A 55,388-nucleotide genomic window follows, 5' to 3' on the forward strand; every position below is an offset into this window, starting at 1 on the left:
GCCTCGCTCGCGCGACACGCCGGCTGAGGTGTTCCAGCGTGGCGGCCACGCTGACACTGTGCGTCAGGAAATCCGCCACGATCACGAGGCTTCCTCGCGACAGGCAGGCGCGCCAGGATCGCGTCATGGACCTGCGGCGCGACGTGAGGCTGGGGACGCGTCTCGCCGTCGTGCGCGCCGGCGGGCTGGCGATGGCGCTGGCCGGCGACCCCGTGCTGCGCCTGCTCTACCGACCGTGGATCGACGACCCGACCGCGATCCAGCGGCAGCTCAGAGAGGCCGCGCAGCCGTACGCGAGCCGCGCCGGCGTGCTCGTCGTCGCCACGCACGCGATGTGTCGCGACCTCGTCCGCGACCGCCGGTTCATGGTGCGCACGCGCAGCGGCGGCTCGCTCGGCGGCGCCGTCGAGGGCGAGCGCGACCCGCTGCTCGAGCCCGTCGACCTGTCCTTCCTCGGCATGGACCCGCCCGAGCACACGCGCCTGCGACGGCTCGTCGGCACCTTCTTCACGCCGGCCCGCGTCAACGGCTACGAGCCGCTGGTCGTCGCGCTCTCGGAACGGCTCGCCGACGAGGCAGCGAAGCAGGGACGCTTCGACCTCGTCGCCGACGTCGCCACGCCCCTGCCCGTCGCGGTCATCGCCGAGATCCTCGGGGTGCCCGACGCCGACGCGGGCGCGTTCGCGCAGTGGGGGCGCGCCGTGGCCGCCGGGCTGGGTGGGGTGCGCTCGCTGCGCGCGCTGCACAGGCTCGAGATCGCGATCGGCGAACTCCGGGCGCTGCTCGGCGACCTCCTCGAGAAGCGCCGCCACGATCCCGCCGACGACCTCATCAGCCACCTCGCCGCGCAGGACGCCGACGCGCAGGAAACGGTCAGCCTCGCCGCGCTGCTGCTGCTCGCCGGGTTCGAGACGACGAGCACGCTGCTGTCCAACGCCGTCGCCGCCATGACCGAGGCCCGCGAGCCGTGGGCGCAGCTGTCCGCCTCCCCGGGGCGCGCGGCCGACGCCGTCGAGGAGAGCCTGCGGTTCGACGCGCCGATCCAGTTCACCGCGCGGACGCCGCACGAGACGCTGCGCCTCGGTGACCGCGACGTCGCGCCCGACACCGTGGTCATGGCGATGCTCGGGGCCGCCGGCCGCGACCCCGCCGTGCACGCCGACCCCGACGTCTTCGACCTCGACCGCCCGACGCGCGGCGAGCACCTCGCGTTCTCGGGTGGCATCCACTACTGCCTCGGTGCGCCGCTGGCCCGGCTCGAGGGGCGGGTCGCGCTGGCGGCGCTTGCGGCACGGATGCCGGCACTGCACCGGGAGGACGGCGCGGTGCGGCGGCGTTCGTTGCTGCTACGCAGCTACCAGCGGCTGCCGGTCAGCACATGATCGTGGGGGCTTTCCTGACGTTGAGCGCAGTGTCTCGCCTCCGGCGCGGCAGCTCCGCTCCGCTGCGTGCCGCCCGTGGCCGCCACGCTGACACACCCCGGACCACGACCACCACGGCGTGTCGCGCGAGCGAGGATGTGGCGATCCTGGCGTGAGACGCCAGCAATGCCGCATCGCTGGTACCCGGGGGGCGCGCGCTCAGGGAGTCGGGGGGTCCGAGAGGTCGGCGCGGAGGGTCGCAAGGGTGCGGGTGAGCAAGCGCGAGACGTGCATCTGCGACACGCCGACACGTTCCGCGATCTGCGTCTGCGTCATGCCGCCGAAGAAGCGGAGCATGACGATCGTGCGCTCGCGCTCCGGGAGCTTGCGCAGGGCCGGCTGGACGGTCTCGCGGTGCTCGACCTGCTCGAGTTCCGCGTCCGCGGAGCCCAGGACGTCGGCGAGGCGCCCGCTCGAGGGGTCGTCGACGAGCATGTCGTCCAGCGAGCTCGACCGGTACGCGTTCGCGGCCTCGAGGGCCTCGAGCACCTCCTCGCGGCTGCGCTGGAGGTGCTCGGCGAGCTCGCCGGCGGTGGGCGCGCGGTTGAGCTCCTGCGAGAGCAGGGGCATCGCCGACCCGATGGCCAGGCGCAGGTCCTTGAGCCGGCGCGGCACGCGCGTCGACCACGCCTTGTCGCGGAAGTACCGCCGCACCTCGCCGGTGATCGTCGGGACCGCGTAGGACAGGAAGTCCGAGCCCCGCTCCGGCGAGAACCGGTCGACGGCGTGGATGAGCCCGACGGTCGCGACCTGCTCGAGGTCCTCCTGCGGCTCGCCGCGCTGGGCGAACCGGCGCGCGATGTGCCGCGCCAGGGGCAGGTAGCCCTCGACGAGGCGGTCGCGCAGGACCTCGCGGCGCGGGTCGTCGGTGGCCAGCCCGGCGTGCTCGGTGAGCATCGGGACGAGGTGGTCGTACGAGTCCTCGTTGCGCGAGGACCCGCCCCGCCGACCCGATCCCGACGAGCCCGAGGACTCGGTCGGGCCGGCCGAATCGGAGGACTCCTGCGACGTCTCCTCGGCGGCGTCCGACAGCGCGCGCGCCGACTCGGTCACGGGTCGAGCCGTTGCTTGCGCAGGTGGATGCCGAGCCACTCCGGGTCGGCGTCGAGCACCTGCGCGTCGTCGGTGAGCGTCGTGAGCACCCGCCACCCGAAGGTGTCCTGGCGCAGGGCCGCGTCGCCCGTCACCGGCACACGGCAGATGACGTCGATCCGGCCCTCGGACATCGCGAAACCGCAGCGCAGCTGACCGCCCTCGCGGGCGAGCGGCACCAGGGCCGAGCAGGCCTCGTCGACCGCCATCCGCAGGTCGGACACGGCGTCGAGGTCGAAGTCGGCACGCGCGGCGAGGTCGGCCGCCACCGCACGCACCGACGGGATCAGCGCGGGGTCGGCGTGCACACGGACCTCGACCGGGGTCGGGGTCTCGGCGAGGCCGCCCGAGCCGGCGCCCGGATCGGTGACGGTGGACGAGCGATCACGCTGCTGCGGTTCCGGCGTCTGCACGGCTGCTGATCTCCGTTTCGCGGCAGGTGAGGAGGACGGTGGCGGTGCCACCGTATCGGCGCAGTCGACGCGGACGGCAGGGCCCCGCGCCGGTCATCCGGCCAGGGCGGCCTCGACCGACGGGTAGAGGGCGAACAGGTCGGTCAGGCCGGTGGCCTGGAGCGGCCGGCTCACCGGCCGCGAGTTCGCGACGAGGCGCAGCGCCACGTCGCGGTTGCGGGACTCGTCGAGCGCCTCGACGAGCAGCGCGAGGCCGCTCGAGCCGAGGAACTCGACCGAGAGCATGTCGAGCACGAGCACCGTGGGCTTGCCCTGGAGCTCTTCGTTCACCTTGGCGCGCAGCGCCGGCGTCGTCAGCATGTCGATCTCGCCGGCCAGCCGGATCACCGACGCGCCGTTCGATCGCTGGACGTCGACGCCGAGCGGGTCCTCCGCGGTGAGGTCGTCATCGGTGGCCACGGCGTCTGGTCCCCCTCCGGTCAGGTCGGGTGTGTGCCCGGGAGTGTCCCGGGCAGTCCCCGTCAGTCCCCCGGCAACGTACTTGCCGTCCCGCTGAGCCTACTCGTCACCCCCCGTGGGCACCCGTTCACGACGCGGGCGGCACGTCACAGTCCTCCGCAGCCACGAGCGCCGGCGGAAGACCCCTCGATCGAGCGCCCGACTGGGCCGTTCAGGGGTGTTTGCCGTCTCGACCCGCAGGGGATACCGCCGTCGTCACTCCGATTCCGGGGAAACCAACTCCCTCGGTCGGACGCCCCGACTGGGAGGACCGCCATGGCCGACATCCGACTCCTGCCCGGCCCCATCATCGACGAGTGGGACTGGCAGCTCCACGGGTCGTGCCGCGGGATGGACTCGAGCTTCTTCTTCCACCCCGACGGCGAGCGCGGTCCGCGTCGTGAGCACCGTGCGGCCGAGGCCAAGAAGGTGTGCGCCTCCTGCCCCGTCATCGAGCCGTGCCGGCGTCACGCCCTGGCGACGCGCGAGCCCTACGGCGTCTGGGGCGGCCTGACCGAGGACGAGCGCCGCGTCGCGCTGCGCGCCAACGGCCGCGAGACCGGCACCGTCGTCTACGAGGCCCGCTGAGGGACTCAGAGGTACTGCCCGCTGCCGTCCACGGTCGGCGCGGGCCGCCCGCGTCCCTGACGCATCTGCTCGAGCTGCCCCCGCGCGGCCATCTGCTGCGCGAGCACGGCGCTCTGGATGCCGTGGAACAGCCCCTCGAGCCACCCCAGCAGCTGCGCCTGCGCGATCCGAAGTTCGGCCTGCGACGGCGTCGCGTCGGACGAGAACGGCAGCGTGATGCGCCGCAGCTCCTCCCGCAGCTCCGGGGCGAGCCCCTGCTCGAGCTCCCGGATCGACCGCTCGTGGATGTCCGCGAGCCGCGAGCGCCCGGCCTCGTCCAGCGGCGCCGCCCGGACCTCCTCGACGAGCTTGCCGACCATCCCGGCGACCCGCATGACCGCGCCCGGCGACGCGACCAGGTCGCCGGTGCCCGCGCCCTCCCCCGCCCCCGACGCGGCCGCCGCCGCCAGTGCGGACGAGGGCCGTTCGTCCTGCTCGCTCATGCCTCCATCATGGCCCGCCGGCCGTCGGCCCGGCGCGCCGACCGGCGCCGCCCGGCGCGTCCGGCGACCGGAGCGGCGAAGTGCGCATGGGCGTCGGGGGGCGGGGGTACCAGGGCCCCGAGGTGAGTCGTGGACACAAGGATCGAGCTGCCCCTCGAGAACACGGGGGACGGCGGGACCGACGCGTGGTCGGAGGGCCGGGAGGCATCGGAGCGGGCCGCGGGCCCGCCGGTCGTCGTCGCGCTCTCCGGACCCCTGTCCGTGACGAACGCCCACCCCCTCGTCGAGCGCCTCACCGGCCTGCTGCGTGAGCACGGCGCCGTGGTCGCCGACGTGTCCGGCGTCGAGCTCGCGCACTCCGGCGCGGTCCACGCGTTCACCGAGGCCGCGTCGCGCGCCGGCGAGTGGCCCGACGTCCGGCTCGCCGTGGCGGCGCCCGACCTGACGACCGCCGCGCTGCTCGTCAGCTCGCGGGTCGCCGAGCGGATCCCGGTGCACCCCGACGTCGACACCGCGCTGTCCCACCTCGACGAGCGGCCGGAGCTGGTGCGCGGGTGGTGGCGCTTCGGCGTCGACCCGCGCGCGCCCGGGGACGCCCGCGTGCAAGTCCGCCGCGTCTGCGGGCACTGGGCCGTGGACGAGGACACCCGCGAGGCCGCCGAGATCGTCGTCACCGAGCTCGTGACCAACGCGGTCGAGCACGCGGTCAGCGCCTCGGTCGTCGAGGTCGAGCGCCGGGCGCACCTGCTGCGCCTGACCGTCCGGGACTTCGACCTCGCCCCGCTGCCCGAGGCGCACCTGCCCGCGCCGACGTCACCGCGCGGGCGCGGTCTGGCGATGGTCGCCGCCGTCGCGACGACCTGGGGCGTCGACACCCACCGCGACGGCAAGACCGTGTGGGCGGAGATGACGACGGTCTGAGCCGTTCCGCCCGTCAGGCGGCGGCGGACAGATCGATCGCCCGCTCCTCGAGCAGCGCCAGCACGGCCCGCTCGACGTGCGTGCGCATCGCCCGGTCGTCGAGCCCGGCCCCGTCGCGCACGGCGTCGGCGATCGTGCGGCCGTTCTCGAAGTGGCTGACCAGCACCGGGTCGACGTAGGAGCGCTTGCACACCGCGGGGGTGTTGTCGAGCTGCTCGGAGACGGCCTTCATCGTGCGGGTCACGGCGCTGCGCTGCCTGCGCTGGGCGCGGGGCGGCAGGCCGGCGTCGTCGCACTCGCCGGCGAGCGCCACCGCGGCCTGCACACCGGCGTTCCACGTGCGCAGGTCCTTCGCCGTGAACTCGTCGCCGATCAGCTCGCGCACGGCGTCGTTGACGTCCTGCGCGGTGACGTCGTGCCACGGGCCGCGGTCGCCGCCGCGCCCGCCGCGGCGGTACGCCAGGAGGTCCTCGCCCCCGCCGCGGCGGCGCTTGAGCGAGGTCACGAGGGTGTGGACGTGCTCGTCGTGCAGCGTGATCCGGCGGGGGACGCCGGACTTGGCGGTGTAGCGGAACTCGACGCCGCCGTCGCGGCGCGCGGACGCGTGCTCGCGGCGCAGGGTGGCGAGGCCGAAGGAGGCGTCGCCGGGCGAGTCGTCGCTGGCGTACTCCTCGTGGCCCACTCGGAAGACGCCGAGGTCGAGCATCCAGACCGCGCCGGCGAGGACGCGGTCGCGGCCGAGGCCCCTGCCCCGGGTGAGCCGGTCGGCGATCTCGATGCGGGCGTCGCCGATGACCCCGCCGAGCCGGGTCACGCGGTCGAACTTCTCGCGGTCGCGCTGCCGGGTCCACTCGTCGTGGTAGCGGTACTGGCGGCGCCCGGCCGCGTCGGTGCCGACGGCCTGGATGTGCCCGGCCGGGTCGGCGCAGATCCAGACGTCCTGCCAGGCCGGCGGGACGACGATCCCGCGGATGCGGTCGATGTGCGAGGCGTCGGTGACCGACTCGCCGGTCTCGCGGTCGAAGTAGCTCCAGCCCTTGCCGCGACGGCGCCGGCCGATCCCGGGCCCGTAGGGCTCCACGTGCACCAGTTCCACCGGGCGGGCTTACCCCCGGCCCCGCCCCTCGGAACGCCGTTTCTGGTGGGGAGAGTCCGGCTACCACCGGCCGGTGCCCGATCTCCCCCAGGACGTCTCCGGCCCGTGTGGCGCCGTCTCCCGTCCCGTCCTCGACGCCGTCGACGCCGCCGTGACCCGCGTGCTCGGGGAGGGCGCGGAGCTCGGCGACGGCCAGCGCGAGGCCGTGCTCGGCGCGCTCGCCGACGACTGCCTCGCCGTCCTGCCCCCGGCCGCCGGCAAGAGCGCGGTGTACGCCGTCACCGGTCTCGTGCTGGGCGGCCCGACCGTGGTGGTGTCGCCGACGCTGTCGCTGCACCGCGACCAGGTCGCGCACCTCGTCGACGCCGGCATCCGCGCCGAGGTGCTGAACTCGACGGTGCCGCGCGAGGCGGTCCTCGACCGCTTCCGGGACGGGGAGGTCGAGGTGCTCGTCACCTCCCCCGAGCAGCTCGCCCGCGAGGACGTCCTCGACGCGCTGGCGGCCGGGGCGCCGACCCTGCTCGCGGTGGACGAGGCGCACTGCGTCTGCGACTGGGGCCCGGACTTCCGGCCCGACTACCTCGGGCTCGCGCTCGCCCGCCGGCGCCTGGGCCGGCCGCGCGTGCTGGCGCTCACCGCCACCGCGTCGACCCCGGCCCGCGGCGAGATCGTCGAGCTGCTCGGCGTGCCCGACGCGTGCGTGGTCGTGCGGGACCCGGACCGCCCGCACATCCACCTCACCGCGCACCTCGTGCACGAAGAGGAGGCGAAGTGGGACCGCGTCGTCGCCGAGGTCACCGAGCTCACGGCCCAGGACGGCGCGGGCATCGTCTACGTCACCACCCGCCGGCACACGACGCTCGTGCGCGACCGTCTGCGCGAGGCCGGTGTGTCCGCCGAGGCCTACGACGGCGGCATGAAGGCGCGCGAGCGGGCCCGTGTGCAGGACGCGTTCATGGCGGGCGAGGTGCCGGTGGTGGTCGCCACCAGCGCGTTCGGGATGGGGATCGACAAGCCCGACGTGCGCTGGGTGGTGCACGGCGACACCCCGACCTCGATCGACGCCTACCACCAGGAGATCGGCCGGGCCGGGCGCGACGGGGAGCCAGCGCGCGCGGTGCTGTTCCACCGGCCCCAGGACCTCTCCCGCCCCAAGCTGTTCGCCTCCGGCCGCGACCCGGGCACGGGCGCGCTGTCCACCGTGCTCGCGGCGGTGTGCCGGCACCCCGACGGGATCGCGCAGGACGAGCTGGCGAAGCCCGCGGCGGTGTCGAAGGCCGGGCTCGCGCGGGCGGTGCCGCCGCTCGTGGCGCTGGGGGCGGTGCGCCGGCTGTCGGGGCGGCGTCTCGCGCCCGGGGACGTCGTCGACTGCACGGACGTCGGGGACGTCGCGGCGCAGGCCGCGGCGCTGGTCGCGCGGCGCCGGGAGCGCGAGCAGACCAAGGTCGAGCTGGTGCGGCGGTACGCCGAGGGCACCGGCTGCCGGCGCCGGACGCTGCTCGAGGCGCTCGGGGAGCCGCGCGACGAGCCGTGCGGGCTCTGCGACCACTGCGACGCCGGGCACCCCGGCGACCCCGGGGACCGGGCGGGTTCACGCGACGGCGACCCGGTGCCGGGCGAGGCCGTCCGGCACGACGAGTGGGGTCAGGGGACAGTCACGACGGTCGCGGAGGACTCGGTCGTGGTGCTGTTCGACGAGGGCGGCTACCGCACGCTGTCGATGCCGGTGGTCCGGGAGAAGCAGCTGCTCGCGCCGGCGTGATCGTCACGTTTCGCGGGGGGCGGCGCGACCGATCCCGAGGGTGACGACCTCCACGAAAGGTGACCGTGCTCCGCGAAGACAGCACTTCTCCCCTGGCCCCGCCGGCCGCCGCCCCCACGTCCCTGCCCGCATCCCTGCCCGCATCCCTGTCCGTCTCCCACGAACGGCCCGTGGTGCCGTCGGACCTGCGCACGCTCGCGCAGCGTGCCCGCCGCGACACCGTCGCCGCGCGGGAGCTCGCCGCGACGCTGCTCGCCCGCGGGTGGAGCGCCCGCCGCGCGGCCGCCCTGGCCGGGCTCGCCGTGAGCGCGGTCGCCGCCCTCGCGGGGGTGCGCCGCCCCGGCACCGCCGCGCGCTCGGTCGCCGACGACGTCGCGGCCCGGGCGCGGCGGCGCTCCGAGGGCGCCGAGGAGCTGCCGCCCGCGCCGCGACGCCGCCCGTCGGCCTGACATCCTGCGCGTCCCTTCCCTCTCTCTTCCTGGAGACGCCGGTGATCGAGCCCGAGCTCGCCGAGCTCGCCACCGCCCACGGCGTCGCCGTGCGCTACCGCGACAGCAGCGAGCAGGAGGTCGAGGTCGACCGCGGCGTCGTGCTCGACGTCCTGGGCGCCCTCGACGTCGACGCGACCACGCCGGCCGCACTGGCGTCCGCGCTGGAGGCGGTGCGCTCGGTCGACCCGGACGCGCTGCCGGCGACGGTGGTGGTGGACGCCGGAGCGGGCCGGCCGCTGCCGGGCCCCGGCGTCGTGACGCTCGAGGACGGCTCGGAGCGGTCCGTGTCCGCGGTGCCGGACGACCTGCCCGTCGGCTACCACCGGCTCGTGGTCGGCGACCAGGACGTCGCACTGATCGTCGCGCCGCCGCGGCTGGCGGCGCCACCCCCGACGTGGGGCTGGATGGTGCAGCTGTACGCGGTGCGGTCCGCGGAGTCGTGGGGCTGCGGGGACTACGGGGACCTGGGCGCGCTGCTGTCCGGGACCGCCGCGCAGGGCGCGGGGGCGTTGCTGGTCAACCCGTTGCACGCGCTCGCGCTGGCCCCGGAGGTCGAGCCGTCGCCGTACTCGCCGTCGAGCCGGCGGTTCCTGCACCCGCTGTACGTGCGGGTGTCGTCGCTGCCGGCGTACGCCGCCGCGCCGGTCGCGGTGCGTGCGGCCGTCGACGCGGTGCGGCCGCCGTCCGGGGAGCTCGTCGACCACGACGCCGTGTGGGCGGCGAAGCGGGCGGCGCTGGAGCTGCTGCGGCCGTACGACGCCGACGCGCCGGCCGACGTGGACGCGCTCGACCCGGAGCTGCGCGACGTCGCGACCTGGTACGCGCTCGCGGAACGGCACGGGAGCGACCTGCGGTCGTGGCCGGCGGGGTTGGGGCACGTGGGGGACTCCTCCGTGGCCGCCGCCCGCGCGGAGCTGGCCGACCGGGTGCTGTTCCACGCGTGGTGCCTGCAGCTGGCCGACGCTCAGCTCGCGGAGGCGCACGCGTCGGCGTCGGGCATGGCCGTGGGGCTGATCGCCGACCTCGCCGTCGGGTGCTCGGCGGGCGGCGCGGACGCGTGGACGCTCGCGGACGCGCTGGCGCCGGGGGTGTCGGTGGGCGCGCCACCGGACGACTTCAACCAGCAGGGCCAGGACTGGGCGCTGCCGCCGTGGCGCCCGGACGCGCTCGCCCGCTCCGGGTACGCGCCGCTGCGCTCGATGATCCGCGGGGTGCTGCGCCACGCCGACGGGCTGCGCGTCGACCACGTCGCGGGGCTCTGGCGGCTGTGGTGGATCCCGCCGGGGCGCGGGGCGCGCGAGGGCGCCTACGTGCACTACGACGCGCGGGCGATGCTGGCGGTCGTGGCGATCGAGGCGTCGCGGGCCGGCGCGGTCGTGGTCGGCGAGGACCTGGGGACCGTGGAGCCGGAGGTCACCGAAGGGCTCGCGGAGCACGGGATGCTCGGGTGCGCGGTGCTGTGGTTCCAGCGCTCGCCGGACGGTGCCCTGCTGCCGCCGCGGCGCTGGCACCCGGACACGCTGGCGAGCGTCTCGACCCACGACCTCCCGACGGCGGCGGGGTTCCTCGCCGACGAGCACGTGCGGGCGCGGGCCGAGGCGGGGGTGCTGACCGACGTCGACGCCGCGTACGCCGACGCCGAGCGCGACCGCGCGGAACTGCTGGAGCTGCTGCGCGCCGAGGGGTTCGACACCGACGACGTCGTGCTGGCGATGCACCAGCTGCTCGCGACGGCCCGCTCGCGCATCGTGCTCGCGGCGTTCACCGACGTGCTCGGCGACGTGCGGCAGCCGAACCTGCCCGGGACGGTCGACGCCTACCCGAACTGGCGCATCCCCCTCTCCCGCCCTCTCGAGGATCTCCTCACCGACCCCCGCGTCCTCGCGGTCGCCTCAACCCTCCGCGCGCGCCCCACGTGAGCGGTTTCCTGCCCTATAGGGCGGACAACCACTCACGAAGGTAAGGGTGGATCCCCTGGTCGCCCGCCTGCGTCAAACCCTGCATGTACCTGGAACCGGACGCATGGCAGGCGCTGCGTCGCGAGCAGCACGACGTGGTGACGGTCGAACAGCTCTATCGGCAGGGCTTCACCGACCGGGGCATCGAGGCACAGCTGCGAGCCGGCCGCTGGCAGGGGCTCCACCGCGGTGTCTACGTCCTGCACAACGGGCCCGTCTCGCCGGAAGCTCGGCGCACGGGTGCGCTCCTCGCCTGCCGAGGAGCGGCGATGTTGAGTCACGAGACCGCCGGCGAGCTGTGGGGGATGGTGCCGGTGGATCCGACGCGGCCGATCCACGTGACAGTTCCGTACGGCAGCTCCGCGATGCGGTCAGACGGGCTGCACCTCCATCGGTCCCGGGCCTTCGCTCACATCGGCGCCGAGGGACTCCTCCCTCCACGGACCAACCGGGTGCACACGATCCTCGACCTCGTGACGAATGCCGCCGGTCCTGAGGAGGCCACTCGTCTCGCGCACGAGCTCGCCGTCGCTCATCGGGTGCACCCGACGACTCTCGAGCGGGCCGCCGAGCTCCGGCGGCCGGTACGCCACCGGCGAGCCATCGCCGATGCCGTCTCGTTGCTTCGGGACGGCATCGATTCGATGCTCGAGCTCCGCTATCGCGATGACGTCGAGCGAGCCCATGGTCTGCCGGTCGGTGTTCGCCAGGAACCCGTCATGGTGGATGGCATCCGACGCTTCGAAGACGTCGTCTACGACATGCCCCGGGGTCGTGCGATCGTGCGACTCGACGGTCACGACTCCCACGCCGACAAGTTGACAGCCTTCACGGATCGCCGCCGAACGGTCGCCGCGATCATGAGTGATGCCGCAGCGGTGCCCTACGGATGGCACGAGGTCACGACCACCGCCTGCCGGACGGCGAGGGAAGTCGAATGGATCCTGCGAAGGATCGGGTGGACCGACCCGTTCCGGCGCTGCCCACGCTGTGCGTGAGTGGTTTCCGCCCCAATAGGGGCGGAAAGCACTCACGTGGGGCGCGCGGGGAGGGCGTCGACGGCGGAGATGCCGCGGTCGGGGAGGGCGGTCGGGGACTCCTGGTGGTACGCGCCCGGGGGCAGGATGCCCGCCGCGCCGGAGCGTGCCATCACCTGCTGCTGCGAATAGACGTCCTCGCCGTGCGCGTCCGGGGGCACGTCGCGCCAGAACTCGAAGCCGCCGGCCTCCACCAGCCTGGCCCGGTCGAACAGCACGCACCCCGCCACCCAGGCCACCTTGTAGGGCACGTAGACGTCCGGGGAAGGCACGGCACTCCCCGGCCCGTCCACCCCCACCGACTCCGCGAGGTGCAGCCCGTTCGCCGCGTTGTGCAGGCGCCAGCGGTCCCAGCCGGGCCCGTCCTTGACCAGCGTCTCCGGCTCCACGGGCCCGTCCCAGACCGAGAACGACTCGACCTCCTCCGGCCGCCGGTCCTCGGCGTGCCCGAGCGCCTGCATCGCCGCGCCGACCATCCCGCACCCGAGCTCGCCCAGCGCCCGGTGCAGGCGCGCGAGCGCGCCGGGCTCGAGCCACACGTCGTCGTCGAGGTAGAGCACCGCCGGCGCCGTCGCGCACGACAGGAGGAACGCGCGCTGCTCGGCCATCCCCCGCGGCGGGCCGTGCCGGTGCAGCGCGACCTCGACGCCGCGGCGCTCCAGCCACCGGATCACCGTGCGCGCCGACGGCGTCTCCCACGACGCGTCACCGTCGGACTGGTCGGAGATCGTCAGCGAGAACTCCACCCCGGTCTGCGCCGCGAGCCCGGCGAGGGTCGTCGCCAGCTCCACCGGCCGGCCCCGCGTCGGCACGAGCACATCGACGTCAGCCACCGCGTATCCGCTCCACGATCGCGCTCGTCGACCGGTCGGGCAGGTAGTCCAGGATGACCACGCGCCCGCCGTACGCCCCGACCGTCGCGGACTCGCGCAGCATCTCGGGCGTGTAGTCGCCGCCCTTCGCGTACACGTCGGGCCGGAGCAGCTCGAGCAGCTCGGCGGGGGTGTCGTCGTCGAACACCGTCACGTGGTCGACACAGCTCAGCGCGCCGATCACCGCCGCGCGGTCGGCGAGCGGGTTCACCGGCCGCGACGGTCCCTTGAGCCGCGCCACCGAGTCGTCGGAGTTCAGCGCCACGATCAGCACGTCGCCGAGGCGCTTGGCCTGGTTGAGCGACGCGACGTGGCCGCGGTGCACGACGTCGAAGCAGCCGTTGGTGAACACCACCCGCCGGCCCGCGACGCGCTGCTCGTCGACGATCGCCGCGAGCGACGTCGCGTCGAGCAGCGGGCCCTCCGCCGCCGCGACGCGCTCGGCGAGCTCGCCGGTGCCGCACACCGAGGTCCCGGGCCGTCCCACCACGACGTCCGCGGCGGCCTGCGCGAGCTCGACGGCGGTGGCCGCCGGGGTGCCCGCGGCGAGCGCCAGCACCAGCGCGGCGGTGAACGTGTCGCCCGCGCCGCACGTGTTGGCCTCGGGTGCCGGGCGCGCGAACGTCCGGTGGGCCGGGGCATCACCGTCGGAGGGCAGCAGCAGCGCCCCCTCGCGGTCGAGGGTGACGACGACGGCGTCGGCCCCGGAGCGTTCCCGCAGCTCGGGGCCGGCGGCCTCCGCGGCGGCGACCCGGTCGGGCCCACCGAGGTCCCGGCCCAGCAGCGTCGCGGCCTCCCCCGCGTTCGGGGTGACGACGTCGGGGCGTGCCGCCGCCCAGCGCGCCGGGTCGTGGGCGTCGACGACGAGCCGGAAGGTCCGCTCCCCGGGGCGTCCCAGGAGGTCGACGACGTCGTCGAGCGCGCCGCCGTCGTAGTCGCACACCACGACCGCGTCGGCGCCGTCGACGGCCCGGCGCAGCGCGGCGTGCATCGCCGCGCGCGCCTCCGGACCGACCGGCGCCCGCGACGTCGTGTCGAAGCGCGCCACCAGCGCGTCGTCCGCGAGCACCCGACGCTTGGCCGCGGTGGGACGCGTCGGGTCGGTGACCACGCCGTCGGTGCCGACGCCGTAGGCCTCGAGCAGCGCGCGCACGGTCGCGGCGTCGGCGTCGTCACCCAGCACCGACACCAGCTCCGTCCGTGCGCCGAGCGCGGCGAGGTTGGCCGCGGTGTTGGCGGCGGCGCCCGGCGAGCCGCGGGTGTGGTCCACCTCGACGACCGGCACCGGTGCCTCGCGCGACAGCCGCCGCGACGGGCCGGTCAGCCACTGGTCGAGCACGGTGTCGCCGAGCACGACGACGCGCGGGGCCGCGGCGGCCAGCCGGGCGGGCAGCTCCGCGGCGAGCGGGGCGGCCTCGAGGGGCGCCGACGCCACGGTGGGCGACGAGGGGCGCTCGATCTCGGGCGCGGCCATCAGCGATCCGTCCTTCCGGGGGAACCCGCACGGGTGCGGTCGGCGGCACGCGTTCCCGCCGCACGGCGCTGCGGAAGCGGCCTCGGTACTGTCGCGCTTCGCCCCGTCACCGACGGGGTGACCCGTCCGTCCCGGGAGCGCCGATGGCCGACGAGCAGACCACCCCCGACACCGCCGACGTCGCGGCGAGCCTGGTGAGTCCGGAGATCGCCGTCGTGCGCCCGGTCGGCGACGTCGACACGGCCACCGCGTCGCCCCTGCGCGCGGCGATCCAGGAGCAGGTCACCGCCGGCGCGCGGCACGTGGTGCTGGACCTCTCGGGCGTCGAGTTCATGGGGTCGGCGGGGCTGGCGCTGCTCATCGCCGAGCGCGAGGCCGCGATCGCCCGCGAGGGCGAGCTGCGCCTGGCCGGGGTGCCGCGCACCGCGGGGCGGGCGCTGAGCCTCACCGGGCTCACCGAGCTGTTCGACACCTACCCCGACGCCGACGCCGCGGCCGCCGACCTGCGCTGAGGGCCGCCGGCTCACGGGTACGAGCCCTCCTCCGACGAGGTCGCCACCAGCTCGCGCACCTCGCTGCCCGCGGGGCGGGTCAGCGCGTAGAGCACGGCGTCGGCGGTCTGCGCCGGGTCGTTGAGCTTCGCGTCGGCGCCCGGCTTGTACTGGTCGGGGCGGTCGTCGAAGAAGTGGGTCCACATGCCGCCGGGGATCAGCAGCGTCACGCCGACGCGGCCCGCGGTCTCGGCGGCGAGCGCGCGGGTGAAGCCGACGACGCCGAACTTCGACGCGCAGTAGGCGGTCGCGTCGGACACGGCCTTGACCCCGAGCGTCGAGGAGACGGTGACGACCTTGCCGCGGCGCGCCTCGAGCTCCGGCAGGGCGGCGCGGACGACGGCGGCGGTGCCGAGCAGGTTGACCGCGACGACGCGGTCCCACTCGCCGGGCTCGACGTCGACGAGCCTGCCGCAGCGGTCGATGCCGGCGGCGGTGACGACGGCGTCGAGCCCGCCGACCTGCTCGCTCGCGCGGGCGACGGCGCTCTCGGCGGCGCGGGGGTCGGCGAGGTCGACCTCGACGAAGGCGTGCCCGGCGTCGGGCGCCTTGAGGTCGAGCACGACGGGGGTGCCACCCGCGGCGACGACGGCGTCGGCGACCGCGGCGCCGAGGCCGGACGAGCCGCCGGTGACGAGGACGGTGCCGGGGTTGCTGGTCATGTCGTTCCTCCCGAAGGGACGGGGTCGGTGGTCTGGAGGCGCGCCAGCAGCCGGGTCGACGAGCGACCGGCGTGGTACGGGACGGCGACGACCTCGCCGCCCCAGCTGCGCACCAGCGGGGTCTCGAGCAGGTCGTCGCCCGCGTAGTCGCCGCCCTTGACCCAGATGTCGGGGCGCAGGCGGTCGAGCACGGCGCGCGGGTCGTCCTCGTCGAACACCTCGACGGCGTCGACGGAGGCGAGCGCGGCGAGCATCTCGGCGCGGTCGGCCTCGGCGACCACGGGCCGCTCGGGGCCCTTGAGGCGGCGCACCGAGGCGTCGGAGTTGAGGCAGACGACGAGCACGCCGTCCTCGCCGGCGAGCTGTCGGGCGGCGGCGAGGGTGCGGGCGTGCCCGGCGTGCAGGAGGTCGAAGCAGCCGCCGGTGGCGACGACGGTGGCGCCGCGGGCCCGGGCGGCGGCGACGGGGTCGGGCTGCTCCGGTGCCGCGTCGTCGTCCAGCCCGGACGCTCCCCCGGCGGCGACGAACGCGGCGGCGTCCGCGACGCCCCGGCGCACGGCGTCGTCGACGGCGGAGCCCTCGGCGAGGGCGACCGCGACGCTCGCGGCGAACCGGTCGCCGGCGCCGCAGGGGTCGCCGCCGGTGGCGGGCGCGGCGGGGGCCACCGAGGTGCCGGTGGCGGTGCGGAGGACAGCACCGGAGCTCCCGGCGGTCACGGCGACGGCGTCGACGCCCCAGTGCTCGCGCAGCGCGTCCCCGAGCTCGGCCTGCTCGCGAGGAAACCCTTGTGAGTGCTTTCCTCCCTGATAGGGGCGGAAAGCGCTCACGTAGCCCCGCGCCTCGCCCAGGTTCGGGGTGACCAGGGTCGCGCCGGGGACGGGCGGGGAGCCGTTCGGGTGCGGGTCCCAGACGACCGGGACGCGCGCGGCCGCGTCGGTGAGCGCCGCCCGGATCGCCGGGTCGGCGGTGATCCCGCGGCCGTAGTCCGACACCAGCACCACGCCCGCCCCGGCGATGGCGTCGACGGCCTCGTCGGACGCGGTGACCGGTCCCAGGCCGCCCGAGTCCACGCGCAGCAGCACGCGGTCGTCGGTGAGCATGCGGGTCTTGGTGGGCGTCGTGCCGCCCGCGCCGAGCGCCACCACGTCCACGCCGGACAGCAGCGCGCGCATCTCGTCGGCGTCCGATCCCAGCGCCGTCACCAGCCGCACCGGGCGCTGCGTGCTCCGGGACGCGAGCAGGGCGGTCAGCCCCGCCCCGCCGGGACGTTCGCGGCGGGAGGACTCGGCGAGCACCGGCGCCGGCGCGTCCGGGCACAGCCGGTCCACGGCGCCGACCACGTCGACGTCGCGCAGGCAGTCGCCGACCACGACGATCGAGGCGCGCGTGCGCGGGCTCACGGGACCAGTTCCTGTTCGACGGCGCGCGGCGCGGGCGCCAGCACCCGGTCGACGACCTCGCACAGCAGGTGCACGGTCACCAGGTGCGCCTCCTGCACCGAGGGCGTCTCGCCGGGCAGGCACAGCGCCTCGGTCGCGGCGTCGGCGAGCGGGTTGGGGCCGGGCCCGGTCAGCGCCCAGACGGTCAGCCCGAGCGCGCGGGCGGCCTCGGCGGCGGCCACGAGGTTGGGGCTGCGGCCGCTGGTCGAGAGCAGCACGAGGACGTCGCCGGGCCGCCCGTGCGCGCGCACCTGGCGGGCGAAGACCTCGTCGTAGCCGTAGTCGTTGCCCAGCGCGGTGACCGCGGAGGTGTCGGCGTGCAGCGCGATCGCGGACAGCGGCTCGCGCTCTCCGCGGTACCGCCCGACCAGCTCGGCGGTGAGGTGCTGCGCCTCCGCGGCGCTGCCCCCGTTGCCGGCGGCGAGCAGCCGCGAGCCGTGGCGCAGGCGGGTGGCGAGCTCGACGCCCCAGCGCTCCAGGCGCTCGGACTCGCCGGCGAGGCCCTCGAGGGTGCCCCGCAGCCCGCCGAGGTGGCGCCGGACGATCTCGTGGCCGACGATCTCGCGGCTCATGCGGGGCTCCCCGTCGTCAGGGCCGGGACGGCGGCCGTCGCGGCCACCACGTCGCCGTAGACGCGCTCGTGCGAGCCCGCCACGCGGTCCCAGCCGTACTCGGTCTCGGCACGCCGGCGTCCGGCGCGTCCCAGGCGGCGCGCGCGGCGCGGGTCGGCGCGCAGCGCGTCGAGCGCAGCGGCCACCGCCCCCGGGTCGCCAGCGGGAACGTGGTGGCCGGTGACGCCGTCGACGACGGTGTCGGCGAGCCCCCCGACCGCGGCCGCGACCACGGGCCGCCCGCAGGCCATCGCCTCGAGGGGCACCAGGCCGAACGGCTCGTAGGCGGGCACGCAGACGACCGCGTCCGCCGACCCGTAGAGCGCGGGCAGCGTGTCCTGCCCAACGGCGCCGAGGAAGTGCACGCGGTCCGCGACGCCCAGCCCGGCGGCCAGCGACCGCAGGCGCGCCACCTCCGGGTCGCCGTCCAGCGCGTCGGCGGCCGGGCCGCCCGCGACGACCAGCTCGGCGTCGCCGGTCAGGCGGGCCAGAGCGCTGATCACCGTGTCGACGCCCTTGCGCGGCACGAGCCTGCTCACCGACAGCACGCGGAACGGGCCGTCGGAGGTCCTCGCCGACGGCGTGAAGTGCCCGACGTCGACCCCGCACGGCACGACGGTCATGCGGTCGGCGGGCACACCGAGCGCGACGAGCTCGTCGACCTCCTCGCGGCAGGTCGCGAGCACCCGGTCGACCGACGCGCCGAGATCGCTCTCCACCGCGACGCGGCGCGCGGGGCTCGTGTCGTCGGCGCCCTGGTGGCGGCGCTTCACCGAGCCGAGCGCGTGGAACGTCTGCACGACCGGCACGCCCAGCGCGCGCGCCGCGGGCAGCGCGGCCAGGCCCGACATCCAGAAGTGCGCGTGCACCACGTCCGGGCGCTCCAGGCGCCAGCACGTCGCGAGCTCGGCGGAGAACGCGTCCATGTGGTCGACGAGGTCGTCCTTGGGCAGCTCGCGCGGCGGGCCGGCGTCGACGTGGTCGACGACCACGCCGGGCGCCATCGCGACACGGCGCGGCACCGACGGCGAGGTCCGCCGGGTGTGGACGACGATCTCGTGGCCGGCGTCGGCGAGCGCCAGCGCCAGCGCGCGCACGGCGACGTTCTGTCCGCCGGCGTCGGCGCCGCCGAGTCCGCTCGAGGCGGCCAGCGGACTGGCGTGCTCGGACACCATCGCGATCCGCATGCGCACTCCTCCCTCGGCGCACGCGAGCACGCCGGGGCTTCATCGATGGACGGCGCCAACGCGCCGGGGAGAGACGGGAGGACAGGCGGGGACCGGGCCGGCCCGTGGTCTGGACCGGTCCGTCACCCGTGAGGGGTTCAGACCGCGGGGGTCAGCACAGCTCGATCGGGGGCGTCCGCGACGCGGCCCTCGATCACGTCGGCGAGCAGCCGCTCCCAGTCGTCGAGGAAGCGGTCCACGCCGTGCCGGGCCAGCGCCGCGGTGCGGGCGACAGTGCCCGCCTCGCGGGCGAGGCCCGGGTCGTCGCAGTAGGTGCGCAGGCCCTCGTGGAGGACCCGCAGGTCGGTCGCGACCACGCCGGCGGCAGCCGGGATGTCGACCGCGGCCTCGGTGGTGGCGAGCGCGACCACCGGCATCCCGAGCATCATCGCCTCGATCAGCGACAGGCCCAGCGACGTCCAGCGCACCGGGTGCAGGTAGACGCGGTGGCGCGCCATCTCGGTGTGCAGGCGGTCCTGGGGCAGGTCGCCCCCGATCGCGATGCCGGGGTGCGTCACGGCCTCGCCGAGGCGCTCGCTGCCGATCCCGTAGACGTCGAGACCGACGGTGTCGGCGAAGCCCGCGAGCAGGTCCGTGCCGGTGACGCGGTTCCGGCGCACCGGCTCGTTGACGACCACCGCCGCGCGGTCCAGCTCACCGGTGTAACGGTCGCCGGGGTCGAGCACGCCGTGCTCGATCACGCGGACCGGCGCGCGGCCGGTGTCCCACATCAGCGCGTTGAAGTGCGTGACGTGGACGACGGGGATGTCGTCGCGGTCGGCCAGGGGGTGGACCGACGTCGGCACGTCGCCCTTGGGGGTGTTGTGCTCGACGAACACCGCGGGGAGGTCGACACCCGGGCGCCGTCCGGTCCAGCGCTCGACGAGCTCGATCTCCTCCGGACGCTGGAGCACGACGGCGTCGATCTCGTCGGCGCGTTCCCGCAGCTGCTCCGGTGTGGCCTCCTCGGCGCGGGCGGGCCAGTCCCAGGCCGCCGGCCGTCCCCCGCCCCACGGTCCGCCCTCGGGCAGGACCGGCAGCAGGCAGGTGTGGCGGCCCTGGACGAACGCGGTGGTCCAGGAGCCGTGCACGTGCCAGTGCAGCACGGTCCGCGCCGGGGCGACCGGCGACGCGGAGGGGTACGGGATGGTCACCGGCGAGGTATTGGTTGCGCGTGGAGCACATAAACGCCGCCGGCCGAACTACTACTCTCCGTTGATCAGTCGAGCGACGGCGTCGACGACGTCCACGCCCCGCACGGTGTCCAGGCACGGGTGACCAGGCACGGGGCAGTTGCGGGCCCGTGTGCCGCGGCACGGGGCGCCCTGATCACCGAGCAGAATTCGTCGCACTCCGTGAGGAGCCCACCGTTCTGGGGGAACGACCGGGGCGAACAGTGAGACGACCGGCACGCCCACCGCGGCCGCCAGGTGCGCGGGTCCTGTGTTGCCCACCACGACCGCGCGCGCCCCCGCGAGGACGGCGGCGAGCGCGCCGAACCGGGTGCGCCCGCCGAGATCCACCCCGGCACGCCCGGCGACCTCCGCGGTGAGCGCCACCTCCCCCGGCGCGCCCGTCACCACCACTCGGTGCCCGGCCTCCGCGAGCGCCGCGACGCCCTCCGCCGCCCGGTGCGGCGACCACGCCCGCGCCGGCACCGAGGCGCCGGGGTGGAGCACGACGTAGTCGCCGGTGACGTCGTGCGCGGCGAGCACGTCGGCGGCGTCCCGGCGCGCGTCGGCGTCGACGGTGACCGCGAGGCGCCCGTCGTCGCCCGACGGCAGCGGGTAGCCGGCGCGCTCGGCGATCTCCAGGGCGCGCTCGGCCTCGGGGAGGTCGTCGGGCAGGTCGACGGTGGCGTCGAGGGCGGGGTCGCCGGGACGCAGCCGGACGTCGAGCAGGCTGCCGGGGTAGTCGACCGACGCCGCGGTGATCCGCGGGACGCCGGCCAGGCGCAGCACCAGGGCGGTCGGCAGCGGGGACTGGTGGAACGAGGTCAGCACGACGGCCTCGTCCGCGTGCAGGGCGGCGAGGGCGTCGACGAGCGCGGCGGTGTCCTCGCGCGTCACCGGCGGCGGCTCGGCGTCCACCCACGCGCAGCGCCACACCGCGACGGCGTCGACGCCCGGCAGCAGCCCGGCCGCCTGGCGCCCGCGGGGCCCGACGACGGCGATCACCTCGTCCGCGCCGGCGGCCACGGCGCGGACCGCGGGCCCGGCGAGCAGGACGTCGCCGTCGCTGTCGAGGCGGACGACGAGGACGCGGCTCATGCGAACCCCAGTAGCGTGACGGCCCCCAGCAGATCGTCGGCGAGGCGCCCGCGGGCGCGCGCGTCCTCGACCTCCTCGCCGCGGGTCGCCGCGGTCGGCACGAGCACCGCGCGCGCCCCGGCGGCGTCGGCGGCCCCGACGTCGGCGGCGATGTCGCCGATCACCGCGACCTCGCCCGGCGCGACGCCCAGCGCCGCGGCGGCGTCGAGCACCATCCCGGGCGCGGGCTTGCGGCGCGGGCAGCCGTCGCCGTCGCCGTGCGGGCACCACTGCCACACCGCGAACGGGCCGAGCAGCTCCTCGACCCGCGCGTTGACCGCGATCACCTGCGCGGGGTCGAGCAGGCCGCGCGCGACACCGGACTGGTTGCTGACCACCCCCACCGGGACGCCCGCCGCGCGGACGCGGTCGAGCGCCGCCGCGGCCGCCGGCATCGGGGCGACCGCGGCGGGGTCGCCGTTGTAGGGGACGTCGACGACGAGGGTGCCGTCACGGTCGAACAGCACCGCCTGGGGCCGGGCGCTCACGGCGCGGGAGCACACCACGCAGACGGGTCCCCCGCAGAGCGTGAGCCTGACCTGGGGCTCGGTTTGTGGGTCAGGGGCCCGGGTACACGCCGGGAGACCGGAGCCTCGCCGGTCCGTCCGACGCCCACCTCGGGCGTGACCGACCTGGAGGAACCCCCGTTGATCCGCCCCCAGCCACCCGATGACCGGGGACCGGGTGCGCCGCGTGACGTCGAAGTGCGCGTCCTGCCCGTGCCGGAGGCGCTCGTCACGGTGCGCACCGTCGCCGGCGACCTCGCGGCACGCTCGGAGTTCCCGCTCGACAGCGTCGACGACCTCCGGCTCGCGGTCGACGAGGCGTGCACGTGCCTCGCCGCGCTCGCCCGGCCCGGGACGAAGCTGACCGTCACGTTCACCGTCGACGACGACCGGATCACCATGACCGCGTCGGTGCTGACGACCGGTCCGACGACGCTGCCGACCGACACGTTCGCGTGGCGGGTGCTGTCGGTGCTCGCCGACGACGTGCGCGTCCTCGCCGAGGCGCCGTCGAGCTCCGGGGAGGCGCACCGCCTGGCGCTGCGGGTGATCGTCGAGCGCACCACCGACGTCCCGCTCGAGGACGTGCTGCCCGACACCGGCACCGCCGAGCCCATCGGTGACGGGGCCGCGGTCGCCCTGCTGGCCGACCGCCGGTCCGGGTCCGCGGGCTCGTGACGCCGCCTCCTTCCTCAGCCTCCGCTCCCGACACCACGGATGTGAGCTCGATCCACGCCATGACCGACACCGCCGGCGCGACCGGTGACACGACCGCCGACGGTGCCGAGACGGCGAAGGACGACACCACCCGGACCGACGGCGAGCGGCAGGGCCGCAACGGCAAGCGTTCGGGCTCGCGGGGCGAGTACGACCACCTCATGCCCAAGCTCGCCGAGCACGCCGCGCTCGAGCCCGGCTCGCCGGAGCGGCTGCGGCTGCGCGACGAGCTGGTGCGCGGGCACCTGCCGGTGGCCCAGCACATCGCGCGCCGCTTCTCGCGGCGCGGGGAGCCCGAGGAGGACCTCGAGCAGGTCGCGACCCTCGGGCTGATCAACGCCGTCGACCGCTACGACCCGGAGCGCGGCACCGACTTCCTGTCCTACGCGGTGCCGACGATCACCGGCGAGGTGCGCCGGCACTTCCGCGACCAGGCCTGGTCGATGCGGGTGCCGCGCCGGCTCAAGGACCTCAACGTCACGCTGTCGGCGGCGATGTCGCAGATGTCGCAGACGCTGGGCCGCGCGCCGAACGCCGCCGAGCTCGCCGAGCACCTGGGCATCGGCAAGGAGGAGGTGCTCGAGGCCCTGGAGGCGTCGAACGCCTACCGCAGCGGCTCGCTCGACGAGATGCTCGTCGACGACCCGGACTCCGGCACCGTGTCCGACCTGCTCGGCGAGGCCGACGCGGCGCTCGAGCAGGTCGAGTACCAGCAGTCGCTGGCCCCGCTGCTCGAGAAGCTGCCGCAGCGCGAGCGCACGATCATCAAGCTGCGCTTCTTCGGCAACATGACCCAGTCGCAGATCGCCGAGCAGGTCGGCATCTCGCAGATGCACGTCTCGCGCCTGCTCGCGAAGACGCTCGTCCAGCTCCGCGAGGGGCTCGGCGACGCGCGGTGAGGCGGTGACGCGGTGAGCTCGCCGACCGCCGTCGTCCTGCGCGACCTCGGCCTCGGTGACCTGCTCGTCGCGGTGCCCGCGCTGCGCGCGCTGCGCCGGGCGCTCCCGGAGCACGAGATCGTCCTCGTCGCCCCGGACGCCCTGGCCCCGGTGGTCTCCCGGATCGGGGCGGTGGACACCCATGTGCGTGATCTTCTGAGCTATGGCTCAGAAGATCACGCACGTACTGATGTGGCGGTCAACCTCCACGGGAAGGGGCCGGAGAGCCACGCGCGGTTGGAGGCGCTGGCGCCGCGGCGCCGGATCGGGCACGCGGCGCCCGGCTGGGACGGTCCCCCGTGGGTCGACGACCCGGCGCGGCCCGAGCGCCGCCGGTGGTGCGACCTGCTCGTCGCCGCCGGGCTCGTCACCGACGCCGACGCCGACGACCTCCGCCTGCCCGGCCGGCGCGCGGTCACCGGCGGGCCGGTCGTCGTGCACCCCGGCGCCGCGTACGGGTCGAAACGCTGGCCCGCCGCGCGGTTCGCGGTGTGCGCGGCCGTCCTGCAGGCCCAGGGGCACGCGGTGGTCGTCACCGGCTCCGACGACGAGCGGCGCCTGACCGCCGAGGTGGTCGCGCGCGCCGGCCTGCCGCCCGACGCCGACCTCGGCGGGCGCACCGACCTCGCCGGCCTGCTCGACCTCGTCGCCGCCGCGTCGCTCGTCCTCGCCGGGGACACCGGTGTCAGCCACGTCGCCACGGCGTTCGGCACCCCCTCGGTGACCCTCTTCGGGCCCGTCCCGCCCACGCAGTGGGGGCCGCCGCCGGGGGGTCCGCACGTCGTCCTCGGCGACGACACCGTCCGCCGCGGCGAGCGCTTCGCCGACGACCCCGACCCCGCCCTGCTCGCCGTCACCCCGGAGGACGTGCTCGCCGCGCTCCCCTCCCCGCTCGGCACCGTGCCCGCCTAGCATCGCCCCGCGTGAGGCTGCGCTACGAGCTCCTGGGCTGCTCGCTGCACGGGCACGCGCTCGTCGGCACCGACGCGGCCACGGTGCGTGCCCAGGACGCGCAGCTCGTCCGCCAGGACCACGAGGGGCAGCGCTGGTACCGGTGCCTGCGCTGCGACGCGTGGGAGCCCGGCCCGACGCCGGACCACCCCACCCGCGGCACCGTCCCGGCGCCCGACGAGATCGAGGTGCCGCTGCGCGGGCGCCCGCTGCGCGACCGCTTCGTGCTGCGCCTCATCGCCCTCGACCGCGCGGTGCACGTCGTCGGCCTCACCCTGCTCGGCACCGCCGTGCTGCTGTTCGCCGCCTACCGCGCGGCGTGGGGACCGGTCGCCGGGCAGATCGTCGCGGTGCTGCAGGGCGCGGTCGGCGGGCCGGTGGGGCACGGCGGGCCGACGCTGCTCGTCGAGGTCGAGCGGGCCTTCGACGTCCCCGAGTCCACGCTCTACTGGCTCGCCGCCGGCCTGCTCGCCTACGCCGCGCTCGAGACCGTCGAGGCCGTCGGTCTCTGGTACGCCCGCCGCTGGGCCGAGTACCTGACCTTCGTCGCCACCACCGTGCTGCTCGTGCCGGAGGTCTGGGAGATCAGCCACGGGCCGACGCCGACGAAGATCGTCGCGCTGGTGGTCAACCTCGCCGTCGTCGCCTACCTGCTCGTCGCGAAGCGCCTGTTCGGGCTGCGCGGCGGCGGGCGCGCCGAGGCCGCCGAGCGGGCGCACGACACCGGCTGGCCGGCGGTCGAGCGCACGAGCCCGGGCGGCGCCCCGCTCACGGCCGGCTGACATCACGCCGCGTCACCCTGCTGCGCTCGCCCACAAGGAGTAAGCAGGGGGTGTGTGGCTGCTGCCGGGGACCGCTCCGGCCCGGGACGAGGGGACCCGCGGCCTCCCCGGCGCCCCCGACCCCGACTGGCACCGCGACGAGCACGACGCCCCCGGTCACTGGTCGGAGGTGCTCGGCCGCCTCGGCCTCGGCGCGTACGGCGTCGTGCACCTGCTGCTGGGCTGGCTCGCCGTCGCCATCGCGATGTCGGGCGAGCGCTCGCCGGTCGACCAGCGCGGCGCCGTCGCGATCGTCGCCCACGGCGGCCTCGTCGGCCGGTTCCTGCTCGCGCTGGCGACGGTGTGCCTGGTGACCTTCGCGGTCTGGCAGCTGCGCGCCTGCGCGGTCGGGTTCCGCTGGGTCGAGGAACGCGGCCTGCGCTGGCGCAAGCGCATCGGGGCGTTCGCGAAGGCCCTCGGGGTCGGCGGCGTCGCCTACTTCGCCGTGCGCGTCACCGTGTCGCCCACCGACAACGCCTCCGAGCTGCAGGTCGTCGCGCACGAGACCTTCGCCCTGCCCTACGGGCGGCTGCTCGTGCTCCTCGCCGCGGTGGTCGTCCTCGTCACCGCGGTCTCCACCGCGTTCACCGGCGTCGCCGCGACCTTCCTCGGCGACCTCGTCCCCGAGAAGCTCACCCCCGGTCTGCGCCTCGCCGCCCGCTGGCTCGGCGGGGTCGGCAACCTCACCCGCGCGGTCGTCTTCGGCGCCGTCGGCGTGCTCGCGCTCGAGGCCGTCGCCGACGACGACCCGGGCGAGGTCGGAGGCCTCGACGTCGCGCTGCGCGCGCTCGCCGACCACACCCTCGGCACCGTCGTCCTGGTCGTCGCCGGCGTCGGCTTCGCCGCGTACGGCCTGTACTGCCTGGTCGACGCCTACGCGCGGCACCCCTGAGGCGCCGGCGCGACCACCGGCCGGGGACCCGGCACGCACGCCCCGGCCACCGCCCCGGCCGCGACGATCGCCGTGCACACCCAGATCGCCGGCACGAACCCGGCGACGAAGTCGGCCGGGCCCGCGTACCCGCCGTGGGGCGCGAACACCGCGACCAGCACCGCGAGCCCGAGGACGCCGCCGAGCTCGCGCAGCGTGCTGTTGACGCCGGCGGCCTTGCCGACGTCGTCGGGGCCGAGCCCGCCGAGCACGGCGTTCGCCGCGGCCGGCATGGCCAGCGAGCCGCCGATGCTGGCGACGACGAACCCGGGCACGAGCTCGCCGTACGACAGCCCCGGCGCCGCGACCGCCACCCACGCCGTCCCCGCCGCCGTCAGCGCCAGCCCGCCGGCGAGCGGGATCCGGTTGCCGATCCGGTCGGCCAGCATCCCGCCGAGCGGCCCCAGCACGACCAGCGACGACGTCCACGCCATCAGCCCGAGCCCGGTCTGCAGCGGCGAGAACCCCAGGCCGACCGCGAGGAGCTGGCTGAAGAAGAACAGCCCGCCGAACACGGAGACGAACAGGGCGGCGGTGGCGAGGTTGCCGGCGACGAACCCCGGTGCGCGCACGAGGCGTCCGGGCAGCAGCGGCGTCCGCGCCCGCCGCTGGCGTCCCACGAACGCGAGGGCGAGCGCCGCCGAGATGGCGAACGACCCGAGCACCTCGACCGACGCCCACCCGGCGACGTTCCCCCGCGACAGCGCCCACACGACGCCGAGCGCGGCGCCCGCGAGCAGGACGACGCCGGGGGTGTCCAGGGTGGTGTCGCCGCCGCGCGACTCCGGGACGACCGCGAGTGCCAGCGGCACGACGACCAGGCCGATCGGCACGTTCAGCCAGAACACGAACTCCCAGCCGACGAGGTCGGTGACGACGCCGCCGAGCCCGGGCCCGGCGAGCACCGCGAGCCCGGTGACGCCCTCGAGGATCCCGAGCGCCCGGCCGCGCTGCGCGGGCGGGTAGGCGGCGGCGACCAGCGTCAGCGCGAGCGACGTGACCGCCGCGGCGCCGACGCCCTGCACGGCGCGGGCGACGACGAGCGTCCCGACGTCCGGGGCGAGCGCGCACCCCGCCGACGCGACCGTGAAGATCACCAGGCCGACGACGAAGCCCCGCCGGCGCCCGAAGCGGTCGCCGAGCGCGGCGGCCGGCACGAGCAGCACGGCGAGGGTGAGGTTGTAGGCGTTGACCGTCCACTCCAGCGACTCGACGCCCGCGCCGAGGTCGTGGCGGATGGTGGTCAGGGCGGTGGACACGACCAGCGTGTCCAGCGCGCCCATCAGCGAGGTCACCGACGCGAGCAGGAGCACGGCGGTGCGCTGTCGCGGGCTCATGAGGCCTCCCGACGACGTGGCGGGGCCTCTCCCCGCCCTCACCCGGTACGACTCGGTACGAGCGCAGGATTCATCGGTCCCTCCCCGATATCGTCGTTCGTGTGAGGTCGGCGTGACCGGTTGTGCGGCACCGAGGGCGGGTACGCCCGGCCGGTGCCTCACCGCCTGTCGACCCGCGCACCGGTCGAGATCGCCCGGGACGTGGCGTCGACCCTGCGCGGGCGCGACCTCGCCGCGGTCGCGGCCGGCCTGACCTATTTCGCCGGGCTCGGGGTCGTCCCCTGGCTGCTGCTCGCCGTGTGGGGTGCGGCGCTGATCAGCTCCCCGGCCACCGTCGCGGCGCACCTCGCCGACCTGCGCCTGCTCGTCCCGCCGGAGATGGGCGCGCGCCCGGTGTGGGACGCCCTCGTGCGCGCCGGGCTCGGCCTCGGCGCGTGGGGCGCGCTGATCACGGTCCTGCCCGCGACCTTCTACGGCGAGGGCCTGCGCCGCGCCTGCCTGCGCCTCTCCCCGCGCGACGACCGCTTCACCGGCTGGCGCGCCCGCCTCGCCCTGCTGCCGCTCGTGCTCGCTGTCCCGGTGCTCGCGCTCGGGGTGTTCACGAGCGCCCCGCTGCTGGGCGACCTCGCCCGCACCGGCGGCGTCGGCGGCACGCTCGGGTGGATCGTCGTCGCCTTCCACGTCTCGTTCGTCGCGCTCGGCGTCGTCATCACCTGGGGGTTCCGGGTGGTCGCGCCGGGCGGGCCGTCGTGGCGGGCGACGCTGCTCGGGGCGTTCGGGACCGCCGCGGTGCTCGCCGGCTTCCTGCAGGGCTTCCTGCTGTTCCTCGCCCTGCCGATCGACCTGGGCATCCCGTTCGGCGGGCTCGACGTGGTCGGCGCGACGGTCGCGGTGGCGCTGTGGCTGTTCGTGCTGCACGTCCTGCTGCTGGTCGGGTGGGCGGCGACGGACGCGCTCGACCGCCGCCGGCGCACGCCGTCGGCACCCGCCGCTTCGCCGGCGCCCGTCCTCGCGGGAGCCGGGCGATGACCGCCCTCGCCCCCGCCCGCTCCTACTTCGCCGCGCTCCCCCGCCCGCAGCTCGTCCCGTGGGTGCTCGGCGCCGGCGCCGTGGGCGTCCAGATCGCGTTTCCGCTGACCGGCGGCGGGACCCCGACGCTGACCGTCGTCTCGGTCGTGCTCTTCGCGCTGGCGTCGGTGAGCCACGCGCTGCTCACCCGCGGGCCCGGCGCGGCCGCCGGGCTGGTCGTCGTCGCCGGGGGCGGCGGGCTGGTGATCGAGGCCGTCGGGCTCGCGACGGGCCTGCCGTTCGGGGAGTACCGCTACACCGACGCGCTCGGGTTCTCGCTGCTCGGCGTGCCGCTGGTGGTGCCGGCGGCCTGGACGATGATGTCCTACCCCGCGCTGGTCGCCGGGCGGCGGCTCGCGGCCGCGCTCGGTCGCGGGCGCGGCGCCACGACCGTCCTCGGCGCGTGGGCGCTGGCCAGCTGGGACGTCTTCCTCGACCCGCAGATGGTCGACGCGGGCAACTGGTACTGGCTCGACCCGACGCCCGCGCTGCCCGGCGTGCCCGGCATCCCGGTCTCGAACTTCGCCGGGTGGCTGCTCGTCGCGCTGGTCATGGTCGCCCTGCTCGACCGCGTCATGCCGACCCGGCCGGCCACCGACGACCACCTGCCCCTGACCCTGTGGCTCTGGACGTTCCTGTCCTCGACGATGGCCGCCGCGGTGTTCTTCGGACGCCCGACGGTCGCGCTCGTCGGCGGGGTGCTCATGGGCCTGGTCGGCGTGCCGCTGATCGTCGTCCTGCGCCGCCACGGCAGCCGGCCCGTCCCCCGCCCGGCGCCGGACCGGGTCGCGGCGTGAGGGCACCGGTCCTCATCGGCTCGGCCCTCGCGCTGGCCTCGCTCGCCCTGACCGTCGACAACCTGCGCCGCCTGCGGACCCCGGACCCCGCCGCCGCCCCGCCGCGCGAGCGGGTCGCCGTGCTCGTGCCCGCCCGCGACGAGGAGGACCAGATCGGCGGCTGCGTGCGCGCGCTGCGCGACGCCGTCGCCGGCTGGCCCGTGCCGGCCGAGATCCTGGTGCTCGACGACGGGTCCACCGACGCGACGGCCGCGCGGGCCCGCGCCGCCGGGGTGCGCGTCCTCGACGGCACCGGGCCGCCGCCGGGGTGGCTCGCCAAGCCGTGGGCGTGCGCGCAGCTCGCCGCGGCCACCGACGCGGACGTGCTCGTCTTCGTCGACGCCGACGTCCGCATCGCGCCGCACGGGCTCGCCGCCACCGCCGACCTGCTGCGCCGCAGCGGCCTCGACCTCGTCAGCCCGCACCCGCGCCAGGTCGCCGTCACCGCCGCGGAGCGGCTGGTGCAGCCGCTGCTGGCGTGGTCGTGGCTCGCGACGCTGCCGCTCGGGGTGGCCGAACGCTCGCCGCGGCCCACGCTCACCGCGGCGAACGGGCAACTGCTGGCGGTCGACGCCCGGGCCTACCGGGCCGCCGGCGGCCATCCCTGCGACGCGGTGCTCGACGACCTCGCGCTGCTGCGTTCCCTGAAGCGTCACGGCTTCCGGGGTGTCGTCGCCGACGGCACCGGCGTCGCCTCCTGTCGCATGTACGCGGGGGCGTCCGAGCTGCGCGCGGGCTACACGAAGTCGCTGTGGGCGGCGTTCGGGACCCGCCCGCGCGCGGCGGCGGTGATCGGGCTGCTCGGTCTCGTGTTCGTGGTGCCCGCGGTGGCGGCGCTGGGCGGCTCTCCCGTCGGGCTCGCGGGCTACCTCGCGGGCGTGGCGAGCCGGGTGCTCGCGGCGCGGCGCACCGGCGCGCGGCCGCTGGACGGCGTCGCGCACCCGGTCTCGGTGCTGGCGCTGGCGGCGCTGACCGCCGACTCCTGGCGGGCCCGCCGCGCCGGCACGCTGCGCTGGCGCGGCCGGCCGGTGACGCCGGTCGCGGCGTGACCACGACCGTCGTCGTCGGCGCGGGCCTCGGCGGGCTCGCCGCCGCCGCGCGGCTCGCGGCCGCCGGGCACGACGTCACCGTGCTGGAGCAGGCCGAGCGGGTCGGCGGCAAGCTCGGGACGGTCGAGGTCGGCGGATTCCGCTTCGACATCGGTCCGTCGCTGGTGACCATGCCGCCGGTGCTGGAGCGCCTGTTCGCCGACACCGGCGCACCGCTGCGCGACGTGCTCGACCTGCAGCGGCTCGACGTCGCGGCGCGGTACCGGTTCGGGGACGGGACCGTGCTGGACCTGCCCGGCTCGCGGCCCGACATCCCGGACGCGCTCGACGACGCCCTGGGCGCCGGGGCGGGCGAGCAGTGGGCGGGGTTCCTCGACCACGCCGAGCGCGTCTGGCACGCCACCCACGAGCACTTCCTGGAGTCGCCGGTCTCACCCGCCGGGCTCGCGCGCCTGTCGCTGCGCGTGCGCGACCTCCTGGCCGTCGCGCCGTGGCGGAGCCTGCGCGGGGTCGGCGCGCGGTACCTGCGCGACGAGCGCCTCGGCATGCTGCTCGACCGCTACGCCACCTATTCGGGCTCCGACCCGCGGCGCGCGCCGGCCGCGCTCGCGGTGGTGCCGTACGTCGAGCAGGAGTTCGGCTCCTGGTACGTGCCCGGCGGGCTACGGCGGCTGGCGGAGGTCCTCGCGCAGCGGTGCCGGGCGCTCGGGGTGGCGATCCGGACGGGCGCGCGGGTGGCGTCGGTCGAGGTGCACGGGGACCGGGTCCGCGGGGTGCGGCTGACGGGTGGCGAGCGGATCGGCGCCGACGTCGTCGTCGCCAACGCCGACGCGGCCACCGTCTACGGGCCCGGCGGCATGCTCCCCCACCGCGCGTCGGCCCGGCGCCTGGCGCGCACGACGCCGTCGTCGTCGGGGTTCGTGCTGCTGCTCGGGCTGGCGGGGCGGGAACCCGCTGGTTCCGCGGGGCCGCACCACCGCGTGCTCTTCCCCCCGTCGCGGGCGGCGTACGACGCGGAGTTCGACGCGTACCGGCAGGGCACGCCGGCGGCGGCGCCGGCGGTGTACGTGCACGCGCCCGACGACCCGGCGCTGCGCCCGGACGACGACAGCGAGACGTGGTTCGTGCTGGTCACCGCCCCGCGCCACGAGCCGGGGCGCGGGGTCGACTGGGACGCGCCGGGGCTGGCGCAGCGGTACGCCGACCGCATCCTCGCGCTCATGGCGGAGCGCGGCGTGGACGTGCGCGACCGGATCCGCGAGTACGTCGTCCGCACACCGGCGGACCTGGAGCGCGAGACGCTCTCGCCCGGCGGGTCGATCTACGGCACGTCGTCGGACGGCCCGCTCGCGGCGTTCCTGCGCCCCGCCAACCGCTCCCCGGTGGACGGTCTCTACCTCGTCGGCGGCTCCGCCCACCCCGGCGGCGGCCTCCCCCTCGTCACCCTCTCCGCCGAGATCACCGCCCGCCTCCTCACACGTGCGTGATCTTCTGAACCATAGCTCAGAAGATCACGCACGTAGGCGGCGGAACACCGTCACGAGCACCTGGACGAAGCCGACGACCGCCAGCACGGCGGCGACCACCACCGCGATCGTCGCCACCGGCAGCGCCGGGCTCACGACGACGCCGACCAGGCCCAGCGCCGTCACGATCACGCGCGACGGCCGCTCCCACACGCTGACCACGCCCACGTCGGGCAGGCGCGCCGACGCGCGTACCGACTCCTGGAGCAGGGTCAGCGTCCCCACCCCGACCGCGAGCCACCCCGGCGCGCCCGCGAGCACCAGCGCCACGAGGAACGCCACGTCGCCGACCCGGTCGACGAGCGGGTCGAGCACCCTGCCCCACGCCGTCACCGTGTCGGTGAGCACCGCGACGGCCCCGTCCAGCCCGTCGAGCAGCGCGCACAGCACGGCGAACACCGCCCCGACCAGCGGGAGCCCGGCCAGCACCCACAGCGGCACCGCGAGCCCGCAGAGGCCCGACAGCGCCGTCAGCACCCACGGCGGCACCCGCCGGCGCGCGAGCGGACCCACGAGCACGTAGACCACCCGCAGCCACCCCAGCACCAGCCCCGACGGCTCGATGCCGCCGTGCGCCGCCGACCAGCGCGCGAGGAACGTGTTCACTGCTCCCGCACGACGTCGGCGGGGTCCTTGTCGATGCGCAGGCCCTGGTAGCGCGGGTGGCGCAGGCGACCGTCGGTCGTCCACTCCCCGAAGCCGACCGCGCACACGAGCTCCGGGCGCACCCAGTGCTGCCCCTTCTCCCGCACGGCGTCGACGAACGGGCTCTCGTCGGCCGCGAGGCCGTCGAGGCGGTCGCGCAGCATCGTCAGCGTCGCCGCGTCGTAGCCCGTGCCGACCTTGCCGGCGTAGCGCAGCTCCCCGCCGGCCCAGTACCCGACGAGCAGCGCCCCGAGCCCGCGCCGCGAGCCGGACGGGTCGGTCCAGCCGCCGATGACGAACTCCTGGTCGCGGACGCACTTGAGCTTGAGCCAGTCGCGGCTGCGCCCGCCGACGACGTACGGGGCGTCGCTGCGCTTGGCGATCAGCCCCTCCCAGCCGTCGCGGCACGCCTCGTCCAGGAGCGCCGACGGGTCCCCCTCGAGCGCGGGGCTGCGGTACAGCGGCGCGTCGAACGACACCACCGCGTCGAGGATCCGGTGCCGCGTCGACTGCGGCAGCCGCGTCACGTCGATCTCGTCGAGCACGAGGATGTCGAACAGGTGCGCCTCGATCTCGACGCCCGTGCGGCGCGCGCGGTTCGGATCCTGCAGGTGCATGCGCGCCTGCAGGCTCGAGAACGTCCCGTCGACGGCGGTGATCTCGCCGTCCAGGACGAACCGGTCGGGGCCCTGGTCGGCGAGCGCCTCGACGATCTCCGGGTAGCTCCCGTCCATCGACTTCTGGTTGCGCGACCACAGCCGCGGCGCCTTGCCCTGCTCACGCGTGGCGATGACGCGGACGCCGTCGAGCTTGCGCTCGAACACCCACCCCGCTCCCGGCGGGTGCTCCTTCGACAGCGTCGCCAGCATCGGCGCGCGGAACCCGAGGCCGTCGGCCTGGCGCAGCGCGCGCTGCTGGTCGGCGGGGAGGTCCCACACGTCGTCCGGCACCCCGCCTTCCTACCCCCTACCGTCGTGCGGCATGAGCGAGCAGCGCCACGAGGCCGCGGACATCGAGCAGCGCTACGTCGCGGAGTACAACGACGAGGAGGCGCTGGTCGAGGGTCTCGACCCGGCGAAGCCCGGCGAGCAGAAGACCACCGAGCAGGTGAAGGCCGCGGGCGACGACGTGGAGGAGCAGGTCGACGAGATGGCGGATCCCGAGAGGTGACCCGCCGGTAGGCGCCTTCCCGTGGCCTGTGCCACGATCCTGCGCCATGCGGTATCTGGTGACCGGCGGTACCGGGTTCCTGGGTCGGATGGTGCTGACGAGGCTCCTGGCGCGCGACGACTGCGAGGCGGTCTACGCGCTGGTGCGCGCGGGCTCCCGTGATCGGCTGCTGCGTCGCCTCGCCGACACCCCGGGGCACGAGAAGGTCGTGCCCGTCGTCGGCGACCTCACCGCGCCCCGGCTCGGCCTGCACGACGCGGAGATCGACGGGCTGCGGGGCCGCGTCGACCACGTCCTGCACCTCGGCGCCGTCTACGACATCACCGCCGACGACGACACCAACCGCACCGCGAACGTCGACGGCACGCGCGGGGTCGTGGAGCTGGCGAGCCGCATCGACGCGGAGCACCTCCACCACGTCTCCTCGGTCGCCGTCGCCGGCGAGTACGAGGGCACGTTCACCGAGGACGACCTCGACGTCGGGCAGCGCTTCGGCAACCCGTACCACCGCACCAAGTACGAGGCCGAGCGCATCGTCCGCGAGGAATCGACCACCCCGTGGCGGGTGTACCGGCCCGCCGTGGTCGTCGGCGACTCGCAGACCGGCGAGATGGACAAGGTCGACGGCCCGTACTACCTGCTGACCGCGATCTCGCTGCTCGGACGCCTTGCCCCGAACAATTGGCTGGGCGCGCTGCGCCTCGCCATCCCCGAGCTCGGCGCCACCAACGTCGTCCCGGTCGACTTCGTCGCCGACGCGATGGTGCACCTCGTCCACGAGCCCGGCCTCGACGGACGCGCGTTCCACCTCGTGCACCCGCGCCCGCAGCCGCTCTCCGAGGTCTACAACGCGCTGGCCCGCGCGCTGGGCGCCCCGCAGGTGCTCGCGACGATGCCGGACGCGGTCGGCGGGCTGCTCAAGAAGGCCACCCGGGCGGCCGGGACGGTCCCGGCGCTCGCCGCCACCCGCGACATCGCCCTCGCCGAGCTCGACATCCCGCCCGAGGTGCTCCCCCACCTCACGTTCCCGACGCGCTTCACCGCGGAGAAGACGGAACAGGCACTCGCCGGGTCCGGTCTGAAGAGCCCCGAGATCGAGGACTACGCGCCCGCCCTCGTCGCGTGGTGGCGCGAGCACCTCGACCCGAACCGCCACCGCCGTCCCCGCGAGGGCGGCGCGCTGCAGGGCCGCCGGGTCGTCATCACCGGCGCGTCGTCGGGGATCGGGCGCGAGACGGCCCTGAAGGTCGCGCGGGCCGGCGGGGTGCCGCTGCTCGTGGCCCGCCGCACCGAGGAGCTCGAGCAGGTCAAGGACCAGATCGAGCGCGACGGCGGCCAGGCCTGGGTGTACTCGTGCGACATCACCGACGCCGAGTCGGTGGACGCGCTGGTCAAGGCCATGCTGGGCGACCACTCCGGGCCGGACACCGGCATCGACATGCTCGTCAACAACGCCGGGCGCTCGATCCGCCGCGGCGTGCGCCTCGAGCTCGAGCGCTTCCACGACTTCGAGCGCACCATGTCGATCAATTACTTCGGCGCCGTGCGGCTGACGCTCGCGCTGCTGCCGCACATGCTCGAGCGCCGGTTCGGCCACGTCGTCAACATCTCGTCGATCGGCGTCCAGACCGGCCCGCCCCGCTTCTCCGCCTACGTCGCGAGCAAGGCCGCGCTCGACGCCTGGACCTCGATCGTCGCCACCGAGACGCTCGGCGAGGGCGTCACGTTCACGACCGTCCACATGCCCCTCGTGCGCACGCCGATGATCGCCCCGACGCGCATCTACGACGCCTTCCCCACCGACTCCCCCGAGGAGGCGGCGGACAAGGTGCTGCACGCGCTGATCGATCGTCCGAAGCACGTCGGGACGCTGCTGGGCACGCTCGGCGCGGTCGCCGGCGCGCTGACGCCGCAGATCAAGGACGGCGTCATGCACATCGCGTACCGCGTGTTCCCGGAGTCAGCGGCGGCCCGTGAGGGTAGTGCTCCGGACAGCCACGACGACGCGCGCACGCTCGACACGGGCCCGCTCTCGCGTGGCGCCCAGGCCATGGCCCGACTTCTCCCTGGAGTGCACTGGTGAAGACCCCGTTCGGCACCCCCACCGAGCTCGCGACCGGGCTGCGGCTGCTGACCGGAGCCGGGGTCATCACCCCGGTCGCGCCGCACCGGGCGGCGCTGTTCCCGACGGCGCTCTACCGCTACGGCTTCACGCCGACCACCGCCTACGTCGTCTCGCGCTGGCGCCACCCCGACCGCGTCGCGATCATCGACGACCGCGGCACGGTGACGTTCCGCGAGATCCACGAGCGCACCGACCGGCTCGCGCGCGCCCTCGCCGACCGCCGTGTCGGCCCCGGCAGCCGCGTCGCGGTGCTGTGCCGCAACCACCGCGGCCCGATCGAGACGATCCTCGCGGTGAGCAAGCTCGGCGCCGACGTCGTCCTGCTCAACACCGGGCTCTCGCCGGCCCAGATGAAGGCCGTCGCGCAGGAGCAGGGGATCTCGACGGTCGTCGTCGACTCCGACCTCGCCGACCGCCTCGACGAGGTTCCCGCCGACGTCAAGCGCGTCTACGGCTGGACCGAGGGCACCGGCTGCTGGGGCGACGACACCCTCGAGGGCCTCATCAGCGCAGACGGCTCGCAGGCCCTGCCCACCAAGCCCCCGATCGGCAAGACGATCGTGCTGACCTCGGGCACCACCGGCACGCCCAAGGGCGCCGAGCGGCCCTCGATCGGCGGGATCGGGCCGGTCAACGCGATCCTCTCCCGCATCCCGCTGACCGCCCGCGAGCCCGCGCTGGTGTCCGCGCCGCTGTTCCACACGTGGGGCTTCGCGGCGTTCCAGATCGGCTCGCTGATGGGCTCGACGCTCGTGCTGCGACGCAAGTTCGACCCCGAGGACGCGCTCGCCCAGATCGCCCAGCACCGCTGCACGTCGATGTTCGCGGTCCCGGTGATGCTGCAGCGCATCCTCGAGCTCGACGAGGAGGTCATCGCCCGCTACGACGTCTCCGCGCTGCGCACCGTCACGGCCACCGGCTCGGCGATGCCGCCCGCGAAGGTCACCGAGTTCCTCGAGACCTTCGGCGAGAAGCTCTACATGCTCTACGGCTCCACCGAGGTCTCGTGGGCCTCGATCGCCAAGCCCGAGGAGCTGCGCAGCGAGCCCGGCACCGCGGGCCGCCCGCCCGCCGGCACCGTCGTGAAGATCCTCGGCGACGACGACCGCGAGGTCGCCGCCGACGAGACCGGACGCATCTTCGTCGGCAACGAGATGCTCTTCACCGGTTACACCGGCGGCCGCGGCGAGACCGAGCTCGTCGACGGGATGCTCGGCACCGGCGACCTCGGGCACTTCGACCGCGCCGGCCTGCTGTTCATCTCCGGCCGCGCCGACGACATGATCGTCTCGGGCGGCGAGAACATCCACGCCGGCGAGGTCGAGGGCCTGCTCGCCGACATGGACGGGGTCAAGGAGGCCGCGGTCGTCGGCGTCGACGACGAGGAGTACGGCCAGCGCCTCGCCGCCTACCTCGTGCTCGAGCCGGGTGCGTCGGTCGACGCCGACAGCGTGCGCGACCACGTGAAGAACAACCTCGCCCGCTTCGCCTCGCCGCGCGACGTCGAGTTCCTCGACGAGCTGCCGCGCAACAACACCGGGAAGATCCTCAAGAAGGAGCTCGGCTCCTCGGCGTCGTGATGTTGGGCAGACTGGTCCGGTGACGACGCCGGGAACGGGCGAACCCCGCCTGCGCACGCCGGCGCATCGCGTGAGCCCGCGCGCGAAGCACTGGTGGGCGCTGCGCTCGGCGCTCGGCACGCTCGTGGCGCTCGTCCCCCAGGTCGCGGTCGCCGGGTTCTTCCCGGACTTCGCGCAGCTGATGCTGGTCACCGGTGTGCTGACGGTCGTCGTCGGCGTCGCCCACCTGGTCGTGGTGCCGCGGATGCGCTTCGCGCTGCACCGGTGGGAGATCACCGACGACGCCGTCCACACGCTGACCGGCTGGCTGCGCCTGGAGTGGCGGATCGCCCCGATCTCGCGCGTCCAGACCGTCGACACCGACCGCGGGCCGCTGCAGCGCGCGTTCGGGCTGTCGTCGGTGACGGTGACGACGGCGTCCTCGTCGGGCGCCCTGACGATCGACGGGCTGGCGGCCGACGACGCCGTGGCCCTCGCCGACCGGCTCACCCGCGCCACCGAGCACCTCGGTGGGGACGCGACGTGAGCACCGCCGCCGGCGACTGGCTGCGCCTCGACCGCCGCATGCTCGTCGTCCACCCCGTGGTCGACCTGGCCAAGCTGGTGCCGGTGCTGCTGGTCATCGCGATCACCGGCGGGTCGGCCGACGACCGGTGGCGGCTCTGGGGCGGGCTCGCGCTCGCCGCGGCGGTGCTGGCGTTCGGGGTCTCGCGCTGGTTCACGACGAGCTACCGCATCGGCGACGACCGCGTCGAGCTGCGCACCGGCCTGCTCCGCCGCCACCACCACTCGGTGCACCGCGACCGCATCCGCACCGCCGACCTCACCGCCAACCCGGCGCACCGCCTCTTCGGGCTCGCGGTGGTGCGGGTGGGCACCGGCCGCCGCGAGGGCGGCGACGACGCCGAGCTGACCCTCGACGCCGTCGACCGCGCCGAGGCCGAACGCCTGCGCGCGCTGCTGCTCGGCGAGGCCCTGCCCGGTGCGCCCGCGGCCCCCGTGCTGGCGCGTCTGCGCTGGTCCTGGGTGCGTTTCGCGCCGCTGACGTTCTCGGCGCTCGCCGTCGTCGGCGCGGTGTGGTTCGGGCTGCTGCGCCTGGCCGAGGAGTTCTCGCTGCGCCCGGGCCGGCAGGTGTTCGAGGAGACCGCGGGCCGCGCCCCGATCTGGCTCGGCGCCGCGGCGCTGGTCGTCACCGCCGTCCTCGGGGCGGCCGTGGTGTTCGTCGAGGGCTGGTGGGGCTACCGCCTCACGCGGGCCGGCGACGGCGGGCTCGTGGTGCGGCGCGGCCTGCTCACCCGCCGGACGCTCTCGCTGGAGGGTCGGCGCGTGCGCGGCGTCGAGGTCGACGAGCCGCTGCTGCTGCGCCTGGGGCGCGGTGCGCGCCCGCTCGCCCTGACCACCGGCCTGCACTCCGACGGCTCCGGCGAGCACGTCGGCGCGGTCGGCCCCGCCATGCCCCGCCGCGAGGCCCACCGGGTGGCCGCGGGCGTGCTGGGGGTCGGCGAGGACGACGCCACGCGCACCCCACTCGTGCGCCACCCGCGGGCCGCGGTCCGGCGTCGCGTCACCCGCGCGCTCGGCCCGGCGCTCGTCGTCGCCGTTGTGCTGCTCGCGCTGCCCCAGGCGCCGGCCGACGGCGTCGTCGTGCCCCTGCTGCTCATCGGGGCCGCGCTGCTCGCGCTCGACCGCGTCCGCTCGCTGGGTCACGCGCTCACCGCGGCGCACCTCGTCTCCCGGCAGGGCGCGTGGACGCGCCGGACGGTGGTGCTGCGCCGCGGCGGGGTGATCGGCTGGCGGATCGAGCAGACGCTCATGCAGCGCCGCGCGGGGCTGGTGACGCTGCACGCGGTCACCGCCGCCGGTCGCGGGCGCTACGAGGTGCTCGACGTCGACGTCGCCCGTGCGCTCGCGCTGGTCGACGACGTCACCCCGGGGCTGCTGGCGCCGTTCGTGATCGACGGCCGAGGGGCCCGATCGGTGGTGCGCCGTTAAGGTCGGGTCCGTGAGTGCCCGGCTGGTGTGGATCGACTGCGAGATGACCGGCCTCGATCTGCGGAACGACGCGCTGATCGAGATCGCCGCCCTGGTGACCGACGCGGACCTCGTCCCGTTCGGCGAGGGGGTGGACGTCGTCATCCACGCGTCCGACGAGTCCCTCGACAACATGCCGGACGTCGTGCGCGACATGCACGCCAAGTCGGGCCTGACCGACGAGGTGCGCCGCTCGACGGTGACGATGGCCGAGGCCGAGAAGCTGGTGCTCGACTACATCCGCGAGCACGTTCCCGAGGGCCGCTCGGCCCCGCTGTGCGGCAACTCGATCGCCACCGACCGCGGCTTCATCGCCCGCGACATGCCCGAGCTCGACGGCTACCTGCACTACCGCATGGTCGACGTCAGCTCGATCAAGGAGCTGTGCCGGCGCTGGTACCCGCGCATCTACTACGCGCAGCCCGAGAAGGGCCTGGCGCACCGCGCGCTCGCCGACGTCCGCGAGTCGATCCGCGAGCTCGAGTACTACCGGCGCACGGCGTTCGTGCCGATGCCGGGCCCGAGCTCCGAGGAGGCGCAGGCCGCGGCGTCGTCGGTGGTCGCCGACGACCGCGCGGGCGTCGTCGCCGCCGAGGCCACCGAGAAGGGCCCCGCCGGCGGTCAGGCGCCCCCGCCCGGGGCCTGACCGCGCAGCACGCACCGGAAGCCGATGTGGCTCATGCCCGTGTCGGCGGGCTGGGGCCGGCGGGCCGCGGGCGGTAGCGCGCGCAGTACCCGTCGGCCGCGCGCCGCCGCAGATCAGTCACGGAAGACGCACTCCCAGTCGTCCCGCATGCTGACGACCGTCCAGCCGTCCGCCGCCGCGCGCGCCAGCAGGTCCTCCGCTCCCCCGCTGTCGTCGACCTCCCGCGCGGCGTCGTCGTGGCGCACGACCAGCCGCAGCGCCCGGTGGTCGCCGCCCGCGAACTCCAGCATCGGCAGGTCGCCGTTGGCGTTGCCGATCGCGACCACCGGGCGCCGCCCGATGCGGCTCCAGATGCGCACGGGCTTCTCGGGGCCGTCGTCGAAGACGTCCATCTCGGCGCGGTAGTGCAGCGTGCCGTCGCGGTAGTCGAGCCCGAGCGCACTGCCGATCACCCGCTCCGGCGGCACCCCGTACATCTCGCCGGCGACCGGGCGCATGAAGTCCCGGTCGCCGCCCGAGGCGATGTAGACGGTGTAGCCGTTCGCGCCGAGGCAGCCGAGCAGCTCCACCATCGGCGCGAACCCGCAGTCGCGGTAGCGCCGGTGCAGCACGGGGTGGTCGGCGTGGGCGAAGAACTCGCGCACCATGAGGTGGTACTCGTCGACCGGGATGGCGTCGAACGCGCGGGTCACGGCCGCCTTGAGCAGTCCGAGGTCGGCGTCGTCGCCCCGGTAGTGCTTGACCATCGCCGCGCCGAACCACGCCGTGTCGTGCTCGTAGGCCGCGCGGTAGGGCTGCTTCTCGCGCAGCCCGGGGTCGCCCTGGGCGAGCGCGGCGAGGCGGCGGACCGTGAAGTCGAGCTGGATCGGCATCGGCTTCTCGCACCACAGCGTGCCGTCGTTGTCGCTGACGGCGACGCGCTCCTCGGGCGGGATCCAGTCCGGCGACGCGGGGTCGGTGGTCCGCCGGACGAAGTCCTCGATCGCGCGCCGCGCCGGCCCGTCGCGCCAGGAGTCGAGCACCGTCAGCCCTTGACGGGGGACATGTGGACGATCGTGAAGCCGGCCGGCTCCCGGCGCGGCGGGAACTCCTCGAACGTCCCCAGGAACCGGGTGACGATCCCGCCGCCGTAGAGCGCGATGACGTCGTGGTCGAGGAACCAGGCCCAGGGGGTGTTCGAGGTGGCGTCGGCGCGCTCGAACGGGTCCGTGTTCGGCTGTCCGCCCGGCATGGCTCCCCCTCGGTCCGCGTGGTCCGTGCGGCCACTCTCCCCGTCGCGAGCGTCAGGACGCCTCATGCGTGCCGGATGAGATGGGTTCGATCTCGCCGGGCTGCCAGCTGCCGTCGAACCACGGCTCGAGCGGGCCGTAGAGCCGCAGGATCGTGAACCAGGACTTGCCGGGGACGGTCTGCACCCAGTTCGCCTCCCGGCCCTCGGGGGCGGTCGGACCGAACCAGACGTCGGCGCCGCCGTCCCCGTTGACGGTGACGGCCTCGTCGAGGCTCATCACCGAGGGGAAGGGGTCGTCCGTCTCGAGCAGCGAGCGGGTCTGGGTGTCGTAGACGTCGACGGACCAGAAGTTCTTCGCGGGGATGCCGGCGGGCAGGTGCAGGCGGTAGTGGCGGGCGCCGTCGAGCCACGCGCCGGCGGCGTCCTTCGCGGTGTAGCAGTAGGCCGACCCGGCGCCGACCTGGGCCGCCGCCATCGCCGGTGTGATCACGGTGGCGGCGTAGTGGAACTGGGCGCGGGCGTCGAGCAGGCGGGCGTGGTCGCGGAGGAACTCGTAGCTGCCGCTCGGGAAGACCGCGAGCCAGTTGCTGCCCGGGTACAGGTACGCGGCCGGGTCGCGTGGCGCGTAGGTCAGGGCGCGGCACGCGGCGGCCGCGAGCCGCGCGCCCTGCTCGAGGATGCGGCGCATCCGCGCGTCGGGCGCGAACGGCCGGCCGTGGACGATGCCGATGGACGCGCACTGCCCGGTCCGCTCCGGGTCGAGCGCTTCCGGCGGCTCCTCCTGGACGAGCGTGTCGATCTCCTCGAAGAACGTCCCGTCGTTGGCGTGGACGGTGTTGAAGTGCCGCGACGCCATGTCGACGTAGGTCATGGCGGGCGGGTCGTCGGCCGCGGCCAGGGGGTAGACGCGCGTCGTCCGGATGTCGTCGACACCGCCGAGGGCGCGCACGATCAGCCAGTTGGTGATCGTGGGCGTCCGGAGCGCCACGTACCCCTCGGGCTCGGGACCGTCGAAGCCGGGCGGCAGCAGGACGTACCTCCCGCCCGCGCCGCGGTCCGGGCCGGCGATGCCGAGGTCGGCGACGTAGCGGAACCAGAAGTCATCGACGACGCACAGCGAGTTCGGCGGGTTCTCCACCACGAGCGGGCCGTCGCGCAGGTCCAGGAACATCGAGCCGTACGTCGTCTCGGTGTTCGGGGTGAGGAAGAACGACCCCGAGTTGGCCCGCGGGGCGGTGAAGCCGAGCACCGTGTTCCCGTCGACGCCGACGCTGCGGAACCCCCGCCGCATCGCCACGAGCGACGCGCCCGGGATGGTGTTGAGGTAGACCTCGATCGCCCGGTTGAGGTCGAGCATGTCGTAGATCGTCGCGATCGAGTCGTCGGTCGGGACGCCGTCGAAGAACCGCAGCTCGCCGAACGGGGACGGCACGTGGTCCGGCACCGCGATCGTGGCCCGGGCCTGCTCGAGATCGTGGTCGGCCATCCGGCCACCGTCGCGGCCCCGACCGCCGGACGCCTCACACAGCGCGGGTGAGACGGACCCGGGGCTCCCGGTCGCAACCGGCTCGTGCCCGGCTTGTAGGCTTGTCGACGGCTCGCCGGGAGACCGGGGGGTTGCCATGGTGGGTGTAGCTCAGTTGGCAGAGCACTGGGTTGTGATCCCAGGTGTCGCGGGTTCAAGTCCCGTCACTCACCCGGACGGCAGAGGGGCGACCCGCTGTCGGATCGGTCCCGAAGCTTTGCTAGGGTTCTGATCACGCGCCGTTAGCTCAATGGGCAGAGCAAGTGACTCTTAATCACTGGGTTCGGGGTTCGAGTCCCTGACGGCGCACTTTTCCTGCTGGTCACAGCTCTACGGAGCGATCTTCCGACATGGCTCCCTCTACTTTCGGGCACGCTTACTGTTGAAATCAGCGTGACTGAAGATCGTCTCGTCCAGCGCAGTGAGACTGTGCAGATGATCATTGCGGGGCCCGGGGACGCAGCGCAGCGCACGCGATCGCCCCCTACAAGGACCTGTCCGAAGCGCCATGTGCTCGGTCATCGACACCGTCGCCCGCCGCAGTGCCCACCTGGCCCGCCTGCTCGCCGACAACCCCTACCCACCGCCCACGGCGCAGTGACTGGCACGTCCCGTTCTGGTGGTGCTCCCGATCAGCCCACCTGGTCGAGACGCAACCGGTGGGCCAGGACGTCCGAGGCCACGTCGACGAGCAGCCGGCTCTCGACGAACGCGTGCCCGCGCAGGCGGTCGAACGCGGCATCCGTCGACACGTGGAGCTGCTCGGCGACCATCCCGGCGGCCATGTGGACCTCCTCGTGTCTCATCACCTGAACGCCGAGCCGTCCCGCCGCGGCCTCACGCTGGACACGGGCCGCGGCGCCGGCAGGGTCCTGGAGGCCCAGCAGCACCAGCGCCGCGGTCTGGGCCAGCTCACTGCCGGCGGCGAGGGCCTCGGGGTCGAGGGTGGTCGGAGTGATCCGGTAGGTGCTCAGAGAGCCGATGCGCAGTGACCCGAAGCTCAGCGGGAACACGAAGACCGCTCGCGCGGGGGAGCGTGCGACGACCCGGGAGGCGTAGACCGGCCATCGCGCGGCGGCGTCGGCGTCCAGGTCGGGCAGCAGGACGGGCACGCCGAGGTCGAACGCCTCGAAGCAGGGTCCCTCCCCCAGGCTGTACTGCAGCTCCTCGAGCTCGGCGGCGGTGTCATCGCTCGCGCAGAGCGTCTCGCGGTGACGTGTGCCGCTGATGGTCGAGATCGCGGTGCCGTCGACGAGCAACGCATCCGCGGTCGACCGGCAGACAATGCGCACCGCCTCGATGGGATCGGGTCCGCGCAGGGCGAGCGCCACGGCGTCGCGCATGCTCGCCAGGTCGGTCGGCGTGCCCCTCCGCCCGGCGTCGTCGGTCATCGCTCTCGCCCCTCGACACGGTCGTGGCGGAGCCCGGCGCGAGAGCCGGCCGAGTCGAGCGGTGGGGTGGTGATGATCGACTCCAGCCGGAAGAGAACGAGGAAGGGACCGAGGGCGGTGGAGCGTCAACCCGATTGCGAGCTGGTACCCCACGAGGCCGGTGCGCACGCTTTCCCTTCCTCCACGTCGGCACCGGCGAGGTGGCGAGGTGGCGGTCGACGCCCGGGATCCTCGGGACGACGTTCGACCAGGCGGCGTAGCCCAGGTTCCGGGACCGCCGGTCGGCCGCTGCCCCGCGTCCCGTGGCGACGTCCCCTGGGGATGGGCACGGTGTCGGGCTATCCGCTGAGCGGGTAAACCTCTTCGCATGTCGTCCACACAGGAGCGCGACGAGCGCGAACACGTCAGCCAGGAGAGCGACGAGCGCGTCGGCGCCGACCTGGCGCGCACCCTCGAGGACGCCGCCCGCGCGCTGCTCGAACGCGGCGAGGAGGAGGGCGTCGAGCACACCCTCGGGCTGGTGGTGCGCGGGGCGGTCCAGACAGTCCCGCACGTCGAACAGGCCGGCATCTCGCTGGTCGAGCGCGGCGGCCGGGTGCAGTCCTACGTCCCCAGCAGCCAGGTCGTCCGCGAGCTCGACGAGCTGCAGAACGAACTCGGCGAAGGCCCTTGCCTGGACTCCATCTGGTACGAGCAGCGCACTCTCGTCGACGACATGGACCAGGCCCACGACCGCTGGCCCCGGTACGCCCCGGCGGCCCTCGAGCGCGATGTCGGGTCGTTGATGTCGTTCCAACTGTTCACCGAGCGCGGCAGCGCCGGTGCCCTCAACCTCTACGCCGCCCGGCCGCACGTGTTCGACGAGAGCACCGCCGACGCCGGGCGGCTCTTCGCCGCCCAGGCCGCGCTCGTGCTGCACGGCGCCCAGCACGTCCAGGGCCTGCACCTCGCGCTGGACAATCGCGACGTCATCGGGCAGGCCAAGGGGATCCTGATGGAACGTTTCGGCATCGGCCAGCAACAGGCGTTCTCGATGCTCGTCGAGTCCTCCCAGCACACCAACATGAAGCTGGTCAAGGTGGCCGAGTGGCTCACCGGCGAGCACGAGAAGAAGAGCGGCACCTCCTGAGCGTCGACCTCGGCCCGCAGCTTGGCCGGGTGCCTTCCACCGAGTGCCCGTGTCCTGAGGTGCACGACCGGTTGGGCGCGACCTATACTCCCTGCACGCCGCCGCCGTGACTCTCCCCGGCGCAGCGCCACCAGGCTGGAGTCGTCGAATCGCCGGCGATGAGGCATCAGCGTCTCGTCACCTCAGCGAGGTCCGATGGACAGCTCTGCCCGAATCGTGACGATGTGGGTCAGTCGTCACGCAGCACACCTGACGATCGACGGCACCAACGACGGAGACCTGGTCGAACGGCTCGACCGTGTTCTCGACAAGCTCCTCGGCGCCGGCGCGCACCACCTCGTGGTCGACCTCCACCGCATGAACGGTCCGGACGCCGACGTGCTCGAACTGCTCGCCACGGCGTGCCAGCGTCTGTGGGCCCGCCGGGGGACCATGGAGGCACGCGGGATGCGGCGCCGCCTCGTCTCACGGCCGGAGCTCCAGGCCTTCCCGGAGGCGCTGCGCCACCTGCACGGGGGGCACCGGCACACCCGTCGACGGACGATGCGCGGCTCGCGGGCCGGAGCGGGCACCGCCCGCGCCGACCCCGTCCACACCGCTGGAGTCCTTCCGGCTGTCCGCGAGCCCATGGCGCCGGTTGGTCACGCCCCCGAGCCGGGTAGGCCCGGCGCACCGGTTCACCCTTCAGCCGGCCCAGGCGTGGTCCGACGGGAGGGGATCGGCTGACGAAGGCCGTCGTGTGGCACGGACCGGGAAGCATCTCGCTGGACGAGCGCGAGGCCTCGCAGGGCGGCGAGCTCACCTGGCGGCACGGGACCCGCCCGTCCCAGGCCGCGCGCTGGGTGGTGGACGCCGTCGCGAAGGCCGGCACCATCGGCGTGGGGGTGTACCCGCCCGGTCGACGCCTTCCCGTCGGTTCGGCGATGAACCGCAACCTCACCGTGCACCTCGGCAACTGTCCCCACCGCTCGGTGATCCCACCGCTGCTGGACATGGTCTCCACCGGCGCGCTCGACCCGTCGAACGTGCTCACCCGCCAGGAGCCGATCAGCGACGCCATCGAGGCCTACCGGGTGTTCGACCAACAGCAGCCCGGCTGGGTCAAGGTCGCCCTCGACGGCCTCACCTGACGCTCGCACACACGACCTCCGCCACCCTCGACACCAGGAGACAGCACGTGACACGGCGAGACGCACGACTGCCCAAGCCCATCACCCCGGAACTGCACGGCGCACTGGACTACGGGTTCCTGGCGCTCAACGTGATCGTCCCGCGCCTGCTTCGTCTGCCCTCGCGGGCACGCGCGGTGTTCGCCGCGTTCGGTCTCGTCCAGGGCGGGCTCAACGCGATCACCGACCAGCCGCTCGCGGCGCGCCACCTCGTGCCCTTCGCCCTCCACGGGCGGATCGAGCGCGACAGCCTGCCGATCTACCTCGGACTCCCGCTGCTGACCGGCATCCTGCGCGACCGCCGGACCCTGGCCTGGTTCATCACCGCCGGCGCCACCCTCGTCACGGTGTACAACCTCACCGACTGGCAGGCACGCGCCTGACCCTCGGCGGATCACCCGCAACCCGCCCCCGTGAGACGTGCAGCCACGGCCGGACGAGTCGGGTCGCTGGTGACGCCGGGCAGCCCGTTCGACCTCGCGTGGGGCGCCGGCGGAAGACAACTGCGTCCCGCGATCGAAGTGGATCACCGCGCCCGCCGGCGAGCCGCCCGGGCCGGACCTCATCGCGGTTTGCTCTACCCGCCCTGCGGCGATCCGACCCGGTTCCCGTATCCGCGATTCCACCCAGGGGCTCGTCGGGACCACCCGAACGAGAGGACTCCGACTGTGAGCACCCATCGACCCGCCCGCCTCATCGACCGCGTCAGCCTCGCGGTCGGTCGCGGTCTGCTCTCCGGCCTCGCCGGCACCGCGGCGATGACGGTGTCCAGCACCGTCGAGATGAAGATCAACGATCGGGGTGCGAGCGCGACTCCCGCGCAGGCGGTCACCGAGGTCACCGGGGTGCGGCCCGCCGACGACACCGCGCAGCAGAAGCTCAACACTCTCGCGCACTGGGGCTACGGCACCGTCTGGGGCCTGGGTCGCGGTGCGCTCGACCTGGCCGGGCAACGTGGCCCGCTGGCCTCCCTCCTGCACCTGGTCGCGGTCCTCGGGTCCGAGCAGGTCATCATGCCCGCGCTCGGACTGGGGTCACCGACCCCGCGCTATGGAGCCTCGGCGGCCGCCACCGACGCGTGGCACCACCTCGTCTACGCCGCCGCCACCGGAGTGGCCTACGACGCCCTGGCCGCCCGCTGACGCGTCGACTCCCGGCCGTTCCCGACCCGGGCGGCAACCGCCGGTGACGCGCGGGCTCCGGTCAGTCGGGGCGAACCTCAGGGCTCGGGGTGACCGGTGTGGAGGTTCCCGTCCTCGTCGTGGGCGGCGGCGGCGAAGGCGGCAGCGCCGCGCAGCAGGGCCTGCCGGTCGTCGGGGTCCATGCGCTCGCTGACCGCGCGGTAGGCCTCGGCGCGGACGCGGGCGACCGCGGCCAGCACCTGGTGTCCCTGGGGGGTGAGCTCGACCAGGGTGGCGCGGCGGTTCGACGGGGACATCTCCCGCGTGACCAGGCCTGCCTCGCTGAGGCGGTCCGACAGTCGACTGGCGGTGGAGGGCTGGACGTCCAGCGCCTGCGCCAGCCGCGAGACGTGCGCGCCCCCGAGGTCCTCGAGGGCCTGCAGCGCCTGCAGATGTCTCGAGCTGACGGTGTCCAGCCGGTTCACCGCGTGCATGCTCACGTGCACCAGCTCGCGGGTCGCGCGCTCGAGCGCATCGTCGAACGACGCGGCACCCGGTTCGGCATCGGTCGCCCCGGCGTGCGCGGCCTCGGGCATGTCCTCAGCGTGACACACCCAGACGCTCGCCCCCTCGCCGACGGTCCCTGCCCGGACGAGGCGCGGGCGTGTATCGGGCGTGGTCGACGGGCATTCCACGAGCGCCGAAGTCGTACTTCTAGCACAACATGCGCCACGCACGAATCTCGTGTATCCATGGCGTCCACCGCCACGCGTCCACCTCTCTGCGCGTGTTCCGCGGTCCCTCCCTTGTGACCTCCCGCGCCACCGCGCCCGCGACAACGGGCCCGGTCGCTGCGCGGCAAGGAGTGTTCGATGTTTGCTGCCATCGGCCCGTTGCCGGCCGCCCCACCCGAGAACGGCGGCTTCTCCAGCGTCGTGTCCTACACCCCGGGCATGTACCACCTCGTCGAGTACTCGCTCGGCGTCGCCGGGCTGGCCCTGTTCGCCGGCTGCGTCTACTCGTTGATGACCCGCGCCGAGATCGGCGGGAAGTACCGCTCGGCGATCCACGCGTCGGCACTGATCCAGGGCATCGCGTTCCTGGCCTACGTGGCGCTGTTCCTGTCCTGGCACACCGGGTTCGTCTACTCCCAGGGCATGTACGTGCCCGCCCCGGACGCCCGGTTCTCCCCCGGGCTGCGCTACGCCGACTGGTCGGTGACCGTGCCGCTGCTGATGGTCGAACTGCTCTCGGTGTGCGCGCTGGCCGGCGCAGCACTACGCCGAGCGCGGTTCATCGCGATGGCCTCGGCCTTCCTGATGATCATTACCGGGTTTCTCGGCGCCCAGGTGTTCGCCGACGGCACCAGCACCACCTGGCTCAACGTCTGGGGCCTGATCTCCACGGTGTTCTTCATCGTGCTCTACGTCGTCGGAGCCCGCGCCATCCTCGGCGCCCGCAGGCAGATGTCGGCCGAGGCGTGGAAGCCGCTGATGCACAGCGGTGTGGTGCTCGGCGCCTTCTTCGGCGCCTACCCGCTGCTCTACCTCATCCAGGTGTACGTCAGCCCGGACCTGAGCCCCGCCACTCTCGCGGTGTGGGCCGTGGTGGTCCAGGTCGGGTTCTCGTTCTCCGACATCGCCGCCAAGTGCGGCTTCGGCGCGCTGGTCCACAAGGTCGCCAAGGTCCGCACCGCCGAGGACGTCAACGCCCGCGAGGAGTCCCACCCCGAGCAGGTCTGGGTCTCCCACGTCAAGCAGGCCGACGCCTGGCCCCCGCAGATCGCCGCGCTCTCGAGCACCGGGGTCCTGGACTCCCTCACCGGTGCGCCCGCGGGCACCGCCGGCCAGGCCGTGGACGGCCAGACCGGCAACGGTCACGCCCCGGTCGGGGCAGGTCCCCAGCACGGACATCGGTGATCGTCTCCATCCCCGGCGGGCGCACGCGCTCGCGGGCCGCCGTCACCAGGGTGGCGGCGGCCCGCGGGCCGGCAGCAGCCCAGGCGGGTGATCAGCCACGAGCCGCCATGCGGTTCGCGCTGCGCGCCGCGACCACGGCGTCGGTGACCGTGGTCCTCGCTGCGCTGCTCGTGGGGGTGCTGGCACCACAGCTCTGGGCGGCCGCGCCGTGGCTGGTGTTCGGGGTCGGGCTCGTGCTGGGCGTGCCCCACGGCGCGCTCGACCACCTGGTCCCCTGGTGGACCTCGGCCCGGACGCGGCCACGACGCGCCATGGCGGCGATGATGGCCGGCTACCTGACGCTCGCGGTGCTCGCCTTCACGGTCGCCCGCGCATGGCCGGCACCCGCTCTGGCCGGGTTCCTGCTCGTCTCCCTGCTGCACTTCGGTGCCGGCGAGGCCGCGATCGACAGCCTGCGCCGCCGGCGACCCGACCGTCCGCACCCGGCACTACGCGCCGCGACGGTGCTGGCCTTCGGCGCGACGACGGTCGTGATCCCCATGGCTGCCCGCCCCGACGTCGCGAACCCCGTCCTGCAGGCTTTCGCCCCGTCGACCGGAGCGCTGCTGGCCGCGGGCTGGCAGCCCGCGTGCCTGGTCGCCGTCACGGTCCTCGACCTGGTGGTGGCCGTCCTGCTGGCCGGCACCGGGCGCCTCGGCGCCGCCGGCGAGCTGCTGCTGCTCGCCGCTCTGTTCCTGCTCGTCCCGCCCCTGCCCGCGTTCGCGGTGTACTTCGGGGCCTGGCACGGGCTGCGCCACCTCGCCCGCCTGGCCGCCACCGACCCTGCCAACGCCGCCGACCTCGCTGGCGGACGTCTGCTCCGGCCGGTGCGTCGGCTGGCCGTGCACGCCGCCGCGCCGACCCTCGCGGTCACCGCCGCCCTCGCCGCGATCTGGGCGGTGCCCGGCCTCGCCGACCACGTCGCGCGTGGGGCGGTGTCCGCCGGGCTCGCCGTCGTGTTCGCCCTCACCGTGCCCCACCTGCTCGTCGTCGCCGTCCTCGACCGACGCCAACTGCGCGTCCCCGCGCCGGTCGACTCCCACCGAACCCGCCACTGACTGCTCACCCGTATCCCAGGAGGTCCACCGCCGTGTCATCACGCTCGTCCACCCAGTCCCCGGAGAACCACTCCCGCAGTGACGTTCCCGCCACCCGTCCCGGGCGGTCGCGAGAGGCGGGCCGCCGCGCCGGCCAGCACGACACGGTGGGTCTCCCGGTGCCCGGCCTGGGCACCGTGCACCTGTCCCGCCCTCAGCTGGGCTACGTCGCCGGCGTCGTCGTGCTCACCGCCGCCGAGCTCGTCTCCTGGCCGGTCGGGCTCGCCCTGGCCGTCGGGCACCTGCTCGCCGCCGACCGCGACAGCACGACCCTCGAGGACTTCGGCGAAGCCCTCGAGCAGGCCTGACACGGACGCCGCGATGTCCGACGACCACGCCCTGCCCCTGCTCGTCATAAGCACCGGCGTCCTCGCCATGGCCGGGCCGACACCGCTGCCGGTGCTCCGGCTCGCCGTGATGGCCGCGGTCGCACCGGCCCCTCGCGCCCGCGCCGCCATCCCCACGAGACAACCGACGCCGTCGTGATGACCCTGCTGCCCCTGGGCCTGGCGGTCGTGGCCGCGATCCTCAACGCCTCCGGTGACCTGCTGCAGCGCCGCGCCACCCGTGACGAGCCCGATCAGGCCACCGGCGGCGCGCGGATGCTGCTCGACCTGGCCCGCCACCCCGCGTGGCTCGGCGGCGTCGTGGCCAGCCTCGTCGGGCTGTGCGTGCACGTCGTGGCGCTCTCGCTCGGCGAGCTCGCCACCGTGCAGCCCCTGCTCGTCCTGGAGATGCCGCTTGCCGTGCTCGGCATGTCCCGGCTGTTCGGTGTCTCCCTGTCACGACGGGACTGGGTCGCGGTCGGCCTGCTCACCCTCGGCCTGGCCGCGTTCGTCGTCTTCCTCTCCCCCACCGGCGGCGACCCCACCCAGGTCTCCGGCGTGCAGTGGGCGGTCGGCCTCGGCATCCTGGCCGTGGTCGGCGCGGCGGCCGCCCTGGTCGGTCTGTACAGCGGTCGTGACCTGCGGGCCGGGTTGCTCGGTCTCGCCGCCGGTGTCGGCTACGGAGCCGCCGCCGTGCTGTTCTCCGCCGCGGGCTCGGCCGCCTCCGGCGGCATCACCGCGATCGCCACGACCTGGCAGACCTACGCCGCGATCGTCGTCGCGCTGTTCTCGTTCTACCTGCTGCAGAACTCCCTGAACTCCGGACTGCTCGTCGCGACCGAACCCGGCTTGACCCTGGCCAACCCCATCGTCGCGGTCACCTGGGGCCTGCTGCTCTTCGGCGAACAGGCCCGCACGGGAGCCTGGCTGATCGGCTCCGTCGCCGGCGGCGTCCTGCTCGTCGCCGGAACCCTGCTGCTCAGCCGCTCCCCCGTCCTCGACGCCCACGCATCCGGCGACCCCGAGGAACCGAGCAGTCCCGTCCGCTCCCGGGGGGACGCCTCCCACGACGACCCAGCTCGAACCCCTCGATGAGGAGACCCTCCGTGAGCACCGCCGACACCCACCCCCGACCGCTGGTCTTCGTCCTCGGTCACCACGAACTGCTGATCCGCCGCCGCTACGAGGTGCTCAGCATCATCAACGACATCCTCATCGCCGTCTGGTTCACCATCGGCAGCTTCATGTTCTTCTCCGACGAGCTGACCTACACCGGCACCTGGCTGTTCGTCCTCGGCAGCATCGAGCTCCTCATCCGGCCCGTCATCCGCCTCGTCCGCCAGGTCCACCTGCAGCGTCTGCCCGGACGTCACGGCACCCCGACCGACCTCGGCCACGACTTCTGAGCCAGGTCGCCCCACGGTGGCCTGGAGCCGTGACCGACAGCCGAGCCGTGCCCCGACGCCCGGGACACCCACGCCCGCCCGGCCCAGCCCGACCCCGAGGACGGACCTGACGATGTGCTTCTCCGCGACGGCCAACTTCGTCGGCAGCCCGGTGGTGGGCGCGATAGGCGTCGCGACACTCACCCAGGTCCGCGAGCCCCGGGAGGTGGTGTTCGCCTCGCTGCCCCTGCTATTCGCGATCCACCAGTTCGCCGAGGGCTTCGTCTGGCTGGGCCTGCAGGGGCAGGTCACGCCCGGCGTCGGGGCCGCCGCGGCCTACTTCTACCTGCTCTACGCCCAGGGGGTGCTCCCGGCGCTGATGCCGTTGGGCGTGCTGCTCATCGAACCGTCACGGCGCCGCCGGTTGCGGATCGCCCCGTTCCTCCTGCTCGGGATCGCCGCAGGGGTCTACCTGTTCTGGATCGACATCGCCGAACCGGTCACCTGCCGCATCGTCGGCCACAGCATCGCCTACGAGAACGACGGATCGCTGGTCGGCCTGTTCGCCGTCGCCTACGTGGTGGCGGTGGTCGGGGCGGCGCTCTTCTCCGGCTACCGCTGGATCGTCGCCTTCGGGATCGCCAACCTCACCGGCCTGACCGCCACCCAGATCCTGCTCGCCAGCAGCTTCACGTCGATCTGGTGCGCCTACGCCGCGGTCGTCAGCGTCATGATCCTCCTCTTCTTCCTCCGGCGTCGCCGCCACGAACGCCGCGAGGGCACGGCCCTGAACGACCACGCGATCGCGACGTGACCGCGACGGACCGGCTCGAACAACGTCGCCCCCGAGCCTCCACCGGACCCGGTGCGCTGCACAGCGTCGTCCGGGGTCGGCGACTCGGGTGTGATCGCGCTGGTCGTCGGGTACGCCACGTTCCTCCGGCTGCGGCGTTCATCCACGTGCGCCATGCCCCGGACTCCTGCCGTCCCTTCGCGCCGGCGGCCCGTAGAGGACGTTCCATCTCACCGGCGTCGACACATCGCGTGCGTCACCACGACCACCTCCAGGACCGGTCTTCAGGCCCGACCACCCGCGCCGCCCGCCGCATCCCGGTCGAACCGTTCAACGGGTCGGCGACGGGACGGGACGTCGCTCGGTGGTCTCCGCACGTCTCTCGAGAAGGAATCTTCATGTTCCGCCACACCAGCCGGCTGCAATTCACCTCCAAGCCCGACAAGCCCGACGCGCTCTACGCGATGAAGCTCCAGGAGCTCATCGGCGGCGCCTGGGGTGAGATGACGGTGTCCCAGCAGTACCTGTTCCAGGGCTGGAACTGCCGGGTCCCCGGCAAGTACAAGGACATGATCATGGACATCGCGACCGAGGAGATCGGGCACGTCGAAATGCTCGCCACCATGGTCGCCCGCCTGCTCGAGGGTGCCCCGTCCGAGACCGTGGCCGGCTCACTCGACGGCGACGCCGCCACCGCGGCGATCATCGGCGGGATGAACCCCCAGCACGCCATCGTCGGCGGCGGCGGCGCCCTGCCCAGTGACTCGAACGGGAACCCGTGGATGGGCAGCTACATCGTGTCCAGCGGCAACCTGCTCGCGGACTTCCGCGTCAACGTCGCCGCCGAGTCCCAGGGTCGTCTGCAGACCGCGCGCCTCTACAACATGACCGACGACTACGGCGTCCGGGAGATGCTGAAGTTCAACCTCGCCCGCGACACCATGCACCAGCTGCAGTGGCTCGCCGCGATCGAGCAGCTCCAGGAGGACGGCCTCGGCGGCGTCGTCGTCCCCGACGCCCTGCTCGACGAGGAGAACCAGGAGCACTCCCGCACCCTGTGGGGGCTCTCCGACGGCCAGCACGCCCACGAGGGCAAGTGGGCCCAGGGCACGGCACCCGACGGCGCCCACGAGTTCACGTACCTCAACAACCCCGACCCGCTCGGCGACATCGCCGACGCGCCCGCGCCGGACCCGATGCTCTACGCCACCTACAACACCAGCCACGACGGGATCATCGGCAAGGTCAAGGACAAGCTCGGCTCCTGACCCGCCGGCTCATCTTCCCGCCGTCCCCGCCGAACACGTCCCGGCGGCGTCGGAGATCTAAAGCGATATGCGACGACCGATCAGCCCGAAAGGGCACGGATTGATCGACCACGGGTCCCTGGCGACGATGCTGAGCGTGGCCGGCCCACCCCGGCCGGCGCGTCGGTCGATCGCCGCGTTCGGCGTCGTGCAGGACTGCCTCAACGCGGTCACCGACCGGTCCCTCGCCCCGACACCGACCACCGAGGCTCCACGTGGAGAGGTCGGGCGACCGGTCCTCGCTAAGTGTGCGTGCACGGAAACGGCGGGACGATGACCATCGATGATCACCTCGACCGCACCGTGGACGTGTGGGGCTCCCGGACCCCACCACGTCCGCGGCACCGAGTGGCCCTCGCGGGTCGACTCGTACCTGCGGCCCGGGGTCGAGGAGAGCGACGTCGAGCGGTGGGTGCGCTCCGCGTGCGTCCTGTGCAGCAACGGCTGCGGCCTGGACATCGCGGTGGCGAGCGGAGAGATGGTCGGAGTGCGCGGCCGGGCCGACGACCGGGTCAACCGGGGACGGCTGGGCCCGAAAGGGCTGTACGGGTGGCAGGGCCAGCAGCGTGACAGGCTGACACGCCCGCTCATCCGGGACAGGTCAGGGCGGCTGGTCGAGACCGACTACGAGACCGCCATGAGTCGCGTCGCGGAGCGCTCGCGTGACCTGCTCGACGCCCACGGGGGTTGTCGCACGGCTTCTACACCTCCGGGCAGCTGATGGCCGAGGAGTACTACACGCTCTCGGTGATCGGGAAGGCCGGCATCGGCACGCCGCACATGGACGGCAACACCCGGCTGTGCACCGCGACCGCGGCGGCGGCGATGAAGGAGAGCTTCGGCACCGACGGTCAGCCCGGCAGCTACGCCGACGTCGAGCACTGCGACGCGCTGTTCCTGTTCGGCCACAACGTCGCCGAGACCCAGACCGTGCTGTGGGCGCGGATGCTCGACCGTCTCGACGGGTCGGACCCGCCGCGGCTGGTGTGTGTGGACCCGCGGCGTACCGAGGTCGCCGCGCGGGCCACGGTGCACCTGCCGGTGCGTCCGGGCACCAACATGGCCCTGGTCAACGGGCTGACCCGTGAGCTGCTGCACCGCGGTTGGGGTCGACGGGGCGTTCATCGACGCTCACACCGTCGGGTTCGACGCGCTGGCCGCGGTCGTCGAGGACTA

The 55,388-nt window shown here is 74.6% G+C and carries 60 protein-coding genes, 2 tRNA genes and 1 pseudogene (1 of these 63 running past the window's edge); 40 read left to right on the forward strand and 23 right to left on the reverse strand.

Translation table 11 applies throughout. From position 1 onward, the window contains the following. Positions 1-125: 125 nt before the first annotated feature. A complete protein-coding gene (locus tag WCD58_RS20330) occupies positions 126-1,382 on the forward strand; it encodes a cytochrome P450 (protein ID WP_337704892.1) in 1,257 nt (418 codons plus the stop codon). 198 nt (positions 1,383-1,580) lie between these two features. Here the strand turns inward: WCD58_RS20330 and WCD58_RS20335 are convergent, their stop codons facing one another. The 3 genes from WCD58_RS20335 to WCD58_RS20345 all read right to left on the reverse strand — a co-directional run bounded on the left by WCD58_RS20335 (position 1,581) and on the right by WCD58_RS20345 (position 3,385). Further along, the gene (locus tag WCD58_RS20335; RefSeq protein ID WP_337705202.1) at positions 1,581-2,318 is read right to left on the reverse strand and encodes an RNA polymerase sigma factor SigF; all 738 of its coding nucleotides are present in this window, start codon (positions 2,316-2,318) and stop codon (positions 1,581-1,583) included. A gap of 152 nt (positions 2,319-2,470) precedes the next feature. Next, entirely contained in the window at positions 2,471-2,926 is a 456-nt protein-coding gene (locus WCD58_RS20340) for an ATP-binding protein (protein WP_337704893.1), read from the reverse strand. A gap of 93 nt (positions 2,927-3,019) precedes the next feature. After that, positions 3,020-3,385 carry an anti-sigma factor antagonist gene (locus WCD58_RS20345; RefSeq protein WP_274192486.1) on the reverse strand — a complete coding sequence of 122 codons (366 nt, stop codon included), beginning with the start codon at positions 3,383-3,385 and terminating at the stop codon, positions 3,020-3,022. A 315-nt stretch (positions 3,386-3,700) separates the two neighbouring features. Between WCD58_RS20345 and WCD58_RS20350 the strand changes: the two genes are divergently transcribed. Next, positions 3,701-4,012, forward strand: a complete 312-nt coding sequence (locus tag WCD58_RS20350) for a WhiB family transcriptional regulator (protein ID WP_337704894.1) — start codon at positions 3,701-3,703, stop codon at positions 4,010-4,012. 5 nt (positions 4,013-4,017) lie between these two features. Here WCD58_RS20350 and WCD58_RS20355 read toward each other — a convergent pair whose 3' ends face one another. Beyond that, entirely contained in the window at positions 4,018-4,494 is a 477-nt protein-coding gene (locus tag WCD58_RS20355; protein ID WP_337704895.1) for a bacterial proteasome activator family protein, read from the reverse strand. Positions 4,495-4,623: 129 nt separating this feature from the next. Here WCD58_RS20355 and WCD58_RS20360 point away from each other — a divergent pair, with 129 nt between their 5' ends. Continuing rightward, a complete protein-coding gene (locus tag WCD58_RS20360; protein ID WP_337704896.1) occupies positions 4,624-5,415 on the forward strand; it encodes an ATP-binding protein in 792 nt (263 codons plus the stop codon). Between the two features lie 13 nt (positions 5,416-5,428). Here WCD58_RS20360 and WCD58_RS20365 read toward each other — a convergent pair whose 3' ends face one another. Then, positions 5,429-6,511, reverse strand: coding sequence for a DNA topoisomerase IB (locus tag WCD58_RS20365; RefSeq protein ID WP_337704897.1), 1,083 nt, complete (start codon positions 6,509-6,511; stop codon positions 5,429-5,431). A gap of 73 nt (positions 6,512-6,584) precedes the next feature. On the opposite strand from WCD58_RS20365, the gene WCD58_RS20370 reads away from it, so the two are divergent. The 4 genes from WCD58_RS20370 (at position 6,585) to WCD58_RS20385 (ending at position 11,720) form a co-directional block, all read left to right on the forward strand. Then, complete coding sequence (locus WCD58_RS20370) at positions 6,585-8,273, forward strand: RecQ family ATP-dependent DNA helicase (protein WP_337704898.1); 1,689 nt, start codon at positions 6,585-6,587, stop codon at positions 8,271-8,273. A 65-nt stretch (positions 8,274-8,338) separates the two neighbouring features. Continuing rightward, positions 8,339-8,722, forward strand: coding sequence for a hypothetical protein (locus tag WCD58_RS20375; protein ID WP_337704899.1), 384 nt, complete (start codon positions 8,339-8,341; stop codon positions 8,720-8,722). Positions 8,723-8,763: 41 nt separating this feature from the next. Next, a complete protein-coding gene (locus WCD58_RS20380) occupies positions 8,764-10,683 on the forward strand; it encodes a 4-alpha-glucanotransferase (RefSeq protein ID WP_337704900.1) in 1,920 nt (639 codons plus the stop codon). Between the two features lie 83 nt (positions 10,684-10,766). Beyond that, entirely contained in the window at positions 10,767-11,720 is a 954-nt protein-coding gene (locus WCD58_RS20385) for a hypothetical protein (RefSeq protein WP_337704901.1), read from the forward strand. Between the two features lie 32 nt (positions 11,721-11,752). On the opposite strand, the gene WCD58_RS20390 is transcribed toward WCD58_RS20385, so the two are convergent. Both WCD58_RS20390 and rfaE2 read right to left on the reverse strand, forming a co-directional pair. Continuing rightward, complete coding sequence (locus tag WCD58_RS20390) at positions 11,753-12,592, reverse strand: glycosyltransferase family 2 protein (protein WP_337704902.1); 840 nt, start codon at positions 12,590-12,592, stop codon at positions 11,753-11,755. Next, positions 12,585-14,105, reverse strand: a complete 1,521-nt coding sequence (rfaE2, locus tag WCD58_RS20395) for a D-glycero-beta-D-manno-heptose 1-phosphate adenylyltransferase (RefSeq protein ID WP_337704903.1) — start codon at positions 14,103-14,105, stop codon at positions 12,585-12,587. Before rfaE2 ends, WCD58_RS20390 begins: the two co-directional genes overlap by 8 nt. Before the next feature lie 143 nt (positions 14,106-14,248). Here rfaE2 and WCD58_RS20400 point away from each other — a divergent pair, with 143 nt between their 5' ends. Continuing rightward, positions 14,249-14,617, forward strand: a complete 369-nt coding sequence (locus tag WCD58_RS20400) for an STAS domain-containing protein (protein WP_337704904.1) — start codon at positions 14,249-14,251, stop codon at positions 14,615-14,617. A gap of 11 nt (positions 14,618-14,628) precedes the next feature. On the opposite strand, the gene WCD58_RS20405 is transcribed toward WCD58_RS20400, so the two are convergent. The 7 genes from WCD58_RS20405 to WCD58_RS20435 form a co-directional block, all read right to left on the reverse strand. After that, on the reverse strand, positions 14,629-15,318 hold the full coding sequence (locus tag WCD58_RS20405) for an SDR family oxidoreductase (RefSeq protein ID WP_337704905.1): 690 nt from the start codon (positions 15,316-15,318) through the stop codon (positions 14,629-14,631). Further along, a complete protein-coding gene (locus WCD58_RS20410; protein ID WP_337704906.1) occupies positions 15,315-16,718 on the reverse strand; it encodes a PfkB family carbohydrate kinase in 1,404 nt (467 codons plus the stop codon). The genes WCD58_RS20405 and WCD58_RS20410 overlap by 4 nt, the downstream gene beginning before the upstream one ends. Next, positions 16,715-17,329 (reverse strand): D-sedoheptulose-7-phosphate isomerase, encoded by a 615-nt coding sequence (locus WCD58_RS20415; protein ID WP_337704907.1) that lies wholly within the window; start codon positions 17,327-17,329, stop codon positions 16,715-16,717. Before WCD58_RS20415 ends, WCD58_RS20410 begins: the two co-directional genes overlap by 4 nt. Beyond that, the gene (locus WCD58_RS20420) at positions 17,326-18,555 is read right to left on the reverse strand and encodes a glycosyltransferase (protein WP_337704908.1); all 1,230 of its coding nucleotides are present in this window, start codon (positions 18,553-18,555) and stop codon (positions 17,326-17,328) included. The genes WCD58_RS20415 and WCD58_RS20420 overlap by 4 nt, the downstream gene beginning before the upstream one ends. A 137-nt stretch (positions 18,556-18,692) precedes the next feature. Beyond that, positions 18,693-19,748: a glycosyltransferase gene (locus tag WCD58_RS20425; protein WP_337704909.1), complete on the reverse strand. Its 1,056-nt coding sequence runs from the start codon at positions 19,746-19,748 to the stop codon at positions 18,693-18,695. 51 nt (positions 19,749-19,799) lie between these two features. Further along, a complete protein-coding gene (locus WCD58_RS20430; protein ID WP_337704910.1) occupies positions 19,800-20,864 on the reverse strand; it encodes a glycosyltransferase family 9 protein in 1,065 nt (354 codons plus the stop codon). After that, positions 20,861-21,391, reverse strand: coding sequence for an HAD-IIIA family hydrolase (locus tag WCD58_RS20435; protein WP_337704911.1), 531 nt, complete (start codon positions 21,389-21,391; stop codon positions 20,861-20,863). Before WCD58_RS20435 ends, WCD58_RS20430 begins: the two co-directional genes overlap by 4 nt. A 216-nt stretch (positions 21,392-21,607) precedes the next feature. Between WCD58_RS20435 and WCD58_RS20440 the strand changes: the two genes are divergently transcribed. From WCD58_RS20440 to WCD58_RS20460, 5 genes are all read left to right on the forward strand, one after another. After that, positions 21,608-22,087, forward strand: a complete 480-nt coding sequence (locus WCD58_RS20440) for an ATP-binding protein (RefSeq protein ID WP_337704912.1) — start codon at positions 21,608-21,610, stop codon at positions 22,085-22,087. Between the two features lie 200 nt (positions 22,088-22,287). Further along, complete coding sequence (locus WCD58_RS20445; RefSeq protein WP_337705203.1) at positions 22,288-23,025, forward strand: SigB/SigF/SigG family RNA polymerase sigma factor; 738 nt, start codon at positions 22,288-22,290, stop codon at positions 23,023-23,025. Between the two features lie 12 nt (positions 23,026-23,037). Then, positions 23,038-23,976: a glycosyltransferase family 9 protein gene (locus WCD58_RS20450; protein ID WP_337704913.1), complete on the forward strand. Its 939-nt coding sequence runs from the start codon at positions 23,038-23,040 to the stop codon at positions 23,974-23,976. A gap of 11 nt (positions 23,977-23,987) precedes the next feature. Then, a complete protein-coding gene (locus WCD58_RS20455; protein WP_337704914.1) occupies positions 23,988-24,797 on the forward strand; it encodes a DUF2127 domain-containing protein in 810 nt (269 codons plus the stop codon). 52 nt (positions 24,798-24,849) lie between these two features. Then, positions 24,850-25,728, forward strand: a complete 879-nt coding sequence (locus WCD58_RS20460; RefSeq protein WP_337704915.1) for a DUF1206 domain-containing protein — start codon at positions 24,850-24,852, stop codon at positions 25,726-25,728. Here the strand turns inward: WCD58_RS20460 and WCD58_RS20465 are convergent. Next, positions 25,710-27,104 (reverse strand): MFS transporter, encoded by a 1,395-nt coding sequence (locus tag WCD58_RS20465; protein WP_337704916.1) that lies wholly within the window; start codon positions 27,102-27,104, stop codon positions 25,710-25,712. The two genes, WCD58_RS20460 and WCD58_RS20465, sit on opposite strands and share 19 nt — an antisense overlap. Positions 27,105-27,257: 153 nt before the next feature. Between WCD58_RS20465 and WCD58_RS20470 the strand changes: the two genes are divergently transcribed. From WCD58_RS20470 to WCD58_RS20485, 4 genes are read left to right on the forward strand one after another with little or no spacing between them, the layout of a single operon-like run. Beyond that, positions 27,258-28,133, forward strand: coding sequence for a YhjD/YihY/BrkB family envelope integrity protein (locus WCD58_RS20470; RefSeq protein ID WP_337704917.1), 876 nt, complete (start codon positions 27,258-27,260; stop codon positions 28,131-28,133). Further along, positions 28,130-28,969, forward strand: coding sequence for a carotenoid biosynthesis protein (locus WCD58_RS20475; RefSeq protein WP_337704918.1), 840 nt, complete (start codon positions 28,130-28,132; stop codon positions 28,967-28,969). Before WCD58_RS20470 ends, WCD58_RS20475 begins: the two co-directional genes overlap by 4 nt. Further along, positions 28,966-30,057, forward strand: a complete 1,092-nt coding sequence (locus tag WCD58_RS20480) for a glycosyltransferase family 2 protein (RefSeq protein WP_337704919.1) — start codon at positions 28,966-28,968, stop codon at positions 30,055-30,057. Before WCD58_RS20475 ends, WCD58_RS20480 begins: the two co-directional genes overlap by 4 nt. Next, positions 30,054-31,544, forward strand: coding sequence for a phytoene desaturase family protein (locus WCD58_RS20485; protein WP_337704920.1), 1,491 nt, complete (start codon positions 30,054-30,056; stop codon positions 31,542-31,544). The genes WCD58_RS20480 and WCD58_RS20485 overlap by 4 nt, the downstream gene beginning before the upstream one ends. A 24-nt stretch (positions 31,545-31,568) precedes the next feature. Here the strand turns inward: WCD58_RS20485 and WCD58_RS20490 are convergent, their stop codons facing one another. Both WCD58_RS20490 and ligD read right to left on the reverse strand, forming a co-directional pair. After that, positions 31,569-32,189, reverse strand: coding sequence for a CDP-alcohol phosphatidyltransferase family protein (locus tag WCD58_RS20490; RefSeq protein ID WP_337704921.1), 621 nt, complete (start codon positions 32,187-32,189; stop codon positions 31,569-31,571). Further along, the gene (gene ligD / locus WCD58_RS20495; protein ID WP_337704922.1) at positions 32,186-33,178 is read right to left on the reverse strand and encodes a non-homologous end-joining DNA ligase; all 993 of its coding nucleotides are present in this window, start codon (positions 33,176-33,178) and stop codon (positions 32,186-32,188) included. Before ligD ends, WCD58_RS20490 begins: the two co-directional genes overlap by 4 nt. A gap of 31 nt (positions 33,179-33,209) precedes the next feature. Between ligD and WCD58_RS20500 the strand changes: the two genes are divergently transcribed. The 6 genes from WCD58_RS20500 to orn are packed head-to-tail and all read left to right on the forward strand — an operon-like array spanning position 33,210 to position 39,780. Next, the gene (locus WCD58_RS20500) at positions 33,210-33,398 is read left to right on the forward strand and encodes a hypothetical protein (RefSeq protein WP_337704923.1); all 189 of its coding nucleotides are present in this window, start codon (positions 33,210-33,212) and stop codon (positions 33,396-33,398) included. A 46-nt stretch (positions 33,399-33,444) separates the two neighbouring features. Beyond that, positions 33,445-35,481: an SDR family oxidoreductase gene (locus tag WCD58_RS20505; RefSeq protein WP_337704924.1), complete on the forward strand. Its 2,037-nt coding sequence runs from the start codon at positions 33,445-33,447 to the stop codon at positions 35,479-35,481. Next, on the forward strand, positions 35,478-37,103 hold the full coding sequence (locus WCD58_RS20510) for an AMP-binding protein (RefSeq protein WP_337704925.1): 1,626 nt from the start codon (positions 35,478-35,480) through the stop codon (positions 37,101-37,103). Before WCD58_RS20505 ends, WCD58_RS20510 begins: the two co-directional genes overlap by 4 nt. Positions 37,104-37,122: 19 nt before the next feature. Next, positions 37,123-37,629, forward strand: a complete 507-nt coding sequence (locus WCD58_RS20515) for a PH domain-containing protein (protein WP_337704926.1) — start codon at positions 37,123-37,125, stop codon at positions 37,627-37,629. After that, positions 37,626-39,095, forward strand: a complete 1,470-nt coding sequence (locus WCD58_RS20520; protein WP_337704927.1) for a PH domain-containing protein — start codon at positions 37,626-37,628, stop codon at positions 39,093-39,095. Before WCD58_RS20515 ends, WCD58_RS20520 begins: the two co-directional genes overlap by 4 nt. A 10-nt stretch (positions 39,096-39,105) precedes the next feature. Further along, positions 39,106-39,780: an oligoribonuclease gene (orn, locus tag WCD58_RS20525; RefSeq protein ID WP_337704928.1), complete on the forward strand. Its 675-nt coding sequence runs from the start codon at positions 39,106-39,108 to the stop codon at positions 39,778-39,780. A 113-nt stretch (positions 39,781-39,893) separates the two neighbouring features. Here orn and WCD58_RS20530 read toward each other — a convergent pair whose 3' ends face one another. The 3 genes from WCD58_RS20530 to WCD58_RS20540 are packed head-to-tail and all read right to left on the reverse strand — an operon-like array spanning position 39,894 to position 42,497. Further along, positions 39,894-40,802 (reverse strand): HAD family hydrolase, encoded by a 909-nt coding sequence (locus WCD58_RS20530; protein WP_337704929.1) that lies wholly within the window; start codon positions 40,800-40,802, stop codon positions 39,894-39,896. A 2-nt stretch (positions 40,803-40,804) separates the two neighbouring features. Continuing rightward, positions 40,805-41,011 (reverse strand): hypothetical protein, encoded by a 207-nt coding sequence (locus WCD58_RS20535; RefSeq protein ID WP_337704930.1) that lies wholly within the window; start codon positions 41,009-41,011, stop codon positions 40,805-40,807. A gap of 52 nt (positions 41,012-41,063) precedes the next feature. Next, complete coding sequence (locus WCD58_RS20540) at positions 41,064-42,497, reverse strand: DUF1254 domain-containing protein (RefSeq protein ID WP_337704931.1); 1,434 nt, start codon at positions 42,495-42,497, stop codon at positions 41,064-41,066. A 139-nt stretch (positions 42,498-42,636) separates the two neighbouring features. On the opposite strand from WCD58_RS20540, the gene WCD58_RS20545 reads away from it, so the two are divergent. After that, positions 42,637-42,709 (forward strand) — tRNA-His (locus tag WCD58_RS20545). 63 nt (positions 42,710-42,772) lie between these two features. After that, positions 42,773-42,845: transfer RNA gene (locus tag WCD58_RS20550), tRNA-Lys, on the forward strand. A gap of 323 nt (positions 42,846-43,168) precedes the next feature. On the opposite strand, the gene WCD58_RS20555 is transcribed toward WCD58_RS20550, so the two are convergent. Continuing rightward, positions 43,169-43,927 carry a GAF domain-containing protein gene (locus tag WCD58_RS20555; RefSeq protein WP_337704932.1) on the reverse strand — a complete coding sequence of 253 codons (759 nt, stop codon included), beginning with the start codon at positions 43,925-43,927 and terminating at the stop codon, positions 43,169-43,171. Between the two features lie 367 nt (positions 43,928-44,294). Between WCD58_RS20555 and WCD58_RS20560 the strand changes: the two genes are divergently transcribed. Next, positions 44,295-45,056 carry a GAF and ANTAR domain-containing protein gene (locus tag WCD58_RS20560; RefSeq protein ID WP_337704933.1) on the forward strand — a complete coding sequence of 254 codons (762 nt, stop codon included), beginning with the start codon at positions 44,295-44,297 and terminating at the stop codon, positions 45,054-45,056. Positions 45,057-45,233: 177 nt separating this feature from the next. Here WCD58_RS20560 and WCD58_RS20565 read toward each other — a convergent pair whose 3' ends face one another. Beyond that, positions 45,234-45,410 (reverse strand): hypothetical protein, encoded by a 177-nt coding sequence (locus tag WCD58_RS20565; RefSeq protein ID WP_337704934.1) that lies wholly within the window; start codon positions 45,408-45,410, stop codon positions 45,234-45,236. 383 nt (positions 45,411-45,793) lie between these two features. Here WCD58_RS20565 and WCD58_RS20570 point away from each other — a divergent pair, with 383 nt between their 5' ends. The 3 genes from WCD58_RS20570 to WCD58_RS20580 all read left to right on the forward strand — a co-directional run bounded on the left by WCD58_RS20570 (position 45,794) and on the right by WCD58_RS20580 (position 47,367). Next, positions 45,794-46,186: an MDR/zinc-dependent alcohol dehydrogenase-like family protein gene (locus tag WCD58_RS20570; protein ID WP_337704935.1), complete on the forward strand. Its 393-nt coding sequence runs from the start codon at positions 45,794-45,796 to the stop codon at positions 46,184-46,186. Between the two features lie 47 nt (positions 46,187-46,233). Continuing rightward, positions 46,234-46,608, forward strand: coding sequence for a hypothetical protein (locus WCD58_RS20575; protein WP_337704936.1), 375 nt, complete (start codon positions 46,234-46,236; stop codon positions 46,606-46,608). Between the two features lie 285 nt (positions 46,609-46,893). Beyond that, complete coding sequence (locus tag WCD58_RS20580) at positions 46,894-47,367, forward strand: hypothetical protein (RefSeq protein WP_337704937.1); 474 nt, start codon at positions 46,894-46,896, stop codon at positions 47,365-47,367. Positions 47,368-47,444: 77 nt separating this feature from the next. Here WCD58_RS20580 and WCD58_RS20585 read toward each other — a convergent pair whose 3' ends face one another. Then, entirely contained in the window at positions 47,445-47,942 is a 498-nt protein-coding gene (locus tag WCD58_RS20585; protein WP_337704938.1) for a MarR family winged helix-turn-helix transcriptional regulator, read from the reverse strand. A 276-nt stretch (positions 47,943-48,218) separates the two neighbouring features. Here WCD58_RS20585 and WCD58_RS20590 point away from each other — a divergent pair, with 276 nt between their 5' ends. From WCD58_RS20590 to WCD58_RS20640, 11 genes and pseudogenes are all read left to right on the forward strand, one after another. Beyond that, complete coding sequence (locus tag WCD58_RS20590) at positions 48,219-49,265, forward strand: bacteriorhodopsin (protein ID WP_337704939.1); 1,047 nt, start codon at positions 48,219-48,221, stop codon at positions 49,263-49,265. After that, positions 49,262-50,362, forward strand: coding sequence for a Brp/Blh family beta-carotene 15,15'-dioxygenase (locus WCD58_RS20595; protein WP_337704940.1), 1,101 nt, complete (start codon positions 49,262-49,264; stop codon positions 50,360-50,362). The genes WCD58_RS20590 and WCD58_RS20595 overlap by 4 nt, the downstream gene beginning before the upstream one ends. Before the next feature lie 146 nt (positions 50,363-50,508). Beyond that, positions 50,509-50,709, forward strand: coding sequence for a hypothetical protein (locus WCD58_RS20600; protein WP_337704941.1), 201 nt, complete (start codon positions 50,509-50,511; stop codon positions 50,707-50,709). Positions 50,710-50,722: 13 nt separating this feature from the next. Then, on the forward strand, positions 50,723-50,887 hold the full coding sequence (locus WCD58_RS20605; RefSeq protein WP_337704942.1) for a hypothetical protein: 165 nt from the start codon (positions 50,723-50,725) through the stop codon (positions 50,885-50,887). Then, entirely contained in the window at positions 50,887-51,822 is a 936-nt protein-coding gene (locus WCD58_RS20610) for a DMT family transporter (protein ID WP_337704943.1), read from the forward strand. Before WCD58_RS20605 ends, WCD58_RS20610 begins: the two co-directional genes overlap by 1 nt. Then, positions 51,819-52,133: a YrhK family protein gene (locus tag WCD58_RS20615; RefSeq protein WP_337704944.1), complete on the forward strand. Its 315-nt coding sequence runs from the start codon at positions 51,819-51,821 to the stop codon at positions 52,131-52,133. Before WCD58_RS20610 ends, WCD58_RS20615 begins: the two co-directional genes overlap by 4 nt. Positions 52,134-52,245: 112 nt before the next feature. Then, complete coding sequence (locus WCD58_RS20620) at positions 52,246-52,926, forward strand: DUF6629 family protein (protein ID WP_337704945.1); 681 nt, start codon at positions 52,246-52,248, stop codon at positions 52,924-52,926. 377 nt (positions 52,927-53,303) lie between these two features. Next, on the forward strand, positions 53,304-54,173 hold the full coding sequence (locus WCD58_RS20625; RefSeq protein WP_337704946.1) for a manganese catalase: 870 nt from the start codon (positions 53,304-53,306) through the stop codon (positions 54,171-54,173). Between the two features lie 322 nt (positions 54,174-54,495). Next, positions 54,496-54,933, forward strand: coding sequence for a hypothetical protein (locus tag WCD58_RS20630; protein WP_337704947.1), 438 nt, complete (start codon positions 54,496-54,498; stop codon positions 54,931-54,933). After that, positions 54,933-55,241, forward strand: a pseudogene (locus WCD58_RS20635) (molybdopterin-dependent oxidoreductase); the annotation flags it as partial. The gene WCD58_RS20630 and the pseudogene WCD58_RS20635, both read left to right, overlap by 1 nt. 55 nt (positions 55,242-55,296) lie before the next feature. After that, positions 55,297-55,388, forward strand: partial view of a molybdopterin oxidoreductase family protein gene (locus WCD58_RS20640; protein ID WP_337704948.1) — the beginning only. The gene runs 1,405 nt beyond the window's last position; the window shows 92 of its 1,497 coding nt (coding positions 1-92); the start codon lies at positions 55,297-55,299; its stop codon lies off the right edge, out of view.

Origin of the sequence: Actinomycetospora flava (genome assembly GCF_037400335.1) — a bacterium.
In the GTDB taxonomy this organism is placed as follows: domain Bacteria; phylum Actinomycetota; class Actinomycetes; order Mycobacteriales; family Pseudonocardiaceae; genus Actinomycetospora; species Actinomycetospora flava.

What these genes read in the sequence shown, in the direction of transcription:
- WCD58_RS20445 (WP_337705203.1), top strand. Translation starts at nt 22,288, where the DNA reads ATGCCCAAGCTCGCCGAGCACGCCGCGCTCGAGCCCGGCTCGCCGGAG.
- WCD58_RS20415 (WP_337704907.1), bottom strand. Translation starts at nt 17,329, where the DNA reads ATGAGCCGCGAGATCGTCGGCCACGAGATCGTCCGGCGCCACCTCGGC.
- WCD58_RS20585 (WP_337704938.1), bottom strand. Translation starts at nt 47,942, where the DNA reads ATGCCCGAGGCCGCGCACGCCGGGGCGACCGATGCCGAACCGGGTGCC.
- WCD58_RS20560 (WP_337704933.1), top strand. Translation starts at nt 44,295, where the DNA reads ATGTCGTCCACACAGGAGCGCGACGAGCGCGAACACGTCAGCCAGGAG.
- WCD58_RS20350 (WP_337704894.1), top strand. Translation starts at nt 3,701, where the DNA reads ATGGCCGACATCCGACTCCTGCCCGGCCCCATCATCGACGAGTGGGAC.
- WCD58_RS20555 (WP_337704932.1), bottom strand. Translation starts at nt 43,927, where the DNA reads ATGACCGACGACGCCGGGCGGAGGGGCACGCCGACCGACCTGGCGAGC.
- WCD58_RS20385 (WP_337704901.1), top strand. Translation starts at nt 10,767, where the DNA reads ATGTACCTGGAACCGGACGCATGGCAGGCGCTGCGTCGCGAGCAGCAC.
- WCD58_RS20620 (WP_337704945.1), top strand. Translation starts at nt 52,246, where the DNA reads ATGTGCTTCTCCGCGACGGCCAACTTCGTCGGCAGCCCGGTGGTGGGC.
- WCD58_RS20505 (WP_337704924.1), top strand. Translation starts at nt 33,445, where the DNA reads ATGCGGTATCTGGTGACCGGCGGTACCGGGTTCCTGGGTCGGATGGTG.
- WCD58_RS20630 (WP_337704947.1), top strand. Translation starts at nt 54,496, where the DNA reads ATGATCACCTCGACCGCACCGTGGACGTGTGGGGCTCCCGGACCCCAC.
- WCD58_RS20355 (WP_337704895.1), bottom strand. Translation starts at nt 4,494, where the DNA reads ATGAGCGAGCAGGACGAACGGCCCTCGTCCGCACTGGCGGCGGCGGCC.
- WCD58_RS20535 (WP_337704930.1), bottom strand. Translation starts at nt 41,011, where the DNA reads ATGCCGGGCGGACAGCCGAACACGGACCCGTTCGAGCGCGCCGACGCC.
- WCD58_RS20405 (WP_337704905.1), bottom strand. Translation starts at nt 15,318, where the DNA reads ATGACCAGCAACCCCGGCACCGTCCTCGTCACCGGCGGCTCGTCCGGC.
- WCD58_RS20605 (WP_337704942.1), top strand. Translation starts at nt 50,723, where the DNA reads ATGTCCGACGACCACGCCCTGCCCCTGCTCGTCATAAGCACCGGCGTC.
- WCD58_RS20420 (WP_337704908.1), bottom strand. Translation starts at nt 18,555, where the DNA reads ATGCGGATCGCGATGGTGTCCGAGCACGCCAGTCCGCTGGCCGCCTCG.
- WCD58_RS20615 (WP_337704944.1), top strand. Translation starts at nt 51,819, where the DNA reads ATGAGGAGACCCTCCGTGAGCACCGCCGACACCCACCCCCGACCGCTG.
- WCD58_RS20500 (WP_337704923.1), top strand. Translation starts at nt 33,210, where the DNA reads ATGAGCGAGCAGCGCCACGAGGCCGCGGACATCGAGCAGCGCTACGTC.
- WCD58_RS20335 (WP_337705202.1), bottom strand. Translation starts at nt 2,318, where the DNA reads ATGCTCACCGAGCACGCCGGGCTGGCCACCGACGACCCGCGCCGCGAG.
- rfaE2 (WP_337704903.1), bottom strand. Translation starts at nt 14,105, where the DNA reads ATGGCCGCGCCCGAGATCGAGCGCCCCTCGTCGCCCACCGTGGCGTCG.
- WCD58_RS20400 (WP_337704904.1), top strand. Translation starts at nt 14,249, where the DNA reads ATGGCCGACGAGCAGACCACCCCCGACACCGCCGACGTCGCGGCGAGC.
- WCD58_RS20465 (WP_337704916.1), bottom strand. Translation starts at nt 27,104, where the DNA reads ATGAGCCCGCGACAGCGCACCGCCGTGCTCCTGCTCGCGTCGGTGACC.
- WCD58_RS20430 (WP_337704910.1), bottom strand. Translation starts at nt 20,864, where the DNA reads ATGAGCCGCGTCCTCGTCGTCCGCCTCGACAGCGACGGCGACGTCCTG.
- WCD58_RS20540 (WP_337704931.1), bottom strand. Translation starts at nt 42,497, where the DNA reads ATGGCCGACCACGATCTCGAGCAGGCCCGGGCCACGATCGCGGTGCCG.
- WCD58_RS20475 (WP_337704918.1), top strand. Translation starts at nt 28,130, where the DNA reads ATGACCGCCCTCGCCCCCGCCCGCTCCTACTTCGCCGCGCTCCCCCGC.
- WCD58_RS20590 (WP_337704939.1), top strand. Translation starts at nt 48,219, where the DNA reads ATGTTTGCTGCCATCGGCCCGTTGCCGGCCGCCCCACCCGAGAACGGC.
- WCD58_RS20330 (WP_337704892.1), top strand. Translation starts at nt 126, where the DNA reads ATGGACCTGCGGCGCGACGTGAGGCTGGGGACGCGTCTCGCCGTCGTG.
- WCD58_RS20610 (WP_337704943.1), top strand. Translation starts at nt 50,887, where the DNA reads ATGACCCTGCTGCCCCTGGGCCTGGCGGTCGTGGCCGCGATCCTCAAC.
- WCD58_RS20625 (WP_337704946.1), top strand. Translation starts at nt 53,304, where the DNA reads ATGTTCCGCCACACCAGCCGGCTGCAATTCACCTCCAAGCCCGACAAG.